Origin of the sequence: Novosphingobium resinovorum, assembly GCF_001742225.1 — a bacterium.
GTDB classification, from domain to species: domain Bacteria; phylum Pseudomonadota; class Alphaproteobacteria; order Sphingomonadales; family Sphingomonadaceae; genus Novosphingobium; species Novosphingobium resinovorum_A.
In genome coordinates this window covers 1,701,981-1,756,808 of the sequence record NZ_CP017076.1, presented here as the reverse complement: position 1 = coordinate 1,756,808, position 54,828 = coordinate 1,701,981, and the positions used below count along the sequence as shown (strand labels likewise).

Here is a 54,828-nt window from a genome sequence, read left to right as displayed (position 1 = left end):
TCGCCCACATGTCCCTTCATCTAAACCTACAATGTCAAAGAACGAACCAGCCTTGCGGGCCAGCCCCGCCGAACAGTAAATCCGGACAACCAAGCATCCCTCGTTCTTGCGATCGGGGGAACTAGCTGTCCGTCTGTGTTGGCGACCGTAGCAGAAGCGTGCTCCGCTGCGGTGAAGCGGCCTCTAAGGGGGGCTTCTGATTCGGTCAACAGCCAATTTTCAAAAATGTTTTCAACAGGAGGGCAACCGCACCAAGGCAGACTGCGAGCCAGCAAGCCCAGCGCCAAACCCCTTCCAGCTTTTGCTTGAAGCGTGTCGCTGATGCCGATAGCCACGCCGCCACAGGGAATTATGGCTCAATTGCCGGGAAAACTTCGGGTTGCGTGCTAGCATAGCGAATGCCGTCTGTGCGTTCGCAGTCCTCATTTGGTCGGCGACCGGAGCCTTCGCCCGGGACGGGGGACTGAACGTCCCTGCGCTTCCGCTGTCCCGCGCCGTAGCGTCGCTGGGGCAGCAGGCCGGAGTGCAGATCCTGGTCAACGCGCCCGGTAGCGAGGCGCGGCGCACGCATGCCATACACGGCTATATGACTCCGGCCGAAGCGTTGACGCGAATGACCCGCGGCATGGGTCTGTCCGTTCGTACCGTAGCCCCCGGCGTATATCTGATCGCAAAGACGCCGCCGGTCCGCAAAGTGCTGCAACCCCGGCCTCCAGCCCCGGTCCCCGAACCTCCCGAAATTCTCGTTTCCGCACGGCGTCGTCCCGAACTGGAGCGCGACGTGCCGCTGGTCGTGACCCATCTCGACAATTCGGCGCTGCAGCACGCGGCCGTTCGTACGCTGGCGGACGTGGCGCGCATAACTCCGGGCTTCGTCGCCACCGGCCAGACCAGCAGCGCCACGCCGCTTCTGGTGATGCGCGGCCAGCGGCGATCGATCAGCGACGAGAACCGGCTGCCGCTCGTCGTCTATCAGGACGAAGTGCCCCTGCCCAATCAGGCAGCGCTTTCGCCGCTGTTCGACATCGCTTCGGTCGAAGTGCTGCGCGGCGCCCAAGGGACGCTGTTCGGGCGGAATGCCACCAGCGGCGCTGTACTGCTGCGCTCGGTACAACCGGGCGAAGGCATCGCCTCCTACGTCGAAGGCGAAATCGGCAACTACGGATTGCACCGCCTTGAAGCGGCGGTCGAATTGCCCGCGTCCGGCCCCTTCTCGCTTCGCGTATCGGGCCAGCAGGTACGGCGCGAGGGCTATACGCGCCTGCTCGGCGGCGGACGTGCGGACGATGTGCATACCGATGCGATACGGGCAGTGCTGCGTTTCGATCCGGACGGACCGCTGCGCTCCACCACCTGCTTCGACATGCTCGATGCCGAGGAAAAGGGCGCCGCGTTGATCCTCGCAGGCGTCTACGCGGGAGGAAGCGTGCGCGACGCGCAGAACGCTCCCTACTTCGATTGCGGAACGGGCGCCTGCGACATCGACGGCTATTTCGAGACCCAGCAGACGCTGGGCCGCCGCACCTCCCAATCCGGCTTGGCGCCATCCTTCCGGCGACGGTTTCGCGGCATCGGCAACATCACGGAATATGGCGAGGGCGACCTGCTGATCCGCAACATCGCCGGCCTCAGGACGACCGACCTGCACTACACGCTCGATGGAGACGGAACGCCGCTGCCGATCAACGATTCCGTCACCGATGCCCGGCTGCGCCAGTGGAGCGAGGAACTGCAGGTGCAGGGAAAGAGCGGCAGCCTGCGCTATATCGGCGGACTGTTCTATCTGGACAGTGCGCCGGACGGTCCGGTGGTACAGACCCTGTCGCGACTGGTGCGGCCTGACAATCCGCCGTCACACATCGCGAGCTACCAGACTTTCCGCAGCGCTGCGATCTTCGGCCAGGTCACCGCTTCGCTCGCCCCCGCCCTGACTGCCGACCTCGGATTGCGGTATACCGGCGAATGGATCGGCGGCTGCGCGCTGCGGTCCGTCGCGGCCAAGCCGTTGTCAGAACGCCAATGCCTCGACGAGGGTGGAACCAGGGCGCGGGCACGATCGCGGCGACTTACCTGGACGCTGGCACTGACCCGCAGGCTTGGAGACAGCAGCCTCTACGCCACCAGCCGCCGCGCGTTTCGTTCGGGCGGCTACAACACGCCGGCGCTCGGCGGGTTACTGGCGCCTTTCCAGACTTTCCGGCCCGAGACGCTGACCGACTTCGAGATCGGGGCCAAAGGGCGCTGGAGTTTTGGGGGGATCAGCGGCTCCTACGCGGTGGCGGCCTATGTCGGGTTCTACGACGACGTGCAGCGCGCCCTGTTTCCCGATGTCGATTTCGATGGGGACGGCGAACTGACGACCGACCCCATCACCCTCTACATCAATAGCGCGAAAGCCCGGGTCGCGGGGTCAGACGGTGAGTTTTCGGCGAACCTGGGAGCCCGTACCCGGCTGACCCTCAGCGCCTCGTGGATCGACGCGCGTTATACCCGGATCGATGCCCCCACCGCCCTGACCTCGCTTTTGGGCACGGACCCGCTGCACAACCGCTTCACATATACGCCGACGTTCGGCGGATCGGTGTTCCTATCGCACGATCTTCCCTTGCCCGGCACGCTCGGAACTCTCGCTCTTGGCGCAGACTATGCATGGGTGAGCAGTGTCCGGCTGACCGAAAGGCCGACCGAATCTTTCGCGCGGCAGCCCGCCTACGGGCTGCTTGGCGCGGCGATCACATGGCGTCGGCCGGGCGGATTGCCAGTGGATCTGGAATTGTGGGGCCGCAACCTCACCGACCGGTTCTACGTGAGCGGCGGCGGGACGCTCAATCCGGCCTACACGGCGGCGACGATCATTCCCGGACCGCCGCGCACGATCGGGCTTCGACTGCGCTACAGTTTCGAATGACCCGCGCCGTCAAGGCGCGACGAGTTCGGCGCGCGTGACGCTTTCGTTTTCGACGCGGGCGATCCCGGCCAGTTCGAGACTCTGCAGGAACCCGCGCGTTACGCCGATGCGGAACGTGCCGCTGATGGGCCGACGCGCAAGTTGCGGGCTGGAGACGATGATCTCCTGCGGACTGTAGCGGTTGATCTCGGCCACGGCCTGCTCCAGCGGCACGCGATCGAAGCTCAGGACGCCCGAGCGCCAGGATAGCTGGCGGTCCACGGCGACCTCGGCCATGCGGTAGGCGCCGCCCTGCCACACGAGTTCCTGCCCGGGATGGAGAACGGTGGACTGGGCCTCACCGCCCTGCCCTGCTGGCATGTCGATGCGCACGCGGCCTTGCGCGAGCGTGACCGTGACGCGGCCGCCGGTGTCCCTCACAGCGAAGGCCGTGCCCAGCGCGGTCACCCGGACGCCTCCGGCCGAGACGACGAAAGGCTTGCGCGGGTTCTTGGCGACTTCGAAGAACGCCTCGCCGCTGCGGATGGTCGTGCTGCGCCCGGTTTCACTTTCCGAAACGGCGAGCACGGTCGAGGTGTTGGCCGTAATCGCCGAGCCATCCGTCATCCGGAAGGTGCTCTGTTGTCCCACGCCGGTCGAGATCACGTGGCTGTCCGCTTGCGCGAGCGCAGCCGCAGGCGCTTCGCCGCCCCCGCGATAGTGCTGGAAGGTCAGCCCGCCGACGAGGACCGCCAGCGCGAGCCCCGCTGCCATCGCCGGGCGTGCCCAGGCATGGCGGTCGCGGCGATTGGCAAGCGCCCGCTCGCGGATTTCGAGGATGCGGGCGTCGGCGCGCATGGTCCCGGTGCCATCCCAGGCCCGCTCGACCCGAGCCCAGGCGATGCGGTGCGCTTCGTCGCGGGCGTGCCAGCTTTCGAAGTCCTCGTAATCCTGCGGCGTCGCCTTGGGTGAACGGAAGATGCTGAAATAGGCAGCGGCGGTCGCTTCGGGCGAGTCGATCCTTTCCAGCGCCCGGCCGTCGAACGGGAGGTTGTCGGCGGATTTGCTCATGGCAGATCCCTCGCGGCAAGGAAGCGGATCGCCTTCATGATGTTGCGCCCGACCGCGCTGGTCGAGATGCCGAGGTGCCGTCCGATCGCATCGTAGGACATCTCCTCGAAGCGGTGCAGCACGAAGACGTCGCGCGTCAGTTCGGGCATTTCCTCCAATGCATTGGCGAGCCGATCGACGTCCTCACGGCCGCGCAGCACGCGTTCGGGGGTGAGGTCGTCCACCGGGTGCAGCGCTTCGGTGAGTTCGTGATGGGCACCGCGATGGCGCACCGTGTCGCGCCGCGCACGGTCGGTCAGGACACTCGCAGCGACCTGGAAGAGGTAGCCTTCGACATTGGCGATCGGGTCCGCCTGCCCGCGCACGTGCATGCGGACCAGCACGTCCTGCACGAGATCGTCGACGTCCACCGGGTTCGCCCGCTTGGCGATGTACCGGCGCAGGGCGGGCACGTGCACCGACAGGTCGGTCACCTGCTGACGGCCCTGCACATGCTTTTCCTGAGGTGTCCTGCGCAACGAGAAAATCGGATCAGCCCTTCTGTCCAATGCCCGGCCTTCATAGCCGCGCAGGCTGCGGAAGGACATCCGATATATTTTTTCGCGATGAGCGAATGATCCGCGCGCCTTTGCGTCTTGCGCATATCGGCCTGCGATCAGGGACAGGCCGGACAACCATGGGGTAACACACCAATGACCTGTCGCAGCCTTTCGGCTCTACTTCTCGCGTCCACCGTCCTCGCCATCGCCGCGCCCGCGCAGGCCCAGTCCGACACGGCAGCCCAGTCGCTCGACCAGCCCGGCGGCGACATCGTCGTTACCGCGCGCCGCCGCGAGGAAAGCGCCCAGACCGTCCCCGTCTCGGTCACCGCGTTCAACTCCGAGATGCTGCGCGAGAAGGCCGTCGTCTCCACGCAGGACCTGACCTACACCACCCCCGGCCTCAACGTCGCGCCGCAGACCTCGCGCGATACGCCCTCGATCGTGATCCGCGGCCAGCGCCGCGCGACGGCAGGCGCCGCAGCGCCTTCGGTCGTAACCTACTTCGCCGACGTGCCGCTGCCCAACGAAGGCAGCATCGTGCCGACCTTCGACATCGGCTCGATCCAGGTGCTGAAGGGTCCGCAGGGCACCCTCTTCGGCCGCAACACCACTGGCGGCGCGCTGCTGCTCTACCCCGTCGCGCCCGACTATGATTTCGCCGGTTACGGACAGGTCACGCTCGGCTCGTACAACGAGACGACCTTCGAGGGCGCCGTCAACGTGCCGATCGTCGCAGACCGCGTGGCCCTGCGCGTCGCGGGCCAGATCGCCCGCCGCGACGGCTACACCAAGAACCACGGCAACGGCGGCGATCTCGACGACCGCCACAACGACGCCTTCCGCGCCTCGCTCCTGATCGAGCCGGTCGACGGCCTGAAGAACACCACCGTATTCGACTGGTATCGCGCGCGTGAGAACGGCACCGGCACCGTGCTCAACGGCGTCTACCCGAACCCGGCCGTCAGCGGCGGCGGCACCGCGCGCACGGCGGCGAACCGTCCCTACTTCGACTGCGGCGTCGCGGGCTGCGACATCGACATCGCGCTGGCCGAGCAGCAGGCTGCGGGCGTGCGCGACGTCAGCACCAGCATCGACCCCTATTCGAACCGCACCTTCTGGGGCGTGGCCAACACCTCCGAACTGGAAGTCGGCAAGGTCACCTTCAAGAACATCTTCGGCTACCGCCGCAGCAAGGTCGCGGCCGCCCGTGACATGGACGGCACCTACCTCGCGCTTTACGACGGCGTTTCCAACACCGACGTCGAGCAGGTCTCGAACGAGTTCCAGATCCTCGGCTCGCTGCTGAACGACCGCCTCGACTGGATCGTCGGCGCCTTCTACCTCAAGAGCGACCCGACCGGCGTGAACGGCAGCGTCACCTACTCGGCGGTGATCCCGGGCAAGACCTTCACCTACAACGAGAACTACAATTCCTCGACCAGCAAGGCGCTGTTCGGGCAGGTCGGCTATGCCTTCGGCGGCTTCGCGGAAGGGCTGCGCTTCAACGGCGGCTTCCGTTACACCTGGGACAAGTCGAGCGGCTGCTCGGTTGCGGCGCTCGACACGGCCGACCGCATCGGGCCTGACGCCTGCGCCACGCAGGGCGGCAAGACCGGTTCGGAAAGCTCCAAGGCCCCGACCTGGACCGTCGGTTTCGACTACAAGGTCAACGACGACCTGTTCCTCTACATCACCAACCGGCGCGGCTACCGCTCGGCGGGCTACAACCAGAGCGGCATGTCTTCGTACTTCGACGGCTTCGAGACGTTCCAGCCCGAGAAGGTCACCGACTACGAGGCCGGTATCAAGAGCAGCTGGGAAATCGGCGGCGTGAAGGGCCGCTTCAACATCGCGGCCTACACCAGCAAGTACAACAACATCCAGCGCTCGATCTTCCCCGGCGCGGACTTCGACGGCGACGGCAACTCGGCCAACGATCCGAGCAGCCTGATCATCAACGCCGCCAAGGCGACGATCAAGGGCACCGAGTTCGACTTCTCGGTCACCCCGGTCGGCGGCTTCACCCTGTCGGGCTTCGGCGCCTATACCGATGCCAAGTACGACGAGTACGATGCACCCGCAGCCTTCATCCCGCTGCTGGGCAACAACCCGGTGAACAACAAGTTCTCCTACACGCCCAAGTGGACCATCGGCGGCGGTGCGCGCTACGCGACGTACCTGGGCAACTTCGCCGAGATGGTGTTCAATGCCAACTGGTTCCACAGCGCCAAGGTCTGGTACGTCGAGCGTCCGCTGGACACCAACGGCATCCAGAAGGCCTACGACACCGTCAACCTCAAGCTGGACTTCAACAACATCGAGGATCGCGGCATCGACCTCGGCTTCTTCGTGCGTAACCTGTTCGATGTGACGTATGCTGCTGCCGGCGGCGTCGTCACCCCGTCGGTGACTTCGACCACGCTCGTCTACAACGAGCCGCGCGTGTTCGGTGCCCAGCTGCGCATGTCGTTCGGCAAGCGCTGATCCCCTGCCCGCCTGCGCGGATCGCCATGATCCGCGCAGCCCCCCCTTTCGATACGACCTTTCGATGAGGATGTAGCCCGATGAAATCCCGTCTTCGTACCGCCCTGCTCTCCCTTTCCGCGCTCGCTTCTACTCCGGCGCTGGCCGAGCCACTGGCCGATGCCGACCGCACCGCGATCCTCGCCGAAGTCGATCGCGGCGCGCCCGCGATGGCGCGCAATGCATTGCAGATCTGGTCCTGGGCCGAAGTCGGCTTCCAGGAGACCAAAAGCTCGGGGCTTCTCCAGAAGGACCTCAAGGCGGCAGGCTTCAAGGTGACCGCCGGTGTCGCGGGCATGCCCACCGCCTTCATCGCCAGCTTCAAGAACGGAGACGGCCCCGTCATCGGCATCCTCGCCGAGTACGACGCCCTTCCCGGCCTCGCCCAGGCGGCCGAGCCTGAGCGCCACGTCATCGACGGCATCGCCGGTCATGCCTGCGGCCACAACCTGTTCGGCGCCGCCTCGGTCGCGGCGGCGATCGCCACCAAGAACTGGATGGTCGCGCACGGCATCAAGGGTGAGCTGCGCGTCTACGGCGCGCCTGCGGAAGAGGGCGGCTCGGGCAAGGTCTTCCTCGTCCGCTCCGGTCTGACCAAGGACGTTTCCGCCATGCTGCACTGGCACGCGGGCGACGGCTATAGCGCCATGCAGGGTCATGCGCTCGCGAACGTCAGCGCCAAGTTCCGTTTCCACGGCCTCGCCTCGCACGCCGCCGCCGCGCCCGAGCGCGGGCGCTCCGCGCTCGACGGCGTCGAGGCGATGGACAACATGGTCAACATGATGCGCGAGCACGTGCCGCAGGAAACGCGCATCCACTACGTCATCACCGATGGCGGCAAGGCCCCCAACGTCGTGCCCGACACCGCCGAGGTCTACTACTACGTGCGTCACCCCGACCAACAGCAGGTCGCCGACATCATGGAGCGCGTGAAGAAGGCCGCCGAAGGCGCCGCACTCGGCACCGGCACCACGGTCGAGTACGACCAGATCGGCGGCACCTTTGACCTGCTGCCCAACGACACGCTGGGCCACGTGATGTACGACAACCTCAAGCAGGTTCCGCTGCCCACCTATACCGCGCAGGAACAGGCGTTCATCGACAAGATCGCGGCCACCCTGCCCAAGGGCGGCCGCAAGCAGGCTGGCGGCGTCGCACCCTATTCCAGCGGCGAGATCATGTCCGCCTCCACCGACGTCGGCGACGTCAGCTACACCACGCCCACGGCGGGCATGTCGGCGGGCACCTGGGCGCCCGGCACGCCGCCGCACAGCTGGCAGGCGGTCGCCGCCAGCGGCAACAGCGTCGGCACCAAGGGCGCGGAAGTGGCCGCCAAGACCCTCGCCCTCACCGCCGTGCAGCTGTTCCAGAGCCCGGACACGCTGGCCGCCGCGAAGAAGGAACTGGACGAAAGGCGCGGGCCGGACTTCGTCTACCGCTCGCTGCTCGGCGACAAGGCACCCTCGCTCGACTATCGCAAGGCGCCTGTCTCAAAGAATTAACCGGACCCATCCTGACCCCGGTTCCGCGCAAGTGTGCGGAACCGGGTCTTTTTTCTCATTATGACATTTCAATGACTGTTAATGACAGTCAAGTAACTGTCCTTATTAGATTTTCTTAGGAAATTCGCGTTAACCTCTCGCTCAATGGCACGGGAATGGGGAATTCCCGGCACAATTCGGGTGCGAGATGTTCAACGTTAATTCGAAGTTCGGGCGCATGTTCGCGTCTCTCGAGACGCGGCTGGTGGGCGCGCTCACGCTGATCGTGGTGTTTACGGTCCTGCTGCAGGTCGTGACCCAGCGAGAAGCCTACGCCCTGCGCGAACAGAGCGATGCGCTGATCCAAACCTCCGCCATCGCCGAGAACGCAGACCAGTTCGCCGACGCGGTCGCCAAGCTGCGCATGGCCACGAATCGGGGCCTGATGGCCAGCGAGACCGGGGGCAGCAGCGACGAACTGACCGACCAGGCCATCGGCATCGGCGACCAGCTCGGCCGCCTGCGCAACAGCGGCATGGTGTTCTACGACGCGCCGCAAGCGGGCAATCCTTTCGCCGACCTCGACCGACACGTCGCCGAAATCCTCGAAGTCCAGAAGCACGGCGCCACGCGCTCGCTTGCCCGCCGGATCGAGGCCCGCAATGTCGCGATGGGCGAATTCGCCGACGGCATCGTCGATCGAGCCCATGCCCAGCGCCGCAGCGCGCAGCAGCAGCTCGTCGCCTCGGTCGGGCGCTGGCAGCTGCTGGTGCTGGCAACCGGGCTGGTGACGATCCTCGTCGTGCTGCTCGCGCTGTTCGATATCTCGCGCAACATCCTGCCCGCGATCCGCCGGATGCACGGCAACGTCCAGCGCCTTGCCGACGGCGACCTCGACATCGAGATCGGCACGTTCCGCCTCAAGGAACTGCAGGCGCTGTCGCGGCCGCTGGAAACCTTCCGCCAGAACGCCCGCGCGGTGAAGAACCTCGCCTTCAGCGACCCCGCCACCGGGATGCCCAACCGCCGCGCTTTCCTCGAAACCTTCGGCAAGCTGCTGGCGACCGGCGACGAGCGGCGCTTCGCCTGCATGGTCATCGACATAGATCGCTTCAAGCACGTCAACGACGACTACGGCCATGCCGCCGGTGACGAACTCGTGCGCCTGATCGGCGAGCGGGTGAAGGAGCACCTCGGCCACGAGAGCGTCGTGGCCCGCATCGGCGGCGACGAGTTCGCCGTCTCCATGCCGCTGACTGAAGAACGGCAGGGTTTCGCCCTCGCCTCGGACATCGTCGATGCGGTCCGCGCGCCGTTCAGCCTTGGCGGCTATGCGGTGGCGGTGACCTGCTCGATGGGCGTCGTCGATGTCACCGCAGGCGACGAAGCACAGGACGTGGACGATATCCTGCGCAACGCCGACATGGCGCTCTATGCCTCGAAGAAGAGCGGCCGCAACTGCGCCACCGCCTTCGACCTCGCCATGGCGCAGGAACGTTCGATCGACCGCGCGCTGGAAAAGGACCTCGAATATGCCTTCGAACGCCAGCAACTGCGCATGGTCTATCAGCCGATCCACTCGGTCGTCGACGACGCGCGCGAGGTCGAGGCACTGGTCCGCTGGCGCCATCCCGAACTCGGCGACGTGCCGCCCTCCAGCTTCATCCCGGCGGCCGAGCGCAGCGGGCTGATGGTGCGGCTCGGCGAATGGATCATCGAACGCGCGCTGGCCGATTTCGCGCAATGGCCCGAAATGTTCCTCAGCATCAACCTGTCGCCGCTGCAGCTGCAGCACGAAGGGTTCAGCGGCTTCCTGCTCGACGCCTGCCGCCGCAACGGCATCGTTCCGCGGCGCCTGTTCCTGGAAGTGACCGAATCGCTGTCGATCGAGCGGAACACGCGGGCACTGCTGACGCTCAACCTGCTGCGCACGCTGGGCTTCCGGATCGCACTCGACGATTTCGGCACCGGCTACTCGTCGCTGTCGATGGTCAAGAGCTTCAAGTTCGACCGCATGAAGCTGGACCGCAGCCTCGTCATGGACCTAGGGCAGGACCCGGCCTCGGTGGCGGTGCTGGAAGCGGCGGTCACCATGGCCCGCCACGTCGGCGCCGAAGTCGTAGCCGAAGGGATCAGCGAGGCGCACCTGATCGGCGCGACGAAGTCGGCCGGGTGCACCCACCTTCAGGGCTACTACTACAGCAAGCCGATTGAGGCGGGCGAAGTCCTCAGCTACTTCGCGAATGCGGGGGACGATCTCGCGCAGGTAGCCTGAGAGTCTGTCTGGAAATTCGCTGCAGGCGAATTTCGCGGCACCGGCCCACTCCCCCACCCGACCACCCTCAGGATACTACCGTTGGGTGGTCGGGTGGGGGAGTGGGCCGGTGCCGCAAGGAAATGCCCGGATGGGCATTTTCCATGAACTGCCGAAGGCAGCGGCGCGCCCGTCAGGCGCGCGTGAAGCGCCAGCGGTCGGCGTCGCTCTCCTCGGCATCGAAGCGGTAGCCGTCGGTGTCGAAGCCGCGCATCGCATCGACGTCGGTGATGTGGTGCTCGCACATCCAGCGCGCCATCATGCCGCGCGCACGCTTGGCGTTGAAGCTGATGAAGCGCGGGCCGTTGGGGCCGGGCTCGCGGAACTCGACCTCGATCACCCGGATGCCGGAAAGGCGCCCGGAGACGGCGGCGAAGTATTCCTGGCTGGCGAGGTTGAGCACGACCCCCGATCCTTCCTCCGCCACCTGTTCGCGCAGCAGCGCGGCGATGCGGTCGCCCCACCAGTCGGTCAGGGACTTGTGGCGCGGCGCCCAGCGAGTGCCCATTTCGAGGCGGTAAGGCTTGATCGTGTCGAGCGGGCGCAGCAGCCCGTAGAGGCCCGAGAGCATGCGCAAGTGATCCTGCGCGAAAGTCACGCCCGGCTCGTCCAGCGTATGCGCCTCGAACCCGGTGTAGACGTCTCCGGCGAAGGCGAACAGCGCCTGCCGCTCGGGCAGTTCGGGGAAGTCGCGAAAACGGTCGGCGTTCAGCTTCGCCAGACGCGGCGAGATATGCATCAGCTCGGAAAGGCGCTTCTGCGTGAGGTTCGCGGCCGAGCGCGCAAGGCTGGTCGCCTCCTCCACGAAGTGCGGGGTCGAAACGGCGAGCGGCGGGAGCACACGCTCGAAATCGAGCGTCTTGGCGGGGGACAGAAGGGCAATCATCGCGGCTTGCGGTAGCGAGCACCGGCAGGCGCGTCAAATGCCCTTCGATGCCCGCTTCGGCACCAGGCCGCCGCCGGCCGGCTACGCGCGGATGCGGCGGCGTTTTTCGCCGATCTCCTGCTTGGCTTTCTCGATCAACTGGAGTTCGGTGACGGCCAGCAGGTCCTCCGAAACGCGCATCAGATGGGCGCGCATGGCGGAGCGCGTCTGCTCGGGATCGCGCTGGACGAGCGCGTCGTAGACCCGGCGGTGCTCGTCGGGGCGCGGGTTGATGCCGACCTGCCGCGCCTGCTCGAACATGTGGCGACACAGCGGCGACTGTTCGCGCAGGTCCCACAGGTGTTCGACGGTCTGGGCCACCAGCGAGCTTTGCGTGCCTTCGGCGATCGCCATGTGGAACTGCCGGTCAAGCACAAGCTCTTCCGCCGTCGCGGGATCGAGTGCCTCCATCCGTTCGAGGATTTCGCCGACACGCGCCACTTCCTCGTCGGACATGACGGTCGCGGCGAGCGCGGCGGCCTCACCCTCGAACATGATGCGCGCCTCGATCAGTTCGAACGCGCCGACGTCGAGTTCGGCCGGAGTGCGGTCGGCAGGGATTTCCTCGGCCACGTAGACGCCCGAGCCATGGCGCACTTCCACCAGTTGCCGAATCTCAAGCGCGATCATCGCTTCACGGATCGTGGGACGGCTGACCTGGAATTGCTCGGCAAAGTCACGCTCCGCAGGCAGCCGGCTGCCGGCCGCATATTGCCCGCTTCCGATGCGCTGTTCGATCTCTTGCGCCACGCGCTGATACAGTTTCAAGCGTTCCGCCATCCCCGGTGAATGTCACAAGCTGCGGGCGCCCGCAACATGTCTTACCAATTTTCCGGTGCGATATAGGGCGCTGCCGGGTCCCGCGGGGGGATCGCGCCGCGTCGCATGACGTTCCAGCCTGCCATCCGGTGCCCGGCGAGTGCCGCCTCCGCAACCGGAACGCCCCGCATGCGGGCATCGAGGTAGCCGCCGTTGAAGGCGTCTCCGGCGCCGCTGGTATCGACCGGGCTCAGGGCGTTCGGCACCGGGCAAACCGTTGCGTCGGGCAGGAGGCAGCCTTGCGCGCCCAGCTTGACGACGACCTCGCCGCAACCGAGCCGCCGCCAGTGCGCAGCGACCGCCTGCGGCGAGGTTGCGCCGTCCAGCAGCGCCTCGTCCTCGAAAGTCGGCAGGCCGATGTCGGCAAGGCCGATCGCCTCGTCACGCATGCGCGCCGCTGCCTCGGGAGATTCCCATAAGCGCGGGCGGTAGTTGCCGTCGAAGGCAACCAGACCGCCGCAATTGCGCACCCGCCCGGCCAGGGCGAGCAGGTCCCGCCGCCCCTGCGGCGGCAGGATCGCCAGCGAGATCAGCGAAAAGCACAGAAGATTGGCTGTTTCGGCAACGTCCATCGCGGCATCAACGGCTTCCAGTTCGAACAGCGCCCGCGCCGCGCTGGTTTCCCGCCAGTAAGTGAAACTGCGCTCGCCCGCAGGGTCGGTGGTGATGGCGTAGAGCCCGGCCTGCCGCGAGGGATGCGTCAGGACGAGACCGCAATCGACCCCCTCCGCCGTCCATGCCGTGCGCAGTCCATTGCTGAAGGCATCCGTGCCCAGCGCGGTCATGTAGGCGACGTCATGCCCGGCGCGGGCGAGATGAATGGCGGTGTTCAGCGTATCGCCGCCAAACCCCACGCCCCATGCTCCCGCCGAGCCGGACAGTTCCACCATCGCCTCTCCGAGGCAGACGATCTTTGCCACGCTGCCGCCTCTTACCAGTTCCACATCGTCCCGTCCTCAAGCCGGGCGACCGGCAGGTAGGCGGGCTTGTAGGGGTATTTCGCCGCCAGTTCCTCGTCGATGTTGACGCCGTGGCCGGGGGTCTCGCCGCAGAACAGCTCGCCCGCCTCGAACGTATAGTCGTGCGGGAAGACCGCGTCGGTTTCCTCGGTGTGGCGCATGTATTCCTGGATGCCGAAGTTCGGAACCCAGGTGTCGAAGTGCAGCGCCGTGCCCATCGTCACCGGCGATAGGTCGGTCGCGCCGTGACTGCCGGTGCGGATCTGGTAAAGCGCGGCAAGGTCGGCGATGCGGCGCAGGTGCGTGACGCCGCCCGCGCTGACGATCGTGCAGCGGATGTAGTCGATCAACTGGTTCTGGATGAGGTCCTTGGCGTCCCAGATCGTGTTGAAGATCTCGCCTACCGCCAGCGGCGTCACCGTATGCTGGCGGATCAGCCTGAACGCCTCCTGGTTCTCGGCCGGGGTCACGTCCTCCAGCCAGAACAGCTGGTACGGCTCCAGCATCTTGCCGAGGTTCGCGGCTTCCTGCGGGGTGTAACGGTGGTGACCGTCATGCAGCAAGTGATGGTCGAAGCCGTACGTCTCGCGCAGCTTCTCGAACAGCTTGGGCACGTAGTTCAGGGCCTTGCGCGTGTCCCAGCCGGTGACCGACGGAAGCGCGGCGTCGGCCGGCTCGTAGAACAGCTTGCCGCGCCCGACGCCGTAGGCATCCTTGATGCCCGGCACACCGGTCTGCGCGCGGATCGCCTTGTAGCCCAGATCGATGTACTGGCCGACCGCATCGACCGTCTCGGCAATGTCGGCGCCGTTGGCATGACCGTAGCACATCACGCCGTCGCGGCTGCGGCCGCCGAGCAGCTGATAGAGCGGCATGCCCGCCATCTTGGCCTTGATGTCCCACAAGGCGACGTCGACGGCCGCGATCGCGCGCATCGTCACCGGGCCGCGGCGCCAGTAGGCACCGCGATAGAGATACTGCCAGATGTCCTCGATCCGGCGCGGGTCCATGCCGATGATGCACGGAACCACGTGATCTTCGAGATAGGCGACGACGGCCTTTTCGCGCCCGTTCATGGTGGCGTCGCCGATCCCGTACACGCCCTGATCTGTCGTGATCTTCAGCGTCACGAAATTGCGACCAGGGCAGGTCACGATGACCTTGGCCGAAATGATCTTCACAACGTTCTCCCTTGAGAGCCGGGAGGAGCAACGCCCCCTGACTCGCCTTGCTTCTCTTCCATATTGGCCCTACCTCATCGACGCAATACATCAGATAACTAGCTTGCGTGGAATAATGCCGGGGCGTTAGCCGTCACGCCATGCCCGGCATAAGGAATACCATCAGGCGCTTTTCCTTCGGCCGAAAAATGACCTGACCAATATAAAGGCTTCTTCCGGCTGCAATTCTGAATGCACTCCTCGATCGCTGCACTCGCAATGAAAATCGAGGATCGTAGCGCCGTCATTCCCGCGAAGGCGGCATTCAATCGAGCAGGACCACGGCCCGGGAAGCAAATTTCGTGCGGTAGGCGCGCGGAGACAGGCCGAGCTTGCGCTGGAAGAACCGGCTGAAATAAGCCGGATCCGCGAAGCCGACCGAGAACCCAATCTCCGATATGGACAGGTTCGTGTAGAGCAGCGCCCGCTGCGCCTCCAGCAAGGCCCGCTCGTCGAGCATCTCGCCGGGCGAGCGTCCCGCCACTTTGGCGCAGGCAGCACGCAAGGCGGTCTCGCTCACCCCCAGCGCGGCGGCGTGGCTCGAGATCGGCTCGCGCAGGCGGAACCGCCGCTCGATCCGTTCGCGCAGGCGCGCGACGGTCGAGGCGTGGACACCTGCGCGCGCTCCCGCTGCCGCCGGCGCGTCCATGCTGCGGATGGCGACCACTAGCAGGGAGAGCATCGCCGCGCTGACCGCCGCGCGGTGCCCCACCGAAGCCCAGTTCAACTCGCGCACGAGGTCGGCGACGATCCGGCGCACGTGCTCGACTTCCCCGGCCGCGAAGCCGACCGCCCTTGGCCGCGCGAAGAGGTCGGCGAGGGTTTCGTCAGCAGCGTTGAGGTCGGCGACGTAGCTGCTGCCCACGGTCACGACGAAGCCCTCGCTGTCCTCCAGCCATTCGAAGCCGTGCACGGTCGATGCAGGCACAAGCAGGAAGCCCGGCGCCTCGATCCGCAGCAGGGCGCCGTCCGCCTTCATCGCTCCGCCGCCGGAGAGTAGAACGAAGATGTGGTTCAGCTCGAAATGCGCGTGCGGTTGGATCGTCCATTCGCTGGGGCGTGACCGGTCGACCAGCGCTTCGACGTGGACGAAGTCCTTGTGCACCAGCCTTGGCGCTTCTCCGTAGAGGTAGAAGGAAGGGACCGTATGCTTGCTCAAGAGCGCTTACCTTGCGGGCTGTCGTTTCATCCAAGTAATATGTCGGCGCTGCCATGTCCATCGGGGCCCGCGGGAGTAGGATGGCGGCACAGCACGGAGCTGCAGCGGCCCACGTCAACAAGCCCCTGACAGCTCAGGAGAGGATTTTCATGCGCACCAGCGTTGCCATCATCGGCGCCGGCCCGGCCGGTATGTTTCTCGCACATCTGCTTGCGGCAGAGGGCATCGACGCCATCGTCATCGAGCGGCGGGACCGGGCCTACGTCGAAGGCCGCGTGCGCGCGGGCGTGCTCGAACAGGTCACCACCGACCTGATGCACCGCCTCGGCCTCGGCGAGCGGCTCGATCGCGAGGGCCTCGTCCACGGCGGCACGCAGATCTCGCTCGACGGTTCGCTGTTCCGCATCGACATGGCCGAACTGACCGGCGGCAGCGCGGTGACCGTCTACGGCCAGCAGGAAGTCATGCACGACCTGTTCGAAGCCGCCCCCGCGCGCGGCCTGCGGATCGAATGGAACGCCGAAGACGTCACGCTGGAGGGCCTCGACACGGATGCCCCCGTGGTCCGCTGGCACAAGGACGGCGAGGCGCACGAGTTGCGCTGCGACTTCGTGGCCGGGTGCGACGGCTACCACGGCGTCAGCCGCGCCAGCATCCCCGCCGATGTCCTGCGTACCTTCGAGCGGGTCTATCCCTTCGGCTGGCTCGGTATCCTTGCCGACGTGCCACCCGCCGACCACGAACTGATCTACGCCAACCACGAACGCGGCTTCGCCCTCGCCTCGATGCGCTCGGCCACGCGCAGCCGCTACTACATCCAGTGCGGGCTGGACGAGAGCATCGAAGACTGGCCCGACGAACGCTTCTGGGACGAACTGTGCCTGCGCATCGGCCCCGAGGCGGCGTCGCGCGTGACGCGCGGAGCCAGCTTCGAGAAGTCGATCGCGCCGCTGCGCTCCTTCGTGTCGGAGCCGATGCGCTGGGGCCGCCTGTTCCTTGCCGGGGACGCCGCGCACATCGTCCCGCCGACCGGGGCCAAGGGTATGAACCTCGCGGTTTCCGACGTCATGTTCCTGGGTGAAGCGCTCGTCGAGCACTATCGCGGCGGCAGCCAGGCCGGGCTCGACGGCTACTCCACCCGCGCCCTCGCCCGGGTGTGGAAGGCGGAGCGGTTCTCCTGGTGGTTCACCTCGATAACCCACCGCTTCCCGGAAATGGACGGCTTCGCCCGCCGCATCCAGGCCGCCGAACTCGACTATATCCGCGGCTCGCGCGCCGCCCAGCGCACGCTGGCGGAGAACTACGTCGGGCTGCCGATGGGCACCGCCTGATGACAGCCCCTTCCAATCAACCCCGTTCCGGAGCCATGACCCGTGACTGAAGTTCTGCCCTATGCCCTTGAGGATGCTGGATCGCCGCCATCGCTCGTCCCGGATTACCGCTCGACGGGCCTGCGCAGCCCGTCGCTCGCGCCGCTTCCCCTGCAGCAGACGCTGACCGAGACGACCGGCCCGACCGGCTGCTGGGACCAGCTGATGGGCGGCGCGATGGCCGACCTCACCGCCCAGCACGAGGCGCCGCCGCAAGGCCAGCGCATCGTTGTCTCGGGCCGCGTGCTCGACGATCGGGGGCGGCCGGTGCCCAATACCGTGATGGAGATCTGGCAGGCCAATGCCGCCGGGCGCTACATCCACGGCAAGGACAACTGGGACGCGCCGCTGGACCCCAACTTCACCGGCGCGGGCCGCGTGATCACCGACGATCAGGGCCGCTACAGCTACACCACGATCCGTCCCGGCGCCTATCCCTGGGGCAACCACAAGAATGCATGGCGCCCGGCGCACATCCATCTCTCGCTGCTTGGCCCGGCCTTCTCGACGCGGCTCGTGACGCAGCTCTATTTCCCCGACGATCCGCTGATCGAGATCGACCCGATCGCCAACGCCGTGCCGATGCCCTACCGTAATCGCATGGTCTGCCGTTTCGACATCGCGACGACGGTGCCTAACTGGGCGCTCGGCTACCTGTTCGACGTGGTGCTCAAGGGCCGCGACCAGACCCCGTTCGAGGATGACCACCATGACCACTGATCTCGAAACCCGCAACGCCGCTCCCCGTAGCGACAACCTCGATCCCGCGCTGTTCGGCCAGACCCCCTCGCAGACGGTCGGTCCCTTCTTCCACTACGGTTTGCCGTGGAAGGGCGGCGCGGACCTCGTCGGCGCGTCCGAGATGGGCGCGCGGCCCGAGCTGTTCCCCGAGGCGCACTACATCCTCAACGTCAGCGCGCCCAAGGACGCGCCCGAGGGCGAGGTGATCGCGCTGGCGGGCTGCGTCTACGACGGCAACGGCGATCCGGTCAGCGACGCGATGATCGAGATCTGGCAGGCTAACGCCGCCGGTCGCTATTGCAGCGCCGACGACCCGCGCGAAGACCTGGCGATCGACCCGAACTTCACCGGGTTCGGCCGCGCATCGACCGACGAGAGCGGCGTCTACCGCTTCCGCACCGTCATGCCCGGCCGCGTTCCGGGACCGGGCATGACGGTGCAGGCGCCGCACATCGCGGTTTCGGTGTTCGGGCGCGGGGTGCTCAAGCGCCTGCCCACCCGCCTCTATTTCGAAGGCGCGGAGGGCAACGAGACCGACCCGGTGCTCGCTCAGGTCCCCGAGGAGCGCCGCGACACCCTGATCGCCCGCCGCCGCGAGGACGGGACGTGGTGGTTCGACATCGTCATTCAGGGCGAGCGGGAAACGGTGTTCTTCGACCTGTGAGCCGCCTCATCGCCCAGCGCGCCGCCGCCACGGCATCGATGCTCGCCGTCCATGACGACGCGGCGGTTATCGCCCATGCCCTCGCCTTCGAAAGCGCTTTGGCGACGGCGCAGGCGGTCGAAGGCGTGATCCCTGCCGGGGCCGCGCAGGCCATCGCGGCGGCCTGCGCCGCGCTGGAGATCGACCCGGCGGCGCTGGCCGAAGAGGCCGCGCTTGCCGGAACCCTCGCGATCCCGCTGGTGGCGCGCCTGCGCGCGGCGCTCCCCCCTGACGTGGCCCCGCTGGCGCACAAGGGCGCGACCAGCCAGGACGTGGCCGATACCGTGATGATGCGGCAGGTCGTCGCCGCGCATGCGCTGCTGCAGGCCGACGCCACGCGCATCGATGCCGCACTGGCGGCGCTGGCGCAGGCCGAGGCGGAGCGCCCGGCGATCGGCCGCACTTTGCTGCAGGACGCTTTGCCGATCGGCTTCGGCCTGCGCATCGCCCACTGGCGCGCCGGGATCGTCGAGGCCGCCACGCGCCTTTCCGCCGAGATCGCCGCGCATGCCTGCGTGCAGTTGGGCGGAGCCGCCGGAACCCGTGCCGGTATGGACGGCAAGGGCGAAGCGGTCGCGCGCCGCATGGCCGCCCAGCTCGGCCTGACGCCGTCGCCGCCGTGGCACGGGCGGCGCGGCGGGGTGGCCGCCATCGCCGCTTCGCTCGGCATCCTGATCGGCGCGGCGGGCAAGATGGCGCGCGACGTCGCCCTGCTCGCCCAGAACGGCGTGGGCGAAGCGCGCGAGCCCGCCATTCCCGGGCGCGGCGGCTCATCCGCCATGGCCCACAAGCGCAATCCCACCGGCTGCCAGGTCGCCCTTGCCGCCGCCACCCGTGCGCCCGGCCTCGTCGCCGGCGTGCTGGGCGGCTTGCCGCAGGAGGAAGAGCGCGGCCTCGGCGGATGGCAGGCCGAAGCGCCCGCCCTCGCCGAACTGTTCTGCCTCGCCTCAGGCAGCCTCGATGCGCTGGCCGTGGTCGCCGAGGGGCTGGAAATCGACGCAGGCGCCATCGCCCGCAACCTCGACGCGGCCGGACCCGGCCGCGACATCGGCGAGAGCGCGGGCATCACCGCCGCGCTGCTGAAGATCGAACGGAAAGGATAGACATGCCCTTCGCAATGCATGACGGGCTCCGGCTCTACTGGAAGCTGGACGGCCGCGCCGACGCCCCCGCGCTGGTGCTGCTCAATTCCATCGGCACCGACATGGGCCTGTGGGACACCGCGCTGCCCGCGCTGCTCCCGCATTTTCGCGTGCTACGCATCGACACCCGGGGCCACGGCGCCTCGGACGCGCCCGATGGCGACTATACGCTGGCCGGGCTGGCGGCCGACGTCGCCGCGGTGATGGACGCGGCGGGCATCGCGCGCGCGGCCATCGCCGGTGTCTCGCTGGGCGGGATGATCGCCATGCAGATGGCGCTCGACGCCCCGGACCGCGTGGAGGCGCTGGCGCTCGTGTGCACCTCGGCGCACATGGACGCGGCCTCGTGGAACACCCGGGTGGAGACCGTGCGCGCGCAGGGCACGCAGGCCATCGCCGAACTCGCGATGGGGCGCTTCCTCTCGCCCGGCTTCGTGCGCAGCCATCCCGCGGTTGCGCAGGGCCTGCGCGCGAACCTCGTCGCCATGGCGGACGCGGGCTATGCGGGCTGCGGCGCGGCGATCCGCGACATGGAACTGGCGGAGCGCCTGCCCGCCATCGCCGTGCCGACACTGATCGTCGCGGGCGACCGGGACACCTCCACCCCCTTCACCGGCCACGGCGAGCATCTGGCAAGCGCGATCCCCGGCGCCGAGGTGGTACATCTGGATTCCTCGCACCTCCCGCCGATCGAGAGCCCGGCCGCGCTGGGCGCCGCGCTCATTCGCTTCCTGACCGACACCGCCGAAGCCGACACCGCCGCCCAGTCCCTGTTCGAGGCGGGTCTGCTCAACCGTCGCCGCGTGCTGGGCGACGCATGGGTGGACCGCTCGCTGGCCGCGCGCACCTCGTTCAACGCCGAGTTCCAGTCGATGATCACCCGCATCGCCTGGCAGGAAATCTGGAGCCGCCCCGGCCTCGACGACCGCACCCGCCGTCTGATCGTGCTGGCCATCACCGCCAGCCTCGGCCGCTGGGAGGAGTTCGCGCTCCACGTCCGCTCCGGACTGCAGCAGGACGGCTTCACCCGCGAGGAGCTGAAGGAAGTGCTGATGCAGACCGCGATCTATGCTGGCGTGCCCGCCGCCAACACCGCTTTCGCCGAAGCGGGCCGGATCATCGCGGAGATCGACGCAGCCTAGGGTGTAACCCCAGATCGTCATTGCGAGCGCAGCGAAGCAATCCAGAGCTGTTCAGCGCCGCCCTGGATTGCTTCGCTACGCTCGCAATGACGAGGGGTGAGTCCATCCGATGCCATCACAAGCTACCACGATCGTCATCCCCGCGAAGGCGGGGACCCAGCTGATGACGGTCCCACCCGTGAGGGTAGGAGATGGGTTCCCGCCTTCGCGGGAATGACTGTCTCGATCAGCACTCGACGTTTCGGAGCCAACTGTCCCTACGATTACGGCACAAAAAAATGGCGGCGCATGCGAGGTGCATGCGCCGCCATTTTCATAACCAATGCGTCCGGTCCGGCTTGGTCAGCCGGACCTTCGACACTACGCCGATCAAGCCGCCGTCTGGGCCGGGGCGAACTTGGTCAGGTCGATCCCTTCGACGGCCGCCTTGTACTCGTCCGCGCTCGGCGTGCGGCCGAGGATGGTCGAGAGCACGACCACCGGGGTCGAGGCGAGCAGCGATTCGCCCTTCTTGTTCGCGGTGTCCTCGACGACGCGGCCCTGGAACAGACGGGTCGAGGTGGCGAGGACGGTGTCGCCCTTCGATGCCTTCTCCTGGTTGCCCATGCACAGGTTGCAGCCCGGACGCTCGAGATAGAGGATGTTCTCGTATGCGGTGCGGTTGGCGGTCTTCGGGTTGATGTCGTCGAATTCGAAGCCCGAGTACTTCTGGAGGATTTCCCAGTCGCCCTCGGCCTTGAGTTCGTCGACGATGTTGTAGGTCGGCGGGGCGACGACGAGCGGCGCCTTGAATTCGACCTTGCCCTCGGTCTTCTCGATGTTCTTGAGCATCTGGGCGATGATCTTCATGTCGCCCTTGTGCACCATGCACGAGCCGACGAAGCCGAGGTCCACCTTCTTGGTGCCGCCGTAGTACGAGACCGGGCGGATCGTGTCGTGGGTGTAGCGCTTGGAGACGTCCGGGTTGTTGACGTCCGGGTCGGCGATCATCGGTTCATCAATGATGTCGAGGTCCACGACCACCTCGGCGAAGTACTTGGCCGAAGCGTCCGGCGACAGCGCCGGCTTCTCGCCCGAGCGGATCTCGGCGATGCGGGCGTCGGCCTTGGCGATCAGGCCCGCTAGGGTGCCCGTCGCGTTCTCCATGCCCTTGTCGATCATGATCTGGATGCGCGACTTGGCGATTTCCAGCGAGCCTATCAGGGTCTCGTCGTCCGAGATGCAGATCGAGGCCTTGGCCTTCATCTCTGCGGTCCAGTCGGTGAAGGTGAAGGCCTGGTCGGCCAGCAGCGTGCCGATGTGGACTTCGATGATGCGGCCCTGGAACACGTTCTCGCCCGCGCACTGTGCCAGCATCTGCTGCTGAGTGGCGTGGACGACGTCGCGGAAGTCCATGTGGGGCTGCATCTTGCCCTTGAAGGTCACCTTGACCGACTGCGGGATCGGCATGGTCGCCTCACCGGTGGCCAGCGCCAGCGCGACGGTGCCCGAGTCCGCGCCGAAGGCGACGCCCTTCGACATGCGGGTGTGGCTGTCGCCGCCGATGATGATCGCCCAGTCGTCCACGGTGATGTCGTTGAGCACCTTGTGGATCACGTCGGTCATCGCGTGATAGACGCCCTTGGGGTCGCGCGCGGTGATCAGGCCGAAGTTGTTCATGAAGGACATGAGCTTCGGGATGTTCACCTGGGCCTTCTTGTCCCACACCGAAGCGGTGTGGCAGCCCGACTGGTAGGCGCCGTCGACCAGCGGCGAGATGACGGTGGCCGCCATCGCTTCCAGTTCCTGCGCGGTCATCAGGCCGGTGGTGTCCTGCGAACCGACGATGTTCACCTTGACGCGCACGTCCGAACCGGCATGCAGCACCTTGCCCGGGGTGACGCCCACGGCGTTGCGGTTGAAGATCTTCTCAACAGCGGTCAGGCCCTGGCCCTCGACGGTGAGTTCCTTGTTCGGAGCGAACACGGTGGGTGCCTCGACGCCCAGCGTTTCAGCCGCGAAGGTCTGGAGCTTCTTGCCGAAGACGATGGCGTAGGAACTGCCCGCCTTCATGAACTCCATCTTCTGCGGGGTGAACGCAGCGGCGACATCGACCAGTTCGTTGCCGGCCTCGTCGGTCAGCTTCTTGTTCTTGACGTCGATCTTGAGGATCGTGCCGGTCTCGACCGAGAACTTCTCTTCAAGCACCGGGTTGCCGTCGTTGTTGAGGATCGGCTTGCCGTCCTCGCCGATCTGCTTGACCCAGTTCTTGAGGTTGATGCCGATGCCGCCGGTCACGTCCACGGTGGTCGCGAAGATCGGCGAGATGCCGTTGGTGCCCGCGACGACGGGGGCGTAGTTCACGAAGGGAACGTAAGGGCTGGACTGCTTGCCGGTCCACAGCGCCACGTTGTTGACGCCCGACATGCGCGAAGAGCCGACGCCCATCGTGCCCTTCTCGGCGATCATCATCACGCGCTTGCCCGGGTGCGCGGCCTTGAGCGCCACGATCGCCTGCTGGCCTTCGGGCGAGATCATGCACTGGCCGTGCAGTTCGCGGTCCGAACGCGAGTGCGCCTGGTTGCCCGGCGAGAGCAGGTCGGTCGAGATGTCGCCTTCACCGGCGATGAAGGTGACGACTTCGATCTCGTCCTCGACGTCGGGCAGCTTGGTGAAGAATTCGGCCTTGGCGTAGCTTTCCAGCACGCCCTTCGCCACGGCGTTGCCGGCCAGAAGCGCGTCGCGCAGGCGGAACATGTCGGCGTCGTAGAGGAACACCTGGGTCTTGAGCACTTCGCCCGCCTCGGCGGCGATGGCCGCGTCATCGCCGAGCGCGATGTCGAGCAGCACCGAGATCGAAGGACCGCCCTTCATGTGCGAGAGCAGTTCGAGCGCGAAGGCCGGGGTGATTTCGGCGACGGTGGCTTCGCCGAGGATGATCTTCTTGAGGAACGCCGCCTTCGCGCCGGCCGCGCTGGTGGTGCCGGGAAGCGTGTTGTAGATGAAGAACTTGAGAGCGTCGGCGCGGTATTCGCTGCCGGTATCCTCGATGAGGGTGATGATTTCCGCGATGAGCGCGCCGTCGTCGATCGGCTTGGGCGCGAGCCCCTGATTTTTCCTGCTTTCGATTTCGGCGAGGTAATCTAGGTATAGGCTCATCGTGATCCCTACGTCATGGAGTGGGCGGGAGCCACCATGACAGGTATCGTTGACCGGCCTAGTGGCTGATGGCGCCCCGGTACGCCAACAGGGACCGACTGGCAAGGCACTGGATGACGGCAAAAGCGCCGTTTTTTGCATCTGCACAGTACATTTGAAAAGCAGGAGCCCGGTTGAACGGGTCAACCGGGCTCCTGCTCCCTGTCTTCAAGGTCTGTCCGGCCCTCGATCAGGCCGTCGGCGGATAGGGATGATGGCCGAAGACCCACTGCGGCCGGGGCGAACTATTGCTTTCGATCAGAAGGACCTGCGCCTCGCTGCCCTGCATGCCGATCTGGTGCGCGGCGTCGATCGCGCGGTTGAGCGCGGCCTTCTGGCTGGCGAAGACGTCGAGAGCGACCCCGTGCAGGCTGACGGCCCATTCGAGACCACGACGGAAAACATGGAAATCGTTGCGGGACGTGGGCATCCGAGCTTCCTTTCGCATATTTTCGATCGAAACCCAGCCGCGCGACTGCGACGGAATGACGACCTGAGATATTCTCAAGTTATTTGATTGAGAATATCTGTCAAGCCCATGTCTCAGAAGATGCGCCGCAGCGACAGCAGGATCGTGCGGCCCATCGGATCGAGATAATCGCGTTGGTAGGCGTAAGGCGTCGCGCCGGTGTCGTCGGTGACCTTCTGGCGCTGGTTGAAGAGGTTCTCCACCGACAGGCTCACCCGCGTGCCCCGTGCCCAGTCCTTACCCCGGAAGCGGTTCTGGAGATTGGCGAACACACGCAGGTCCACCGTCGCCAGCGAGGCGAAATGCAGGTTGCCCGAGGCCGAGCTGCTGCCGGTGACGTCCGCCGAACTCTGCCAGTTGCCCTCCAGACGCAGGCCGAGGCCGTTGTCGATCAGGCCGAGGCTGCCCTGCACCTTGTGACGCGGCGTGGACGAGCCGGTAATCGTGCCGCCATCAAGCAGATCTATGGTCGGGCTGCCTTCCGTAAGCTGGACGTCCTGACGCAGCACCCAGGTGTGGTAGAGCGAGGCGAGCAGGCGCACGCCGTTGTCGCCGCCACCACCGAAGCCCCTGCCGCCGGGACCACCGGGACCGCGCGGACCACCTCCAAAGCCGCCCGGACCGCCGCCGGGACCTTCTCCCGGGGGAGGCCCCATGCCGTCAGGCGGCGGGCCCATGCCATCGGCCGGCCCCATGCCATCGTCGCCGCGGTCGCCCGGCGGTCGCCCGAAGCCCGGAGCCTCGGCGGCGCGTTCACGCTCGCCGTTGACGGTGATTTCGTTGCCGGTGCCCTCCTCGGGGCCGCGCCCCTCGGCCAGACGCTCCTCGCCGGAGGGCGGTGCAGGCGGTGCCTCTCCGTTCGCTTCGCTTCGGCGGCCCGCCCCCCGCGCGCCCCACGTACCCGCAGGCGGGCGCGGCGGACGCGTAGGCTTGCGCAGCTGCGCCGAAAGGTTGAAGCCCCAGCGCACCTGCTCGCTGCGCTGGCGGTAGACGTTGACCGGCCGCGCATCGACCGACAGCAGGTTGCCGTCCTCGTCGCGCACGAAGCGGTCGGGATAGGCGTCCTCCACCGCCTGCGTCACGCCGCCCAGCGATAGCACCGCGTTGCGGTTGCGGCTGTTGACGTAAGTGGCGCTGAAATTGAGCTTGGGCGTGCTCATCACTTGCGCGTTGAGCCCCAGCTTGAAACTGCGGCGGTCGTCGGCCTTGAGGTTCGGGTTGCCGCCGGTGATCGCGGTCACCAGCACGGTCTGGCCGGTCACGTAGTCGTAGACGCGCTGGTTGCTGGTGGTCACCGTCGGATCGCCGAGGTTGGCGACGCTGGGCGCGCTGCGGTCCTGGTTCATCGCCGCGATCACGGTGATCCCGTCGCGCGGGCGCCAGTTGAGGCCATAGCCGAAAGTCGCAACGCTGCCGTAGTCGGATACTTGCGTCACCCCCGCATTGAGGTTGACGCTGAGCGTCCCGATCGCGCCGAGCACGCCCCTGCTGCGGCTGGTGAGCGGAATGTCGACGCTCAGGCGCGCGCTGCCGTTGGTGCGGTCGGCATCGCCGCTGCTCGCCATGCCGTCCCGCACGCTCGTGGAGGACTGCGCGGTGAAATCGCCCCCCAGCTTCAGGCTGACGCCAAGGTCGCCGGCGGGCAGCGGCAGCACCTTGCCCGAGACGAGCATGCTGGCGCTGCCGGTGTCGGAGTTCGACTTCGCGCGATTGACGATCATGTTCCCCAGCAGCGCGGGCGAAAGCGTGCCATAGGGATCGACGCCCGCGCTTCCCGCATCGAGGGCATCCTGCAGCGTCGTCACGTCATAGCCGTTGTCGGCCCGCGTCTCCGATTCCGAATGTGCGTAGCTGCCGATCACCGAGAGCTTCCAGCGGGTCGAAAGATCGACGTTGACCGTGCCGCCCGCCGAGACACCGCCGGTGTTCACCGCCTTGCGCAGCGGGTCCTGCGAGAGATAGCGGGTGAACGTGTTCTCGGTGCCGTCCGCATAGGGGCTGTCCGCGGGGACCGTCAGCTCCCCGGTCGCCAGCCCGTCGAGCGAGCGGCTGGTCTGGTACGTGCCCTTGACGTTGAACGAGGCGGTGGCGTTCGAACTCAGCTGGTGTGCAAGGCTGGCGCCCAGCGCGTAGCTGCGGGTGGATGCCTGGACGGTGCGGTAGTCGCTCTCGCCCGGAATGGAATCGACAGGGGTGACGGTGCTGTCCGGATCGGCGGTGATGTCGCGGTCACTCTCGCGGATCGCGGCCTGGCTGGTCGCCTTGCCGGTGATGTTGAGGCGGTCGTTGTCGCGGATCTTGGTATAGGTGAAGGCCCCCGTGCCCTGCCCGCCGCCGCCCTCGCCCGACATGCCTCCGCCCAGGTTCACGACCTTGGACTGGAAGCGCCGCTTGAGGATGATGTTCACGACCTTGGACTGCGCGTCGTAGCCGTACTTGATCGCGACTTCCTCGGGCAGGATATCCACGCGCAGCACGGATTCCACCGGCAGGTCGCCGACTTCGTTGACGCCCGAGATGCGCTTGCCGTTGACCAGCACCACCGGCCCGCTCGAGGCATCGCGCCCGGCGATGCTGGTGGTCTGGTCGGCCAGTTCGTCGAGCAGTTCGGCGATGGAATCGACGCCGTAGGAGGCGATCTCGGCCTGACCCAGCTTGTTCTCCGGAGGAATGTCGCCAATCACCGCGCCCGGCAGGGCCTGCCCGGTAACGACGATGTCATCCCCGTCGCCGGAACTCACCTGAGCCGGCGCTCCCCCGCCCGCCTGAGCAGCCTGCTGCTGCGCCTCGGCTCCCTGCGGCGCCATGATCGCGGCGGACGTAAGCAAGGCGCCGAATGCGCGGTGACGGAGCGGGATGCAAGGTGCGGATGCCATGCACTGCGGTTAGGGCGGCGCAGTCACGCCGCCCATCCGCAAATAGTGAGAAATTGTAATCAGCCGTCGCAGGTCATCAGTCCAGCATTGTCTTGCGCAGCTTCGCGAAGTCCGCATCGGTGAAGCCGAGCGTGCGCAAGTAGGCTTCCGAACCGCCGTACTGCTTGTCGAGGTACGTGAAGAACTGCGCCAGATGCGAGGCACCGGAGGGCGTATAGAGCGGCTCCGCCTTGCGCGGTTTTCCGTCCTCGCCCGCAACGTAATACTTCAGGATCGGGTTGTTCGGATAGTCCTTGGGGTCCACCTTGGGCATCTCGAACTGCGTGCGGCGCAGCTCGGTGGAGAGATGGTAGTCCTTCAGGATCGTCTCGCGATCGACGCCGAGCACGTCGTAGAGCAGCGCCGTCGCCATGCCGGTGCGGTCCTGCCCGGCCGAGCAGTGGTAGACCACCGCGCCCTCGTCCGCGATCAGGCGGCGGAACAGCGAGCGGAACTGCGGCGCCAGCATCTTTTCCATGCCCGCATACATGTTCTCGCCGCCGCCCTGGCCCATTTTCGCCATCAGCGGCTTCAGCGAATAGTCGTTGGCGATGAACAGCGCGCCGACCTTATCGTCGAGCTGGTCCGGCGCGATTTCGCGCTCCTCGATCGAGCGCAAGTCGACGACGTTGCCGATGCCTAGCTGTCCGAGCAGCGCATAGTCCGCATCCGTCAGCAGCGGCATCGCGCCCGAGCGGAACGCCTTGTCCCACTTCACCATATGCCCGTCCTTGGTGACGTAGCCACCGACATCGCGGAAGTTGCTGCCCTGCTCCAACGGCAGCACGCGCTCGGCGACGACGTTGCGGCCTTTACCGCCTTTCCCTTCGAGAATCACGTAGCGCCGGTCCGTCGCCGCGATCGGCAGCTTCAGCACGCCGTCCTTGCTGGCGGCGGCAAAGCGCTGGTCGCCCTTGTCCAGCACGGTGTCGGCGCTGATCCACACCGCTACCGGAGCAGTATCGTCGCGCTTCAGTTCCACGGTCGAAGCATCAAGGCGGGTCAGCGTCGCCAGCTCCCGCGCCACGACGGGCGAGCCTGTCAGTAGCAGAGCGGTCAGCAAGACAGTCGCGGTGATCTTTCGCATGGTATTTGTCCCGGTCAGTAATGGAGGAGGACGCCGAACAGGTAGCGCGCGCCGGAAGGCGGAATCTCTTGTGGAACAGCGTGCCGATGCCGACGATGTCTTCCTCGGTCGTGACAGATAGAACGAATGTATGTCCGTTGAATGACACTTTTCCGGCAATACCACAACGGCCGCAACACGCGGGTATCGCTCGATCGCAGGCGCGTTGTCTGCTACGGGAGCGGGACAGCCAGTCGGGCCTTCACTATCATGAGCGCCATGAAAGCCGCGGAATCATCGTCATTCGACCGGTTTATCACCGTAGTCACAGGGCAATGGGAAATGCTCGGCGCAGCGGGTATGTCCGCCCGCCGGATCAGTGGGCTGACCAAAGCGCCGGTCTCCTCGATCTACCATCACTTCGGGTCTCTGGAACACTTGTTGCTGGCCTCGCAGCGGCAGTGTCTGGTCGAGGCGAAGCTGTGGTGCGACCGCCAGTGCCGCCAGTTCGACGGGCTGGACGCGTCGCCCGCCGCCTTCGCAGGATTCTTTGCGCAGATCACCGACGGTTGGTGCGAGGAGCAGCGCGGGCTGGCCTTCGCCTGGCGCGAATGCCAGCTGCTTGCGCACCAGTCCCCGCTCTTCGGCGATGCGGCGCGGGAATGGGCCGCCTTGTGGCAGCGGTTCTGGAGCGAGGCGAGCCGGCGCTTCGGCCTAGGTGCAGACAGCATCGTTGCGCAGCGCGTGTTCGAGAACGAGAGCTTCTTCCACATGATCCGCTGGCGGCGCCTGGTCGACCGCGCCGCGCTCGACGAAACCGCCCGTACGCTCGGCGCATGGCTGACCGGCACTGCCCTGCCCGCTGCGCCCTGGCGCGAATTCGCGCGCGAGGCGGCCCTGCGCTCGATGCCCGTGCTGCCCGACCGGGACGAGACGGCCGCCCGCATCGTGGAAACCGCCGCAAGGATCATCGACGAGGACGGGCTCGCCCGCCTCACTCACCGCGCCGTCGCCGAACGCACCGGGCTGACGTTGGGCACGGTGTCACACAAGTTCCGCACCAAGCCCGCGCTGCTCGAAGCGGCGTTCGAGGGGCTCTACCGCGCCAACGTCGAGCGCCTGCAGGCCGAAGCCCCCGCGCGCGACACGGCTCGTGATCTGGCCGACGCTCTGGCCCGCGACCTGGCCGGGATGATGCAGCGCGGCGGCAATGCCCGGGGCCGCGACGAACTTCTGGTCGCCACCGCGCGCGATGCTTCGTTGCGCCAGTTCGGCGCCCAGCTGCGCTACTTGCGCGGCCGCACTTCACACGGCGCGCTGCAGGACCTTGTCGGCGCGCGGCGGCGGGTCGGCGTCACCGAAGCAGCACTGTTCTCCGGCTTCCTGACGTCGCAACTGCGCGCCCATGCCGGGCATCCCGAAGAGATCGCTCCGCAAATCCGCAGCGAACTCGGCGTGATGGTGGGACTGGCCCGCGACGTGGCCTAAAGGCGGATTTCGAGCCTGTCATGCATGTGGATTTATGTCGGTCCATGTCGCCGCTTGCGGATCATGCCGCGATGACCGGCGCGATCCATTCCCCGCAGCGCGCAGCCTCGATCAGGCCTTGGGCGTTACCCACACCTCGACGGGCGCGATGAACTTGCCCGGCGCGGGCTTGCCGACATGGACGCGGTCGGCGGTGACCTGCTCTCCGCTTTCCAGGTGCAGGGTAACCCACGGCTTGGGCATCCGCTCGAACTTCATCTTCTGGATCGGCTGACCCGTGCTCGAATTCATGATGGTGGCAATGATACTCATCGGCGGCCGTTAACCGCCTGTCCCTGCATGCGTCCATCCGCGAGGCGGGGTTATGCCCGCTTCAGGTTGCCCGGCCGAGCCTTGCCCGCAGCGCGTCCTCGGACACGACGGCAACTGGTCGACCGGCCTCGCGAAGCTCCTGCGCGCGGCGATGCATCGGGCTGGCCTCCACCCAACGGCCGTAGGGTTGCGCCTTGGCGATCACCAGCAAAGTGGTGGTCATGCCCACCGACCGCACGACCCGACCACCCGCCGCCGCCACGGCAGCGGCGAGCTTGCCGTCGAGCGCTTCACCCAGGATTGCGACCCGCTCCCCGCTCAAGGGCCCCTCCGAGGCGGGCAGGGGCGGCTTGGGCTTGGCGCGCGCAGGCCTGGTCATCCAGCCCTTCAGGTCGATGCCGGTGTGCTCGATGGCTTTCACGATCACCATCCCGGCGGCGCGGGCATCGCTCAAGGCATCGTGATGCCGGTGCTCTATCCCGAGAAACCGTGCGAGCACGTTGAGACGATGGCTCGATAGCTGCGGCCAGGCCTGCTTGGCCACCCGGACGCTGTCCAGCCATTCGGTCTCAATGAGCGGATGCGCGCTCAGCCGGCATGCGGCGGCCAGAGCCCCTTTGTCGAAAGCCGAGTGTGCGACCGCAATCCGGCCGCTCAGATGCCCGTCGAGCACGGCATGGATTTCGCCGAAGGTCGGCTGCCCGGTAACATGGCCTGCGGTGATGCCATGGATGCCGACATTGAATGGGGAGAACTCGTCACGAGGATCCACCAATGTCTCGTAAGCCATCACCTCGCGCCCGTCGCGAAAGCCCACGATGCCGACCTGGCAGATGCTGCTGACGCGCGAACAAGCCGTCTCCACGTCGATAACGACGAAGTCGGGGGCATCCGGGACGGCAGTGGGCAGCGATGGGATCGGCGAGGTCATGCCTCCACCCTAGCAAACCGGTGCCTCCTGCGCGAGACACCCCCGAGCCCTATCGCGCTTTCGGCAATGCGAAGGCGACCACGCTGTCTCCCGGCGTCGTACCCATGTAGGCATGTCCGCCTGCCGCAATGACGACATACTGCCGTCCGGTCCTACGCGAAACATACGTGATCGGCGTCGCCTGCCCGCCTGCCGGCAGGCGGTCGCGCCACAACTCCCTGCCCGTCGCGGTATCGAAGGCACGCATGTAGTTGTCGAGCGCAGCGCCGATGAAGGTCACCCCGCCCGCGCTGTTCGCAGAGCCGCCCAGGTTGAACGCCCCCGGCACCGGAATGCCCAGCGGTGCGGTATCGGCGGACGTGCCGAAGGTGCGGCTCCACGCGATTCTGCCGGTCTTCAGATCGACGGCGGCAATCTTGCCCCATGGCGGCGCCTCGCACGGAATGCCCAGCGGGGAGAGCATCGGCAGCAGGCTGACACCGTAGTTCGTGCCGTATTGCGGCAGATAGCCCGGCGCGTGCGAGTCCTTCGCCAAGGCTGGACGGTCGGTATCGGCTCCATGGCGGAACAGGCGTACCTCCTGAGGGATCGCCGCCGAATTGACGATCATGATCTGGCGCGCGGGATCGATGCTGACGCTACCCCAGTTGAGAATGCCAAAAGTGCCCGGCCACTGGATCATGCCGCGCTCGGAAGGCGGGGTGAACATGCCCTTGTAGTCGAGCGAGCGGAAACGGATGCGGCACCACATCTGGTCGATCGGCGTCGCCCCCCACATGCCCGCCTCCGTCAGCGGCGGCGGCGCGAAGGAGGCGAAACCCTTCACGTAAGGCTGGGTGGGCGAATAGCGCTCCCCCGGGATGCCGCCGCGAGGCACGGCGCGCTCCTCCACGCCTGTCAACGGACGGCCGGTGGCGCGGTCGAGGATGAAGATCTCGCCCCGCTTGGTCGGTGCAGCAAGCGCGGGTATCTTGCGGCGACCGACGGTGTAGTCGAACAGCACCGGCTGCGCGGGCATGTCATAGTCCCAGATGTCGTGGTGTACCGTCTGGAAATGCCAGCGCATCCGTCCCGTCCTGACGTCGAGCGCGACGATGGAACTGGCGTAGCGCTCCAGCATCGGTGAACGGTGCGTACCGACATGATCGGGCGTGGCGTTCCCTGTCGGCAGGTAGACCAGCCCCAGCGCGGGATCGGCGCTGAACACGCTCCAGGCGTTGACCGAACCACGCGTCCAGCTTTCGCCGGGGCCGGGCATCGGGGCATCGTCGGGCCGTCCGCTGTCCCATGCCCAGAGCAGCCGCCCGCTCTTCACGTCGTAGGCCCGCACCACGCCCGATGGATCGTCCTTGGTGTAGTTGTCGCGCACATAAGAGCCCAGCACCGCAACGTCGCCGACGATGACGGGGGGCGAGGACGAGTAGGACCGCAAGGGATCGACCTGGCCGAGCCCTTCGTCGAGGTTCACGGAGCCATCCTTGCCGAAATCGGCGCAAGGCGCACCCGTGCCGGCATCGCTGGCAAGCAGGCGTCCGTCCACGGTCATGCTGATGATCCGTTTGGCGCATGATCCTGTGCCAGCGGGAGCGGCGTGGTAGGATACGCCGCGGCAGTTGAGCATCTGCGCATTGCCGATGTTAGTGCGGGGGTCGCGCAGCCAGATTTGCCTGCCCGTGTCCGCATCCAGCGCGAAGACCTTGCCGGTAGGCGAACAGAAATAGACCTTGTCGTCCACCATCAACGGCGTCGCCATGAAGGAAATGGACTTGATCTCCGGTCGTTTCGCCTTGGTGTCGCCCGTCTCGAACGACCACGCCTTTTCCAGCTTCGCAGCGTTGGCCGGGGTGATCTGTGCAGCCGGGGAATGGCGGGTGCCGGACAGGTTCGCGCCGTAATCGGTCCACTCCGCGCTGGCCGGGCTTGCCGGAGCAGACTTGGCCACGCTACCGGCGGAAACATCGAAGACCGGCACCGTAAGGAAGGTTCCCGTCAGCGCTAGAGCCGCGACCAGCACGACCGAGCCCAGCCCCCAACGCGTACCGGCATCCGAAGCGGCGGTCAGTCGGCGGCGCAGCCACGGCAGCGCGAGAAAAGCGCCGATCACGGTCGGCCCCGCAAGGCGCGGCAGGAGTTGCCAGAACTGCGCCCCAACCTCCCAGAAGGCCCAGATCAGCGTGGCCAGTAGCATCGCCGCGTAAAGCCAGAGCCCTCGCCGGTCGCCCCTCCAGAGCAGCACGCCCGACACCGCGCAGGCCACCCCGGCAGCCAGATAGTAGGCCGATCCGCCCAGCGTCAGCAGTTTTATCCCGCCCACGGCCAGCACCGCCCCGATGGCGAACAACACCGCCCCAGCCGACCAGCACAGCCAGCGGCCTTCCTTCCCGTCCTTCATCCCTCGCGTCCTCTCCCGGAACGTCTGCGTTATCCCGGGCCTTGCCCGGTGCCGTTGATCGCCTTTCGGACGTGGATCACCCCGTCTCGATCACCGCGATCGGTTCGCGCACGTCGATCGTTTCACCTTCTCCGGCGATGATGCGGAGCAGCGTGCCGGAGACAGGGGATGGCACTTCCACCGTGGTTTTCGCGGCTTCCACCTCGACGAGATTCTCGCCTTCCTCGACCGCGTCGCCCGGCTGCTTGAGCCAGCGGACGATCTCGCCGTCCTGCATCCCCATGCCGTATTGCGGCAGGACCATCGTGAATTCGGCCATGTTCGCTCCTCAGGCTGACTGGAACTCGGCGGCACCTACGAGGCGCCTGGCGGCACTCACGATGCGCTCCACCGAGGGATAGAGCGGCTTTTCGATGAGCGGACTGAACGGCAAGTGCGTATCGGGAGTCGTGATCCGAACCACCGGCGCGCGCAGGGCCTCGAACGCCTCCTCGACGATGGTGGCGGCGATCTCGCTGGCGGCGCTGCAGGTCCTGTTCGCGGGATCGACGCAGATCGCGCGGCCGGTCTTGCGCACCGAACGCAGGATCAGATCGCGGTCGAGCGGGACCAGCGTGCGCGGGTCGATCACTTCCAGCGAGATGCCCTCGCCCGCCAGTTGCTTCGCCGCTTTCAGCGCGACGTTGACCCCGCCGGCGATGGCGACGACGGTGATGTCGGTGCCTTCGCGCTTGATGTCGCCCTTGCCGATGGGGATCAGGAAGTCGGGATCGTCAGGTACGTCGGCCTTGTTCATCCAGCAGGTGCCGTCCTCGAAACTCATCACCGGATCGTCGTCGCGGATCGCGGACTTGAGCAGGCCCTTCATATCGGCGGCATCGGAGGGGCAGATGATCTTGAGGCCCGGCATGTTCATGAACATCGGGTAGGGCCGGTCCGAATGCTGCGCAGCATTGGAGTTGCCGTAGAACATGCAGGAGCGCAGCACGAGCGGCAACTTCGCCTGCCCGCCGTAGATATAGCGGGACTTGGCGATGATCGAGCAGATCTGGTCCATCGCCGGATAGAGGAACGAGGACAGCGTCGCATCAACGATGGGCCGCATGCCCACCATCGCCGCGCCGCCTGCCGCGCCGATGAAGCCGTTCTCGGAGATCGGCGTGTCGCGGATGCGCTCCTCGCCGAAACGCTCGACGAAGCCGGTGGTGGTGCCGAAGACGTTGCAGCGAATGTCCTCGCCCATCATGAAGACACGGGCGTCGCGCTCCAGCTCTTCGGCCTGGGCCTGCTGGATGGCTTCGAGGAAAGTGATCTTGGCCATGGTTGCGGTTCCTTCTCAGGCGTGCGCCAGAACGTCGTCGGGGATCGGCAGGCGATCGACGAAGACGTGGTCGAAGGCCTCCTCGAAGGCCGGGTATGCGCTCTCGCGCGCGAAGTTCAGCGAGTCCGTCACTTCGTCCGCGATGGCCGCGTCGATGGCGTCGAGATCGCCCTCGGCCACGCCATCGGCCAGCAGGCGCGCGCGGTAGAGCGTGATCGGATCGCGGGCGACCCAGTCATCATGCTCCGGCCCGCGGGGGGTGAGGTCGCGGCCCATGTTCACCGCGTGGTCGCGGTAGCGGTAGGTCTTGGTCTCGATCAGCGTCGGCCCCTTGCCCGCGCGGGCGCGGTCCACCGCATCGCGCACGGCCTCCTCGACGGCGTCCACGTCCTGCCCGTCGACGATGACGCCGGGGATGCCGTAGCCGTGCGCGCGGTCCGCGACATTGACGCCCGCCACGGCGGCGGAGGTCGGCGTGGACATGCCGAAGCGGTTGTTCTCGCACACGAAGATCGCGGGCAGCTTCCACACGGCGGCAAGGTTCATGCCTTCATGGATCGCCCCTTCGCTGGAGGCGCCGTCGCCAAAGAAGCACAGCGCCACACGGTCCAGCCCCTGCAGCTTCGCGCCCAATGCTGCACCTGCGGCAACCGGGCCGCCGGAGCCGACGATGCTGGTTTCGCCCAGGCTACCCATCGCGAAATCGGACAAGTGCATCGAGCCGCCCTTGCCCTTGCACACGCCCGTCGCCTTGCCGAGCAGTTCGGCCATGAGCGGGCGCAGCGTCGATCCCTTGGCGATCGGATGGCCGTGGCTGCGGTGCGTGCCGACCATGTAGTCGTCGTCGCGCAGCGCCATGCAGGCGCCGACGCCCGAAGCCTCCATCCCCGCATAAGTGTGCAGAGCGCCGGGGATTTCGCCCGCAGCATGGATGGATTCGGCCTTGGTCTCGAACTGGCGGATGCGCTGCATCCGGCGGTACTTCTCAAGCCTGCGGTCGTTGTCGCCGATGGCGGTCATCGCTCTCTCCTTGTATGCGCAAATCGGGGGGTCATGCTGCGTTCGCAGGCTCGGGCGTCACCGCCTCGAACAGTTCGAGCGGGGCCGCGTACATCGGTTCGGGAGCGCCCGCGGTGATCGCGTAGACGTTCTCCATGTGGCACGGCCCCAGCTTCGCGCCGAAGTAGAGGCTGTCGAGCGAGATCAGCATCCCCTCCTCCATCACGAAGCCCTGCTTGACCCCGGCCAGCCCCGCTGCCGGGAAGGGCAGCGGGATTTCCAGCGGCATCAGGCCGATGCCGTGCGCCACGACCAGCAGCTTCTCGGGCGTGGCGATGCCGCCCGCCTTCAGGTGCTCATAGCCGATCGCGGGCAGGCTGGCGGTGGAGACGCCGGGGCGCAGGTGGTCCACCATCTTCAGGAAAGCATCGCGCAGGACGTCATGCTGGTGGCGGTACTCGGCGCTGGCCTTGCCGACGACGGCGGTGCGGTTGATATCCACCCAGAAGCCGTCGTGGATGCCCTGCGTCTCCAGGATCACGATGTCGCCGCGCCGCAAGGCCCGGTTGCCGCGCGTGCGGAACAAGTCGGGGATGAACTCGTCCGCTTCGTAGGCGCCGCCGAACAGCATCGCGCCCTCGTCCACGGGGATGACTTCGTTGCGCACCATGAAATCGCAGATGCGCGCCTGCACGTCGTTCCAGTCCGCGCCTTCGTGGAGCAGCGATCCGGCGTGAGCGATGATGCGGTCCGCCAGCTTGCCCAGCTTGCGATAGCGTTCGAGTTCACCGGGGGTCTTCACCACCCGCACGCGCATCATGAAGTCGAGCACGTCGGAATATGCATGCGGCACGGCGGCCGTGATCCGCGCGGAGACGCGGTGCTCGTCGAAGCCGATCGCCTTGCCCGCCATGCCGTGATCGGCAAGGCCCGAAGCAATGGCGGCGGCGATGTCGGGCTGGCAACTGCCCCTGATCGCACCCATCATCCCGGCGGCGTCCTCGGCCAGCTGACCGCCGTTGCGGTCGGGGTCGATGTAGCGGCTGACCTCGCAGAAGTTGAGCATGTCGAACGTCCGCACCTCGCCGAAGGTGCAGGCGTCGCCGTCCTTGTTGAGCACCGCGACGAGGCCGAGGTTCGCCTCCGGGATCACCAGCGTCAGCGGCTTGGCCGGATCGGCATAGACGATCGCGGCAGCCATCGGCTCCATCTGCTGCCAGCGTTCGAGGATCGAGTGATAGCCCACCGCATAGCGCACATCATGCGGGTGGCTGAGCACGACCGCGTCGAGCCCTTCCGCCGCCATCATCGTGCGCAGCCGGTCGGCGCGGGGGTTGGAGGGTGCGGTCATGCCGCTTCCTCCAGCCCCTCGTTGGCAACGTTGGAGATCACTTCGCCCTTGGCCACGTCGCGCAGGAATTCGTGGTTGAGGATGAAGCGGATCTCGCCCACCTCGTCGAGGAAGGCGACGGCGCCGTGGCCCATGAAGAGATATTCGGTCACTTCGTCGCAGCGCGCCTCGTTGTGGCGCGAGCCGATCGGTTCGTAGCCGTAAGTCCCCGCAGGCGCTGAGCCGACGTCGTAGATCAGTTCGCCCTTGGTCACGAAATACTGCCCGTGGCCAAGGTGCCAGTGCGGGGCGAAGGTCGCGCCGGGCTCCATGTGGACCCACAGGACCCAGTCGCCGGTCTCCTCGCTGTAGCGCAGCAGCCGGATCGTGGTGCCGGTGCCGAGCGCGACTTCGTGGCAGTCGTTGATGTTGACGATGAGGTCGCCGAGTTTTCCGGCATCGTGCAAAGCGGTCATGGTTGTTATCCTCTCGTAGCGGGTCGGGTTACATCGTTGCGGTAAGGCCTTCGTCGGCGGGGATGACCGCGCCGTGCAGCGCGCTCGACTTGTCATCGAGCAGGAAGCAGACGAGCTGGGCGATCTGCTCGGGGTCCATGAAGAACTGGCGGCGCGGGCTGGGATGGCCGTCCATCAACGCGGCGATGGCCTGCTCGCCCTCCGGCGTGCGCAAGTTCGCGGTCAGCGGCGTCGCCACCGCGCCGGGGCACACGCAGTTGATGCGGATGCGTTTCGGGCCCAGCTCCGCCGCCAGCGTGCGCGCCAGCATGGCGACCCCGGCTTTGGAAGCGCTGTAGGCGCTGTCGCCCGCGCGGCCCGCCGTGCCGCTGACCGAACCGATGAACACGATCGTCCCGCCGCCCGCCTCGATCATCGCGGGCAGCACGGCTTGCGTGACGTAGAAGCTGCCCTTGAGATTGACGTCGATATGCCGGTCGAACAGCGAGAGGCTGCTTTCGGGCACCGGGTTGGGCGCCCAGATCGCCGCGTTGTTGACCAGCAGCGTGACCGGACCGAGCGCCGCTTCGATGCCCTGCACAGCCGCCGCGACGGCAGCGGCATCGGCGATGTCCACGTGCGCCGCATGGGCGAGCGTGCCGCTTGCCACCGCCTTGTCGAGATCGGCCTGCGGCACCTCGGACAACACCGCGACCTTTGCGCCCGCCTCGGTCAGCAGCTTGGATACGGCGGCGCCGATGCCGCTGGTGCCGCCCGTCACCACGGCGACTTTTCCGCTGAGCCCACTCATTGCGCGGTGAACCCGCCATCGACGATCAGTTCCGAGCCGTGCATGTACCCGGCCTCGTCGGAGGCGAGGAAGCGCACGGTCTTGGCGACGTCGATGGGATCGGCCATGCGCCCGATCGGGTGCGCGGGGGCGAGCCCGGCGGCGGCTTCCTCGACGCTGGCGGCGAAACCGTTGTCGACGATGCGCTGGAGGATGTGGTCGACCATGCCGGTCTTGACGCCGCTGGGGTGCACCGAGTTGACCCGCACCTTGTAGCCCAGCGCGGAGAACTCCATCGCGCAGGCCTTCACGAACAGCGTCACCGCGCCCTTGGAGGTGCAGTACCCGACGTGCAGCGGCGAGCCGATCTTGCCCGCGACCGATGAGATCACGATCACCGAAGCCCCGTGCGGCACGCTCTCGCCCGAGCGCCGGAGGAGCTGCGCCGCCACCTTGGTGCCGAGGAACGGGCCATCGACGTTGACCGCCATCTGTTTGCGCCACTGCTCGATGGTGGTGTTCTCCATCTTCTCGACGACGACAATGCCCGCGACATGGACCAGCACGTCGAGCCGCCCGTGCTGCGCCTCCACCGCGCCGATCGCCGACTGCCAGGATACCTCGTCGGTCACGTCGAGCGAGAGATAGGAATCGCCCTGCCAGCCCCCTGCCTCGGCGGGGAGGTCGGCGCCGATGACGGTCGCACCTGCCTCGGCCAGTTGGCGCGATATCTCACTGCCGATGCCGCCGGTGCATCCGGTGACGAGGGCGATGCGTCCTTCAAGCGAACCGGTCATGCGTGAACTCCTGCCTTGGCGGCTTCACCCAGAAGGTCGAAGACGCGGATGTCGGGGTCGCCGTCGAGGCAGGCGTAGCCCTCCGCCGACATGGCGACGTGGTAGGGCCGGTTCGCATGCGCTTCCTTGGCGGCGATGTCGGTGAAGATCTCGGTGAAGCCGAAGGCGTTCGGGTCCTCGCGCGATTGCATGACCTGGAACAGCAGCGTATCGGCCTCGTTGGCGCGCACGTCCTTCTGCAGTTGCGTGGTCAGTTCGATGAAGCGCTGCGTCTTGTCCGGCTTCGTGCGGACATGCATGATGACACCAATCATATCGGAGAGGACCTTTCGTCATGTGGGGGGAAATGCTGGCCGAAGCGGCGCGCGTCGCGCAGGGGCCGGACCCGGTGGCGGCCCGGCCCCTGGTGGACCGCCTGCTCTCCGCGAAGCCGGGAGATGCCGATGCGCTGACACTGGCCGGGATCGTCGCCCAGCGTACCGGGCGCATGGAAGATGCGGTGCGCGCCTTCGGCGATGCCTGCGCCGCCGATCCGCGTGATGCCGGACGCCGGCAGAACCTGGGCGTCGCGCTCAAGAACGCAGGCGCTTACGAGGAGGCGCTGCAGGCTTTCGCCGCCGCGCTGGAACTGCGCCCCGGACATGCCGCAACGCTGGCGAATCTCGGCTCCTGCCTGATCGCGGCGGAGCGATACGACGAGGCGCTGGAGATGCTGACGCAGGCCGGAGACAGCGCCGATGCGCTCAACAATACGGGGGTCGCGCTGGCGCGGCTCGGACGGCACGGCGAGGCGGTGAGCCGTTACCGGCGCTCGCTGGAACTGCGGCCCGGGCACCTCGACACGGCGCTGAACCTTGTCGATGCGCTCGCCGCCTGCGGTCAGGGGGGCGAGGCGGAAAGCCTCGTCGGGCAAATCCTGCGCGTACAGCCCCGCAACCCACGCGCGGCAAACCAGCTTGGCCTCATGCGCGAGCGGGCCGGCGATTACACAGGTGCGGTGAATGTGCTGCGCCGCGCCTTCGATCCGGCACAGCCCAACCATGCGCTCGGCATCAATCTGGTACGGGCGATGATCCGCGGCGGGCAGGAGCGCGATGCGCTGGGCGTCTGCGGTAAACTCGTCGCCACGCAGCCGAGCGTCACCACGCCGGTGGCGCTGGCCCTCGCCGCCTTCGAGAAGCTCGGCTGGACCGGCGATCGCGAACGGATCATGGCGCTCGACCGCTTCGTCACCGTGCATGACATCGACGCCGCGCCGGGCTTCGAAGACCTCGCGACGTTCAACGCCGCGCTGGTGGAGGAACTGCGTGCTCACCCCTCGCTGACGTTCGAGCCGGAGGGCCTCGTGACCCGCCAGGGACGCCAGAGCGCCGACCTCGTCGATGCGCGGAGCCCGGCGATCGGCGCCCTTGCACGGATCGCCCGCGATCATCTCGCCAGTGCCCATGCACGCCTTGCCGAGGAACCCGCCGACCACCCCCTGCTCCACGCGTTGCCCGAGGAATGGAGCCTGACCCTGTGGGGCACGATCCTGCGCCCCGGCGGCGAAGTCGGCTCGCATATCCATGCCCCCAACTGGCTCTCGGGTGTCTACTATCCACAGTTCGAGGGTGAAGACGGTGCCTTCGCGATCGGCCTGCTGCCGGAGGAACTGGGCGGCGGCGGCACGCCCGTCACCTACCAGCCCCGAGCGGGCCGGATGATCCTGTTCCCCTCGTATCTCTGGCACGCCACGCTGCCCTTCGGCGGCGACAAGGAACGCATCAGCTTCGCCTTCGACCTCGTCCCCAAGGGCATCGGCCGCGCGCACAAGCTGCCCTGAAACTCCACCTTCGTCATTGCCAGCGGAGCGAAGCAATCCAGCGCTGCGCAAACCGCCCTGGATTGCTTCGCTCCGCTCGCAATGACGGCATGGGGGGGCGTCATCACGAAGCGAGAGCAGGCTAACCTTCCCCTGCGGCGCACGAAACCGCAGGGGAAGGCCGGCTCGGCGCAGGCCCGCACCTGCCCGTGAGGAGAGCGCCGCCACCATCGTCAGAACTTCACCGAGCCTTCAACGCCGAAGCTCCTCGGCGGGGCGTAGTTGGTGAAGTTGAACAGCCCCGCGACCGAGTTGGCCGAGACGCGGTAGACCTTGTCCAGCAGGTTGCGACCGAACACCGCGACGCGGAAGCGCTCGTCGGGATCGGTCCAGCCGATGCTTGCCCCCACCAGTGTGCGCGCCTGACCTTGCGAATAGTCGGCGTTGAGCGTCGTGGATTCGTACTGTGCCTGATAGTTGACGTCTGCGTTGAGCGAGACGACGCCCCAGTCGGTCGGCGGGAACTCGTAATGCACGTTCCCGCTGGCCGTCCACTTGGGCGCATTGCGCAGCTTGAGGTAGGAGGCATCGTCGTTCACGCCGTCACCGTTCACGTCGGTGCTGAACTCGTCGTACTCCGCCTTCTGCCAGCCAACCGAAGCGCCCATCGTCAGGCCCACCACCGGTGCGGCGGAGATTTCGAGTTCGATGCCCTTTACGTGGGCCTTGCCCGCATTGGTCGTCCGCGTCTCCTGCCCCGGCAGGCCTGTGATCGGATCGATGAAGGGGACCACCGCGTCGCGCTGCAGATCGTTGTACTTCACATAGAACGCCGCGATGTTGACGCGCAGCTTGCGATCGGCCGTCTCGGTCTTGAAGCCCAGTTCGAAGCTGTCGGCGGTCTCCTCACGAAACGGCAGCGCCGACGTAGCGGACATCGCCTGCTCGTTGTAGCCGCCCGACTTGTAGCCCTGGCTGTAGGTGAAGTAGTTGTTGATCCCCGGCGCGATCTCCCAGCGATAGCCTGCGCGCATCGTCGGCTTGGAGAACTTCGCGCTGTCGCTGTACTCGGGCCAGAACCCGGTCGCGATCGTCGAGCGGCGCACTTGCGGACGCACCGCGAAGTCCTTGCTCTCCTTGGTGTAGCGGGCGCCGACGAAGACCGAGAACGGGTCGGCGACCTTGTATTCCGCCTCGCCGAACACGGCGTAGCTGTCGACCTTGTAGTTCGCGGTGGACTGGTTCGGGTCGGTCAGCGCGGTGGGGTCTCCCAGGAAGCGCAGGAAGCCGAGGAAGCTGGTAGCATTGGCGTCCAGCTTCTGCCCCCAGTACATGCCGCCCACGGTGAACTTCAGGACGTCCGAGAAGTCGGAGCTGAACCGTGCCTCGAGACTGTACTGCTTGCGCACGTCCTCACGCGCAGAGACGAACAAGTAGGCGTTCTCACCCGTATAGTCGGAAGGCAGCTTGGACTGCACCCGCCGCCAGCCGCCGACGACGGTGATCGTGCCGACGTCATCGACCGAATGCTCGCCGCGCAAGTAGACGCCGTCCACATCGACGCGGTGACCATCGAGCGTACCCACGCAAGTCGGCGCAGTGGCCGAACCTTCGCACAGTGTGGTGCCGGTCTTGTAGGGGCTTTGCCCGGTCGTCTGAATGCCGGGGAAGCCGACCACGTCGATCAGGAAACCCGGAGGCGTCTCGTTGACCGAAGGCGGACTGTCGCCACGATCGCGCAGCAGTTCGTAGGTGAGCAGGATGTTGGTGTCGTCGGTCGGCTCCCACAAGAGCTTGGCGCGGGCGCTGAAGTAGCGCGATCCGCCCCAGCGCTGGCCGCGTCCGGGCACGCCCTCGAAGCCGTCGACGTCGTTGTTCTTGGTCAGACGGTAGTAGCCGTCGCTTTCCTGGAACGATCCTGCCGCGCGGAAGTAGAGGTTGTCGGCGAGCGGGATATTGATCGCGGCCTTGACGTCCTTGGTGTTGAAGCTGGAATAGCCGAGCCGCACTTCGCCGCTGAAGCCGGGCTCCGGCTTCTTGGTAATGACGTTGACGACGCCGCCCACGGTGTTCTTGCCGAACAGCGTGCCCTGCGGTCCGCGCAGGACTTCGATGCGCTCCACGTCGAACAGGTCGAACAACTGGGTCTGGACGTGGGCGAGCACGAAGTCGTCCACCACCACGCCGACGGCGGGCTCGAAGGTCAGGATGATGTCGCCGGTGGACTGGCCGCGAATGCCGATCGAGGCGGCGTTGAAGCCCGGGACGTTGGTTATGACGACGTTGGGCACGTCGCCCGCCAGCGCGCGGATGTCGGTGGCGAACTTGTTCTGGATCGCCGTCTCGGTGAAGGCGGAAACCGCCACCGGCGTGTCCTGCAGCGATTCCGAGATGCGCCGCGCGGTGACGACAATGTCCTCCAGTCCGCCCTGCTGCGGCGGCGGATCGGCCTGCGGCGGCGCGGAAGCCGGAGCGCTTTGTGCCATCGCGGTAGTGCTGACGCTCGCCAGAAGCCCCATGGCGAAAGTCGTGAAGACGCAATTCAGGTGTCGTTTGCCGATCATGTTCTTCCCCTCCGAGCCGACTGCCTTCGTTTGGTCATGGGCAGTTCGAATCACGTGCCGACTTTTTCGCCGGACAGGCATAAATGAGTACAGATGATCATTTTTGTGAAGACATAAAAAACATTCATGTATGATTTGTTTTACCGCAGTGCAGCGGTGATGGAGCGGAGGGGATTGTCTTGGAGAGCGGCGAAGTTCACGTTTCTCCCGGTAATGAAAAGAGAACCACCACGCCGGGGGGCATTGCTGCGATGCAAGACGTGATCGCGAAAAAACCGCCGGTGATTCGCCGCCGCTACACCAGCCCGGCGATGACCGAGCGCCGTGCGCGCATCGTCGACACCGCGCACCGCATCCTCGGCGAAGGCGGAGTCGCGGCGCTGACCATCCGGCGATTGTCCGAAGACGCCGGGGTGGCCCAGCGCACGCTCTACCGCCTATTCGGCGACAAGGACGGCGTCATCAGCGCCACCGTCGTCGATCGCATGGTCGAGGTGCGCGAACACATCGCCCGGCGCGGTGCGACTTACACGCTGGAGGTGGTGTTCCGCGAACTCGACTGGATGGTCAGCGAGCTTGAGCGCGACAGTCTCTACGCCCGCGTCGTGATCGACTTCGTCTTCGCCCCCGAGCCGCGCGAACTGGAAGTGCGGGAACTGACCTCGGTGGCGCACACGCGCTTCTCGGGGTGGCTGAACCTTCAGCGCGCCAAAGGCCACGTCCGCGATGATCTCGACCTACCGACGCTGGTGGACACCCACGTCATGCACGAATTCGTGGTCTACCGCCGCTGGGCGCTGGGCCAGTGCGCGGGCGACCAGTGCCGCGCCGAACTGCACGCCTGCTTCCTGCAGAGCGCGGCGCTGCTGCTGACCGGCGACATTCGCGAGACCTACATGCGCAAGCTGGCAGCGATCCAGAAGAAGATCGCCCGCCTCAAGCGCGCCTCGACCAAGGAATAATAACAAGCGGGAGAAGATGATGACTCTTGAAGACCTGATCGCACGCGAGGAAATCCGCCAGCTTCGCGTGGATTACTCGACCGCCTTCGACTCGATGGACGAGGCTGCGGTGCGCCGCAATTTCGCCGACGACATCCTATGCGAGTTTCCGGAGCCCTACGAAGGCGTCGAGGCGGTGCTCGGCCTCTATCGCCAGCACTGGAAGCACCTGCGCGCGCCGCTAGAGACGCTGCATTACGTCGCCAATCACGCCATCGAGCTGACGGGATCTGACACCGCTCACGGGCATTGCCTGTTGCTGGACCTCGTCACCCGCCAGCATGCGGGCTCGGCCATCGTCACGCCGGGCGGGGAGGCGAACCCGCTGCTGCTGATTGGTCGCTACGACGACCATTACGTCCGGCAGGACGGCCGCTGGAAGTTCGCACGGATTGCGCTCACCATCCTGTGGCCGACGCGGTCGGATAAAACCGGAGCGCTTCCGTTCAAGGTCGATTGAGCGGGGCTGCGCCGGGGCAGACCCCGGCGCCGCGTCTCACTTCCCGCTCTGCTTGAGCCAGGCGATGCCCCGGCGCAGCAATTCGTAGAACACCGGGAGATCCCAGGCGCAGCGGTCCACCGTAGGCCACCAGTCGAGCATCGGCTGGAGGTCGTAGTGCCCCCGGCAGTGCCCCAGCGTGTTGTAGAGTACGGCGCCCTTGCCGTGGTCCTTGAGGTACATCACCGGCTGCTTGCCCAGCGCATCGGCCGCCTCGACGAAGCCGGTGCCCTCGACCGTGCAGTCGGTCTCCAGCAGGACGTGCAGGTGACCGTGCGTCTCCATGTGGTAGAGTTCGTCGGTCGTCTCGAACGGCTCGATGCCCGCCACCAGCGGATGGCCGGGATCGGCCACGGTCACCGTGTAAGGCGCGATCGGCGGGTGCGAGATGAACTGCGAACCCAGCATGTCCATGAACAGCGGTGCCCAGCGCGGGGCGTCCCACAGGCCCTTGTCCGGCCCTTCGGACAGCAGGCGCAGCACCGAGTTGGTGCCGTGCAGCGCATGCCAGCGCCCGCCCGCCTTCAGCCAGTCGCGCAGCACCTCCTGCGCCGCCAGCGAGGGCGTGACGTCGCAGGTATAGGTGATGAGGATGTCCGCCTGCCGCAGTGCGTCGAGGTTCTCATAATCCTCGAACACGCGGGTGCGCACGCTGGGGTCTTCGGCGAGGAGCTTGAGAAGCTCCAGCCGCGCGAAGTCCATGTCGTGCCACACGCCGCCGCAGATGAGGACGCAGTTTATGCGCGGAGGATGCGCGCCTTCAGCCTCACTCATGCCTTCGGAGCCCCGCCGAGGTCGCCCCCAAGGTCGCCGACGATGTACTTCATCATCGTGTCCTGGAACTGACGGATGCGGATTTCCTGATAGTTCCCGAGGTTCACCTTGCCGTTCTTCGAGGCATGAAGGCCGTCCTGCACGTAAGGCAGGTTGTCCATGTCCTGCTCGAACACGTCGCCCAGAATGCCCAGTTCCGGCGCCTCGGTCCACTTCTGGTCGAGCCGCAGCATCTTGAGCGGCGCGCCGCGCGGGATCGGCTGGCCCTTGGGAATACGCGCGAGGATGCGCACTTCCATGATGCAGGTGTCGGGCGTCTTGCCGGGCAGCCAGTTGTAGACGATGTTCGGCATGTACCCGCCCCAAGGCGCGAAGTTCGGGAACACGTTGTAGACGAGTCCGTCGAGCAGTTCGGCGTCGGTCGCGCTCTCGTGGTCGTAGCCGGTGCTCTCGGTATAGGCCGCGCGCATGGCGGCGCCCAGCGCCGCGCGGGCGGTCATGCCCTCGGGCACTTGGATCGCCATCGGGTTGGCGTGGGCCTCACCTTCGTAGTTGTCGCCAGAGCGGCCGTTGTACTTGATGAACTCGTCGACGATCCACTGCTCGCCCTGCCCTTCCGCGATGTGCGGGCTCATCACGCCGAAGGGGACGAGGTTGACGTTCACATTGTCGCCCCAGGTCCAGTAGGCGGCGTTGGAATCGCCAGTGAACGGCAGCAGCTGCGGGTGCGTGACGATGGTGTGCCAGGCCTCCATGAAGGCTTCCATCACCACCTTCCAGTTCGCCGGGACTTCCTTGGCCACGCGCATGACGCTGGCGCATTCCTCGTGCCGCCAGCGCTTGAAGTGCTCGGGCAGCGGGGCGAGAAATTCCTCGAGGCTCGGGCCGCCCGATTCCTCGCGGATGAAGACGTAGCCCGACCAGCGGCCCACTTCGGCGGCGGGCAGGTCGAGGTCCTTTTCGGCCAGATGCGGGAAGTCCCACTGGCAGGGCATCGAATCGAAGCTGCCGTCCTTCTTCCATGCGAAACCGTGGAACGGGCAGACGAACTTGTCGGCGGCGCCTTCCTCGGTGCGCAGCTTGCGGCCACGGTGGAGGCAGACATTGTGCATCGCCCGGATCGAGCCGTCGTCCTGACGGCTGACGAGGTACGAACGGCCCGCGTTCTCATAGACGATGAAGTCACCCGGATCGGGCAGGTCTTCCTCGCGCGCGACGAACTGCCACACGTAGGGCCACATCCGCTCGCGTTCGAGCTTGGCGAATGCCTCGCTGGTGTAACGCTCGGCGGGAATCGCCTCCGAACCGCGGTACGTATAGCTCTCGTCAGTCAGAATCGCAGGCGGAGTGCGCGAATCCTGCGCCATCAGTTCCGCCCAGCTTATGCCTTCGCTGCGGTCTTCACCCAGCTTTCCGGCGATTTCCGGATCTCGATCGGCCATGGTCGTTCAATCTCCCAAGAACGCATTTCCCTGTTTGTCGCCATTTCTGCACCCCGCTGCACCACAAGTCACCTTGCTCAAAATCATAGGTTGTGGAGCGGCGCGGATGGGCCATGTTGGCCGGGATAGTAATCGGGAGAATGCCGTGAAGCGGCTTGAAGGCAAGGTGGCGCTGGTCACCGGAGGAACCTCCGGCATCGGCGCCGGCACTGTCGAGCGTCTGTGCGCCGACGGGGCTAAAGTCATTTTCACCGGCTCCAACCAGGCGGCGGCGGATGCGCTGTGCGCCGCGACCGGGGCCGAGTTCGTGAAGCACAACGTCACCGACGCGGCGGCGTGGGACGGCCTGATCGCACAGATCCTCGAAAAGCACGGGCGGCTCGACATCGCCTTCGCCAATGCCGGGACCGAAAGCGGCGACGGCAGCATCGAGAGCATCTCGATCGAGGGCTGGAACAACGTCATGGGGGTAAACCTCACCGGCGTCATGCTCACCGTGCAGCACGCGATGCGGGCCATGGCGAAGAATCCGGAAGGGCCGGTCGGCTCGATCATCGTCAATTCCTCGATGAACGCGCACCGGGCGATGGGCAACTTCGTGGCCTATTCGGTGTCGAAGGCCGCCGTGATCGCGCTGGTCAAGGCGTCGGCGGTGCATTCGGGCAACCAGAAGTACGGCATTCGCGTCAACGCCGTGCTGCCGGGCGTCGTCGAGACCGCCCTGATCGTCAACCTGATCGAGAAATCGGGCGACCCCGTCGCCACCCGCGCCGCCTACGAGGGCCTGTCTCCGATGGGCCGCATGGCCGCTGTGGAGGAAGTCGCCGGCATGGTCGCATGGCTTGCGAGCGATGAGGCAAGGTTCTGTTCTGGAAGCGAATTCACCATGGACGGCGCGTCCACTGCAGGGATGAACGGCGTATGAGAGAGGAACTGGGTTCGCAGCGGCTGAAGGGCCGCGTAGCGCTGGTTTCCGGCGGTCTTCGGGGCATCGGCCTCGCCTGCGTCGAGCGGTTCCTGGCCGAAGGCGCCGAAGTGGTCCTGACCGACCTCGAGGCACCGGACACTGAGTATGCCAGCGCCACGCTCGCCCGTCTGGGGCAGGCCGCCAGCTATGTCAGCGCCAATGTCGCCAGCGAGGACGACTGGGCCAAAGTGCTCGCCGCCGTGACCGAAAGGCACGGAAAACTACACATCCTGGTCAACAATGCGGGCATCGACCTGACCGGCCCGGTGGCCGAGACCTCGCTTGAAGGCTGGCGCCGGATCATGAGCATCAACGTCGACGGCGTGTTCCTCGGCGTGCGGACTTTCGTGCCGCTGATGGCCGCGAGCGGGGCGGATTTCCGGGGCGGCGCCTCGATCATCAACGTCAGTTCGATCATGGGCCTGGTCGGCATGAGCGAGGTTTCGGGCTACAACGCCAGCAAGGGCGCGGTGCGGCTGTTCACCAAGTCGATCGCGCTGGAATTTGCCGAAAAGAAGATGCCGATCCGCGCGAATTCGCTGCATCCCGGCTTCGTTCTGACCCCGCTCCTCAAGGAAGGCTTCCAGCGCTGGGTCGACAAGGGCGTCGCCAGCAAGGCGCAGGATCTGGTCGATCTGATGTCCAGCAAGACCCCGATCGGACGGCTGGCGGACCCGGCGGAACTGGCCAGCGCGGTCTATTTCCTCGCGTCTTCGGACAGTTCGTACATGACCGGCGGCGAGCTTGTCGTCGATGGCGGCTGGACCGCGCAATAGCGGCACAAAGCGGCACCTAGCGATACCATAACCCCACTACAGCGGCACACAGAGGCCCTTGGGAGAGACAAGACCATGACCATCGCCCTTCCCGACGTGATCGCCGTCGTCACCGGCGCTGCCGGCGGCATCGGCCGCGAGATCGTCAAGGCCATGAAGGCCGCCGGCGCCACCGTGATCGCCACCGACCTCAAGGACAGCGCAGACATCGAAGGCGCCGACCACTACCTCAGGCACGATGTCACCAGCGAGGCCGACTGGCGCGCGGTGGAGGCGCTGGTGCGCGAAAAATATGGCCGCCTCGATGCACTGGTGAACAACGCGGGCTTCTCGATCGTGACCAAGTTCGAAGACACCCCGCTCTCCGAGTTCCACAAGGTCAACGCCATCAACGTCGACTCGGCTATCATCGGCACGCAGGTCATGCTGGGTCTGCTTCAGGAAGGCGGTAAGGCGCGGGCCTCGGGCTCCTCGGTCATCAACTTCTCGAGCGTCGGCGGCCTGCGCGGCGCGGCGTTCAATGCCGCCTATTGCGTCAGCAAGGCGGCGATCAAGATGCTTTCGAAGTGCCTGGGCGCAGAGTTCGCCGCGCTCAAATACAACATCCGCGTCAACTCGGTGCACCCCGGCGGGATCGACACGCCGATGCTGAACTCGATCATGGACCGCTACATCGAGCTTGGCGCTGCGCCTTCGCGCGAAGCCTCGATCGCGGCGATGAACGTCGCACACCCGATCGGCCGCCTCGGCAAGCCGGAGGAAATGGCGGGCGGCGTGGTGTTCCTCGCCTCCACCGCCTCCAGCTTCATGACCTGCGACGAACTGGTGATGGACGGCGGGTTCAGCCAGGTCTGAAATGGAGGAGCGGAGCATGGCCCAGAAACTGCCCGGCGTCATCGGCGTCCACCATATCGGCGTATCGGTGCCCGATCTGGGCAAGGCACGCGAATTCTACTTGGACATCCTCGGCGCGGTCGAGGAGGTCGAGCCGCTGAGCTGGTCCGACAACCCCTTCATCGATCAGGTCGTCGGGCTGGAGGGCAGCGCCGCCCGGCAATTCTTCTGTCGCCTCGGCAACGTGCAGATCGAAGTCTTCGAATATCTCGCCCCCAAACAGGCACCGCAGGACCCGCGCCGGGGCGTCAATGAATACGGCTATACCCATGTGGCGCTGCAAGTGGAGGACGTCCTTGCCGTCCACGAACGGATCGTCGCGGCGGGCCTGCCGGTGCACACGCCGCCCGCGATGGAGGGCATCACCGTCGATGCGAGCGGCATGAAACACGGCTATGCCGGAACCTATTGCCGCGACTTCTTCGGCAATGTCTTCGAGATTCTGGAGATCCACGAGACGCCGGAAATCCTGCCGATCCACGCCTGACTTTCCGCGTTCACATTTGAACGCAAAGGAAAAATTTCACTCGGCAGTGCAAATTCGGCGGATGAACCGAAACTTAATCGGCCCGGCCGTGTTCCCGGAATGAGAGACAGCGCGGTATCGGTCGCGATGCTGCCCCCGCCCGGGAGCCTGAAACGTGGATATGAACACCCTCAACCGCAGCCGTGCCCAGCAGGTGGCGCGCGTCATCGAGATTCGTGCCGTCGAAAGCGGCGCAGTGGACGCTGATGTCGTGCCGGCCGCCCTGCTTCGCGATGCGGTGCGCGAAGCCGGGTTGTTCCAGCGTTCGGTGCTTGGTCACCTCGACCACAAGGAATGGCGCGACCGCGTTCGCGCCGACGGCCAGCGGCTTATGGACCTGCTCGCCGAGATCGGTTTCCGTCCCAGCGAGCGCGCAGCCCGCAAATCCGCCTGACGCCGCTCCTGATGGCAAGGGCGGCGCTCACATTCTAGCGGTCTCCGTCTACAGAAAAGTACGCCGGAGTTCGGGCATAATAGTCCGATCCCAGTCGGCAATCGACAAGCCCGGCATCGACTGCGAGCACCTGCCCTGTAACGTTCAGCCCGTCGTCGCCGGCCAGATAGGCGAAGGCCCCCGCGATTTCGTCGGCTTCGACGACGCGGCGCAGCGGGTTGCGCGCCTCGGCGGCCTTGCGCATCGCGGCGGCATCGCCATAGGCAAGCTCGGTCATGCGGGTCGGCACGTTTCCGGGCGCGACGGCATTGACCCGGATACCGTCGGCCGCCAGTTCCGCTGCGACCGAGCGGGTCAGTCCGATCACTGCATGCTTGGCCGCAGTATAGGCATGCGGCCCCAAGGGTGCGAGACCGGCGGCGCTGGAGGTCGAGAGGATCACGCCCGCCCCCTGCGGCCGCATGACGCGCGCGGCGTGCTTCATGCCGTAGAACACACTGTCGAGCAGCACCGCCAGCGTATTGCGCCACGCCGCCGCTTCGATCGCCTCGACGCGGCCCACTGCGCCGAGTTGCCCGGCGTTGTTGACCATGCAGTCCAGCCGACCATGCAACACCATAGCCTGATCCACGAGGGCGGCGACGTCCTCCTCGCGGGTGACGTCGCAGGGAACGAAAGCGGCGGAAAGCTCGTCCGCCAGCAACTGGCCCGCGTCCTGCCTGATATCACCAAGCACCAGCACGGCGCCCTCCCGCGCGAACCGGCGCGCGGTCGCTTCGCCAAGCCCGCTTGCCGCTCCGGTTATTACCGTGACCTTACCCTCAAGCCGCATCTTCGCTCTCCATTATTGGATTCATTGATGAATGTTTCATATGCACAATTCGCCGATGCTCAAACGTCTCATGCTGGCCGCCGCGTGGCTGGGCACGCAAGCGTTCCATTCGATTATCTCGAATAATCCTTGATCTTATGGTTCCGCCCTGCACCACCGCGATCGCCTGCGCCCTCGTGCGCGAGCCATGAATTTTGCAGTCTTGACTGCTTGTTTTTATAACCCGACAAGAACAACGAAGACAGCGAGAGAGGGTCATGAGCAGGTTCTACGGCGAGGCCATGCAGGCAGGCTATCTGGTCGAGGCTCTGGAACCCGCAATCGCATATTGGACCAAAAGTCTCGGTATAGGTCCGTTCTTCGTCATGCCGCGGCCCGAATTCATCTGGCTGCGCAATGGCGGCGAGGATGTGGACGATACCGCGATCATTTCCCAGGTCGCCCTCGCCCACAGCGGAGCGATGCAGATCGAGCTGATCGTGCCCGGCCCCGCGCCATCGACTTATCGCGATTTCCTCGCCGCAGGCGGGCGCGGCCTGCATCACATCGGTATGGCGAGCGACGATTTCGACGCCCAGCGGCAGGCGGCGCTTGGCGCGGGTCTGACCGTGGCGACCGAAGGCGCCTCGCAGCGCACCCGCTTCGCCTACATGCAACCTGCGGCAGGAGCGCCCGGACCGATCGTCGAACTGATCGACATGGTCCCGGTGATGCGCGAGATTCATGCCCACGTGAAAACCGCCTCGCTGGGCTGGGACGGGAGCGACCCTGTCCGGCACCTCTGACATTCGGGAGACAGCGAAGTGACCCCATGTCCGCTCGGCCGCACCGGCCTCACCGCCGCCCCGCTGATGCTGGGCGGCAACGTCTTCGGCTGGACCGCCGACCGCGAGGAAAGCTGCGCCATCCTCGACGCTTTCGTCGATGCAGGCGGCGCACTGATCGACACCGCCGACGTCTATTCCGCCTGGGTCCAAGGCAATGCGGGCGGCGAATCCGAAACGCTGATCGGCGAGTGGCTGCGCCGTAGCGGCAAGCGCGAGCAGGTCCTGATCGCCACCAAGGTCGGGCTGCTCCCCGGCGCTGGCGGCAAGGGCCTTTCGGCCTCGCGCATTGCCGGGGCCATCGAGGAATCGCTGCAGCGGCTCGGCACCGACCGCATAGACGTCTACTTCGCTCATCGCGACGATCCCGAAACACCGCTGGAAGAAACCCTTGAGGCCCTCGACCGGCTGGTGAAAGCCGGGAAGGTGCGGGTGCTCGGCGCTTCCAATTACGCGCCGGACCGCCTCGATGCGGCGCTGGCGGTCAGCGACGCCAATGGCTGGGCGCGTTTCGCGGTGATCGAGCCGCGCTACAATCTGCTGGAGCGCGATACCTACGAAGGGGCGCTGCAGGAGATCGCCCTGCGCGAAGGGCTTGGCGTGGTTCCGTTCTACGCGCTCGCCAATGGACTGTTGACCGGCAAGTACCGCAGCCTCGACGACATCGCCGGCCATCCCCGCGAGGTCTACCTCCGACCGATCTTCTTGCGCCCGGAGGTGCCCCGCCTGATCGCCGCGATGGAGCAGGTGTCGCGGGAGACGGCCGCCTCGATGGTGGCCGTCGCCATTGCGTGGATGCTGGCGCAGCCGGGCGTCACCGCTCCGATCGCCAGCGTATCGCGCCCCGAACAGCTCGGCGACCTCGTCGCAGGCACGCGCCTGACGCTCGATGCCACGCATCTGGCCGTGCTGGACAAGGCACTCGCCTAAACACACGCGAACGCTCCTGAAACAAGAGGCCGGCGCGCGATTGGAGGATCGCGTACCGGCCAGGAGAGGATGGGTGTCCTGCAAACCGGGAGGACGAACCGGAAAATTCGTTGCAATCAGTAGTGGTAAGTGACCTGCACCTGCACCGTGCGCGGGATGTTGGCATAGCCGCGCTGGTCGCCCAGCACGCCGCCATCGGTCCCGGTGCCGCGACCGGTGCCCGGCGCATCCAGCGCGCCCGAGATGACGAACTGGTTGGTCAGGTTCTTGCCGATGACCGCCAGATCCCAGCCCGCTTTCGAACTGAGCGTCAGCGACGCGTCGAGGTTCACGTACTTGGGCTGCGTCGCGATCGGGTTGTTGAACGGCGATGCATTGTAGCTGCTGGAATAGCGCGCATCGGCCGAGAGCGTCAGCGACATGTCGGGGCTGAGGTCTGCCTCGTAGCTGGTGCCCAGCGCCGCCGTCCAGCGCGGCGCGTTGGCCGTCGGCTTGCCGCTCAGATCCTGCACGAAGAGGCCGCCGTAAGGGCTGCTCGCGGTGGGATTGCAGCCCTGCAGGCGGGTCTGGCCGGTGACGCACGGTGCGATGAAGTCCACGTAGCGCGCCTTGTTGTAGTTCAGCGCGCCGCGCATCGTCAGGCCCGGAAGCGCATGCGGCGCCCACTCGGTCGAAATTTCGATGCCCTTGGTGCGCGCCGAACCCGCGTTCGTGGTGATGTAGCGGAACGTCTGCGCCTCGAAGAAATCGACCTGCAGGTTGGTATACTCATACGTGTAGAGCGCAACGTCGAAGCGCAGCTGGTTGTTGAACAGCGTGGTCTTCACGCCGCCCTCGAAGCCCTTGGCCTTCTCCGGCTCGAAGTCGAGATCGGCGGGGATCGACGCGTTGGTATAGGAACTCTGGTTTGAGAAGCCGCCCGACTTGTAGCCGGTCTTGAAGCCGCCATAGATGTTGACGCCCGGCACCGGCTTGTACGACGCGGTGATTTCCGGGCTCCAGTTGGTGAAGGTTTGGTTCTTGTAGATCGGGTCGTTCAGGCGGTTGATCTGGCCGGGGCGATTGACCGGGTGGACGAAGAAGCTGTCCTTGGTCTCATGTGTATAGCGGATGCCGGACGACAGCTCGACCTCGGGCACGACCTTCCAGGTGACTTGCGCGAAG

General features: G+C 66.3%; 47 protein-coding genes (1 of these 47 cut by a window edge). 20 read left to right on the top strand and 27 right to left on the bottom strand.

Annotation, left to right across the window (positions count from 1 at the left end):
* Window positions 1-523: 523 nt before the first annotated feature.
* Window positions 524-2,908 (top strand): TonB-dependent receptor, encoded by a 2,385-nt coding sequence (locus BES08_RS25010; protein ID WP_155986282.1) that lies wholly within the window; start codon window positions 524-526, stop codon window positions 2,906-2,908.
* 9 nt (window positions 2,909-2,917) lie between these two features.
* Here the strand turns inward: BES08_RS25010 and BES08_RS25005 are convergent, their stop codons facing one another.
* Complete coding sequence (locus tag BES08_RS25005; protein WP_036526500.1) at window positions 2,918-3,958, bottom strand: FecR family protein; 1,041 nt, start codon at window positions 3,956-3,958, stop codon at window positions 2,918-2,920.
* A complete protein-coding gene (locus tag BES08_RS25000) occupies window positions 3,955-4,449 on the bottom strand; it encodes an RNA polymerase sigma factor (RefSeq protein WP_036526503.1) in 495 nt (164 codons plus the stop codon). Before BES08_RS25000 ends, BES08_RS25005 begins: the two co-directional genes overlap by 4 nt.
* Before the next feature lie 201 nt (window positions 4,450-4,650).
* Here BES08_RS25000 and BES08_RS24995 point away from each other — a divergent pair, with 201 nt between their 5' ends.
* The 3 genes from BES08_RS24995 to BES08_RS24985 all read left to right on the top strand — a co-directional run bounded on the left by BES08_RS24995 (window position 4,651) and on the right by BES08_RS24985 (window position 10,779).
* Window positions 4,651-6,984: a TonB-dependent receptor gene (locus BES08_RS24995; protein ID WP_008833253.1), complete on the top strand. Its 2,334-nt coding sequence runs from the start codon at window positions 4,651-4,653 to the stop codon at window positions 6,982-6,984.
* An 80-nt stretch (window positions 6,985-7,064) separates the two neighbouring features.
* Window positions 7,065-8,525, top strand: coding sequence for an amidohydrolase (locus BES08_RS24990; RefSeq protein WP_036526504.1), 1,461 nt, complete (start codon window positions 7,065-7,067; stop codon window positions 8,523-8,525).
* A gap of 217 nt (window positions 8,526-8,742) precedes the next feature.
* Window positions 8,743-10,779, top strand: a complete 2,037-nt coding sequence (locus BES08_RS24985; RefSeq protein WP_231958360.1) for a putative bifunctional diguanylate cyclase/phosphodiesterase — start codon at window positions 8,743-8,745, stop codon at window positions 10,777-10,779.
* A 172-nt stretch (window positions 10,780-10,951) separates the two neighbouring features.
* On the opposite strand, the gene yaaA is transcribed toward BES08_RS24985, so the two are convergent.
* From yaaA to BES08_RS24960, 5 genes are all read right to left on the bottom strand, one after another.
* A complete protein-coding gene (yaaA, locus tag BES08_RS24980) occupies window positions 10,952-11,704 on the bottom strand; it encodes a peroxide stress protein YaaA (RefSeq protein WP_036526509.1) in 753 nt (250 codons plus the stop codon).
* Between the two features lie 81 nt (window positions 11,705-11,785).
* Window positions 11,786-12,523: a FadR/GntR family transcriptional regulator gene (locus tag BES08_RS24975; protein WP_036526510.1), complete on the bottom strand. Its 738-nt coding sequence runs from the start codon at window positions 12,521-12,523 to the stop codon at window positions 11,786-11,788.
* A gap of 41 nt (window positions 12,524-12,564) precedes the next feature.
* On the bottom strand, window positions 12,565-13,482 hold the full coding sequence (locus tag BES08_RS24970; RefSeq protein WP_268957469.1) for a sugar kinase: 918 nt from the start codon (window positions 13,480-13,482) through the stop codon (window positions 12,565-12,567).
* A gap of 11 nt (window positions 13,483-13,493) precedes the next feature.
* Window positions 13,494-14,702 (bottom strand): D-mannonate dehydratase ManD, encoded by a 1,209-nt coding sequence (gene manD / locus BES08_RS24965; RefSeq protein WP_036526512.1) that lies wholly within the window; start codon window positions 14,700-14,702, stop codon window positions 13,494-13,496.
* A 304-nt stretch (window positions 14,703-15,006) separates the two neighbouring features.
* A complete protein-coding gene (locus BES08_RS24960) occupies window positions 15,007-15,900 on the bottom strand; it encodes a helix-turn-helix domain-containing protein (RefSeq protein WP_036526514.1) in 894 nt (297 codons plus the stop codon).
* A 149-nt stretch (window positions 15,901-16,049) separates the two neighbouring features.
* Here BES08_RS24960 and pobA point away from each other — a divergent pair, with 149 nt between their 5' ends.
* From pobA to pcaDC, 5 genes are read left to right on the top strand one after another with little or no spacing between them, the layout of a single operon-like run.
* Window positions 16,050-17,231: a 4-hydroxybenzoate 3-monooxygenase gene (gene pobA / locus BES08_RS24955; protein WP_008833443.1), complete on the top strand. Its 1,182-nt coding sequence runs from the start codon at window positions 16,050-16,052 to the stop codon at window positions 17,229-17,231.
* Window positions 17,232-17,285: 54 nt separating this feature from the next.
* Window positions 17,286-17,990, top strand: a complete 705-nt coding sequence (gene pcaH, locus BES08_RS24950; protein ID WP_086013115.1) for a protocatechuate 3,4-dioxygenase subunit beta — start codon at window positions 17,286-17,288, stop codon at window positions 17,988-17,990.
* Window positions 17,980-18,675: a protocatechuate 3,4-dioxygenase subunit alpha gene (pcaG, locus tag BES08_RS24945; RefSeq protein WP_036526665.1), complete on the top strand. Its 696-nt coding sequence runs from the start codon at window positions 17,980-17,982 to the stop codon at window positions 18,673-18,675. Before pcaH ends, pcaG begins: the two co-directional genes overlap by 11 nt.
* Window positions 18,672-19,817 carry a lyase family protein gene (locus BES08_RS24940; protein WP_069709556.1) on the top strand — a complete coding sequence of 382 codons (1,146 nt, stop codon included), beginning with the start codon at window positions 18,672-18,674 and terminating at the stop codon, window positions 19,815-19,817. Before pcaG ends, BES08_RS24940 begins: the two co-directional genes overlap by 4 nt.
* Window positions 19,818-19,819: 2 nt before the next feature.
* Window positions 19,820-20,998 carry a bifunctional 3-oxoadipate enol-lactonase/4-carboxymuconolactone decarboxylase PcaDC gene (gene pcaDC, locus BES08_RS24935; protein WP_036526518.1) on the top strand — a complete coding sequence of 393 codons (1,179 nt, stop codon included), beginning with the start codon at window positions 19,820-19,822 and terminating at the stop codon, window positions 20,996-20,998.
* Between the two features lie 369 nt (window positions 20,999-21,367).
* Here the strand turns inward: pcaDC and BES08_RS24930 are convergent, their stop codons facing one another.
* The 4 genes from BES08_RS24930 to BES08_RS24915 all read right to left on the bottom strand — a co-directional run bounded on the left by BES08_RS24930 (window position 21,368) and on the right by BES08_RS24915 (window position 28,646).
* Window positions 21,368-24,136: a bifunctional aconitate hydratase 2/2-methylisocitrate dehydratase gene (locus BES08_RS24930; protein ID WP_036526519.1), complete on the bottom strand. Its 2,769-nt coding sequence runs from the start codon at window positions 24,134-24,136 to the stop codon at window positions 21,368-21,370.
* 229 nt (window positions 24,137-24,365) lie between these two features.
* Window positions 24,366-24,605: a hypothetical protein gene (locus BES08_RS24925; protein WP_036526522.1), complete on the bottom strand. Its 240-nt coding sequence runs from the start codon at window positions 24,603-24,605 to the stop codon at window positions 24,366-24,368.
* A gap of 113 nt (window positions 24,606-24,718) precedes the next feature.
* The gene (locus BES08_RS24920; RefSeq protein ID WP_036526667.1) at window positions 24,719-27,472 is read right to left on the bottom strand and encodes a TonB-dependent receptor; all 2,754 of its coding nucleotides are present in this window, start codon (window positions 27,470-27,472) and stop codon (window positions 24,719-24,721) included.
* A 124-nt stretch (window positions 27,473-27,596) separates the two neighbouring features.
* Window positions 27,597-28,646, bottom strand: coding sequence for a tyrosine-protein phosphatase (locus BES08_RS24915; RefSeq protein WP_036526524.1), 1,050 nt, complete (start codon window positions 28,644-28,646; stop codon window positions 27,597-27,599).
* 321 nt (window positions 28,647-28,967) lie between these two features.
* Between BES08_RS24915 and BES08_RS24910 the strand changes: the two genes are divergently transcribed.
* The gene (locus BES08_RS24910; RefSeq protein WP_051586881.1) at window positions 28,968-30,113 is read left to right on the top strand and encodes a TetR/AcrR family transcriptional regulator; all 1,146 of its coding nucleotides are present in this window, start codon (window positions 28,968-28,970) and stop codon (window positions 30,111-30,113) included.
* 111 nt (window positions 30,114-30,224) lie between these two features.
* Here BES08_RS24910 and BES08_RS24905 read toward each other — a convergent pair whose 3' ends face one another.
* From BES08_RS24905 to BES08_RS24855, 11 genes are all read right to left on the bottom strand, one after another.
* Window positions 30,225-30,425 (bottom strand): hypothetical protein, encoded by a 201-nt coding sequence (locus BES08_RS24905; protein WP_197524502.1) that lies wholly within the window; start codon window positions 30,423-30,425, stop codon window positions 30,225-30,227.
* A 61-nt stretch (window positions 30,426-30,486) separates the two neighbouring features.
* Entirely contained in the window at window positions 30,487-31,356 is an 870-nt protein-coding gene (locus tag BES08_RS24900) for a 3'-5' exonuclease (RefSeq protein WP_051586882.1), read from the bottom strand.
* A 49-nt stretch (window positions 31,357-31,405) separates the two neighbouring features.
* A complete protein-coding gene (locus tag BES08_RS24895; RefSeq protein WP_051586883.1) occupies window positions 31,406-33,748 on the bottom strand; it encodes a membrane-bound PQQ-dependent dehydrogenase, glucose/quinate/shikimate family in 2,343 nt (780 codons plus the stop codon).
* A gap of 76 nt (window positions 33,749-33,824) precedes the next feature.
* Window positions 33,825-34,067 (bottom strand): biotin/lipoyl-containing protein, encoded by a 243-nt coding sequence (locus BES08_RS24890; protein WP_008830797.1) that lies wholly within the window; start codon window positions 34,065-34,067, stop codon window positions 33,825-33,827.
* Between the two features lie 9 nt (window positions 34,068-34,076).
* On the bottom strand, window positions 34,077-35,069 hold the full coding sequence (locus tag BES08_RS24885) for an alpha-ketoacid dehydrogenase subunit beta (protein WP_036526527.1): 993 nt from the start codon (window positions 35,067-35,069) through the stop codon (window positions 34,077-34,079).
* A gap of 15 nt (window positions 35,070-35,084) precedes the next feature.
* Window positions 35,085-36,089, bottom strand: coding sequence for a thiamine pyrophosphate-dependent dehydrogenase E1 component subunit alpha (locus tag BES08_RS24880; protein ID WP_036526528.1), 1,005 nt, complete (start codon window positions 36,087-36,089; stop codon window positions 35,085-35,087).
* Window positions 36,090-36,120: 31 nt separating this feature from the next.
* Window positions 36,121-37,419: a M24 family metallopeptidase gene (locus BES08_RS24875; RefSeq protein WP_036526529.1), complete on the bottom strand. Its 1,299-nt coding sequence runs from the start codon at window positions 37,417-37,419 to the stop codon at window positions 36,121-36,123.
* Entirely contained in the window at window positions 37,416-37,874 is a 459-nt protein-coding gene (locus tag BES08_RS24870; protein ID WP_036526531.1) for a cupin domain-containing protein, read from the bottom strand. Before BES08_RS24870 ends, BES08_RS24875 begins: the two co-directional genes overlap by 4 nt.
* 28 nt (window positions 37,875-37,902) lie before the next feature.
* Window positions 37,903-38,664, bottom strand: coding sequence for an SDR family NAD(P)-dependent oxidoreductase (locus tag BES08_RS24865; protein ID WP_036526532.1), 762 nt, complete (start codon window positions 38,662-38,664; stop codon window positions 37,903-37,905).
* Window positions 38,661-39,440: an SDR family NAD(P)-dependent oxidoreductase gene (locus tag BES08_RS24860; protein ID WP_036526533.1), complete on the bottom strand. Its 780-nt coding sequence runs from the start codon at window positions 39,438-39,440 to the stop codon at window positions 38,661-38,663. The genes BES08_RS24865 and BES08_RS24860 overlap by 4 nt, the downstream gene beginning before the upstream one ends.
* Window positions 39,437-39,754, bottom strand: coding sequence for a putative quinol monooxygenase (locus BES08_RS24855; protein ID WP_036526536.1), 318 nt, complete (start codon window positions 39,752-39,754; stop codon window positions 39,437-39,439). The genes BES08_RS24860 and BES08_RS24855 overlap by 4 nt, the downstream gene beginning before the upstream one ends.
* A 20-nt stretch (window positions 39,755-39,774) precedes the next feature.
* On the opposite strand from BES08_RS24855, the gene BES08_RS24850 reads away from it, so the two are divergent.
* Window positions 39,775-41,262, top strand: coding sequence for a tetratricopeptide repeat protein (locus BES08_RS24850; protein ID WP_036526538.1), 1,488 nt, complete (start codon window positions 39,775-39,777; stop codon window positions 41,260-41,262).
* 212 nt (window positions 41,263-41,474) lie between these two features.
* Here the strand turns inward: BES08_RS24850 and BES08_RS24845 are convergent, their stop codons facing one another.
* Window positions 41,475-43,805, bottom strand: coding sequence for a TonB-dependent receptor (locus tag BES08_RS24845; protein WP_069709555.1), 2,331 nt, complete (start codon window positions 43,803-43,805; stop codon window positions 41,475-41,477).
* Window positions 43,806-44,056: 251 nt separating this feature from the next.
* Here BES08_RS24845 and BES08_RS24840 point away from each other — a divergent pair, with 251 nt between their 5' ends.
* Both BES08_RS24840 and BES08_RS24835 read left to right on the top strand, forming a co-directional pair.
* The gene (locus BES08_RS24840; protein ID WP_036526542.1) at window positions 44,057-44,767 is read left to right on the top strand and encodes a TetR/AcrR family transcriptional regulator; all 711 of its coding nucleotides are present in this window, start codon (window positions 44,057-44,059) and stop codon (window positions 44,765-44,767) included.
* A gap of 19 nt (window positions 44,768-44,786) precedes the next feature.
* A complete protein-coding gene (locus BES08_RS24835; protein WP_162177389.1) occupies window positions 44,787-45,266 on the top strand; it encodes a nuclear transport factor 2 family protein in 480 nt (159 codons plus the stop codon).
* Between the two features lie 36 nt (window positions 45,267-45,302).
* Here BES08_RS24835 and BES08_RS24830 read toward each other — a convergent pair whose 3' ends face one another.
* Window positions 45,303-46,079 carry a ThuA domain-containing protein gene (locus tag BES08_RS24830; protein WP_036526544.1) on the bottom strand — a complete coding sequence of 259 codons (777 nt, stop codon included), beginning with the start codon at window positions 46,077-46,079 and terminating at the stop codon, window positions 45,303-45,305.
* Window positions 46,076-47,521, bottom strand: coding sequence for an aromatic ring-hydroxylating oxygenase subunit alpha (locus tag BES08_RS24825; RefSeq protein ID WP_008830784.1), 1,446 nt, complete (start codon window positions 47,519-47,521; stop codon window positions 46,076-46,078). The genes BES08_RS24830 and BES08_RS24825 overlap by 4 nt, the downstream gene beginning before the upstream one ends.
* Window positions 47,522-47,666: 145 nt before the next feature.
* Here BES08_RS24825 and BES08_RS24820 point away from each other — a divergent pair, with 145 nt between their 5' ends.
* From BES08_RS24820 to BES08_RS24800, 5 genes are all read left to right on the top strand, one after another.
* Window positions 47,667-48,446: an SDR family NAD(P)-dependent oxidoreductase gene (locus BES08_RS24820; protein WP_036526546.1), complete on the top strand. Its 780-nt coding sequence runs from the start codon at window positions 47,667-47,669 to the stop codon at window positions 48,444-48,446.
* Complete coding sequence (locus tag BES08_RS24815) at window positions 48,443-49,264, top strand: SDR family NAD(P)-dependent oxidoreductase (protein ID WP_036526547.1); 822 nt, start codon at window positions 48,443-48,445, stop codon at window positions 49,262-49,264. Before BES08_RS24820 ends, BES08_RS24815 begins: the two co-directional genes overlap by 4 nt.
* Window positions 49,265-49,339: 75 nt before the next feature.
* Window positions 49,340-50,119: an SDR family oxidoreductase gene (locus BES08_RS24810; RefSeq protein ID WP_036526549.1), complete on the top strand. Its 780-nt coding sequence runs from the start codon at window positions 49,340-49,342 to the stop codon at window positions 50,117-50,119.
* Window positions 50,120-50,135: 16 nt separating this feature from the next.
* Entirely contained in the window at window positions 50,136-50,645 is a 510-nt protein-coding gene (locus BES08_RS24805; RefSeq protein ID WP_036526677.1) for a VOC family protein, read from the top strand.
* Between the two features lie 154 nt (window positions 50,646-50,799).
* Window positions 50,800-51,078 (top strand): hypothetical protein, encoded by a 279-nt coding sequence (locus BES08_RS24800; RefSeq protein WP_155986283.1) that lies wholly within the window; start codon window positions 50,800-50,802, stop codon window positions 51,076-51,078.
* Window positions 51,079-51,112: 34 nt separating this feature from the next.
* Here BES08_RS24800 and BES08_RS24795 read toward each other — a convergent pair whose 3' ends face one another.
* Complete coding sequence (locus BES08_RS24795; protein WP_036526552.1) at window positions 51,113-51,910, bottom strand: SDR family oxidoreductase; 798 nt, start codon at window positions 51,908-51,910, stop codon at window positions 51,113-51,115.
* 257 nt (window positions 51,911-52,167) lie between these two features.
* On the opposite strand from BES08_RS24795, the gene BES08_RS24790 reads away from it, so the two are divergent.
* Together BES08_RS24790 and BES08_RS24785 are read left to right on the top strand one after the other, a co-directional pair.
* Window positions 52,168-52,695 carry a VOC family protein gene (locus BES08_RS24790; RefSeq protein ID WP_036526554.1) on the top strand — a complete coding sequence of 176 codons (528 nt, stop codon included), beginning with the start codon at window positions 52,168-52,170 and terminating at the stop codon, window positions 52,693-52,695.
* 18 nt (window positions 52,696-52,713) lie between these two features.
* Window positions 52,714-53,664, top strand: coding sequence for an aldo/keto reductase (locus BES08_RS24785; RefSeq protein WP_036526555.1), 951 nt, complete (start codon window positions 52,714-52,716; stop codon window positions 53,662-53,664).
* Between the two features lie 116 nt (window positions 53,665-53,780).
* Here the strand turns inward: BES08_RS24785 and BES08_RS24780 are convergent, their stop codons facing one another.
* On the bottom strand, window positions 53,781-54,828 hold the end of the coding sequence (locus tag BES08_RS24780; protein WP_036526556.1) for a TonB-dependent receptor. 1,388 nt of this gene lie beyond the right edge of the window; 1,048 of the gene's 2,436 nt are visible here — the last part of the coding sequence; the start codon falls outside the window, past its right edge — the gene reads right to left on this strand; it ends in the stop codon at window positions 53,781-53,783.

What these genes read in the sequence shown, in the direction of transcription:
- BES08_RS24990 (WP_036526504.1), top strand. Translation starts at nt 7,065, where the DNA reads ATGAAATCCCGTCTTCGTACCGCCCTGCTCTCCCTTTCCGCGCTCGCT.
- BES08_RS24885 (WP_036526527.1), bottom strand. Translation starts at nt 35,069, where the DNA reads ATGGCCAAGATCACTTTCCTCGAAGCCATCCAGCAGGCCCAGGCCGAA.
- BES08_RS24860 (WP_036526533.1), bottom strand. Translation starts at nt 39,440, where the DNA reads ATGACCGGTTCGCTTGAAGGACGCATCGCCCTCGTCACCGGATGCACC.
- BES08_RS24975 (WP_036526510.1), bottom strand. Translation starts at nt 12,523, where the DNA reads ATGGCGGAACGCTTGAAACTGTATCAGCGCGTGGCGCAAGAGATCGAA.
- BES08_RS24925 (WP_036526522.1), bottom strand. Translation starts at nt 24,605, where the DNA reads ATGCCCACGTCCCGCAACGATTTCCATGTTTTCCGTCGTGGTCTCGAA.
- BES08_RS24900 (WP_051586882.1), bottom strand. Translation starts at nt 31,356, where the DNA reads ATGACCTCGCCGATCCCATCGCTGCCCACTGCCGTCCCGGATGCCCCC.
- BES08_RS24850 (WP_036526538.1), top strand. Translation starts at nt 39,775, where the DNA reads ATGTGGGGGGAAATGCTGGCCGAAGCGGCGCGCGTCGCGCAGGGGCCG.
- BES08_RS24810 (WP_036526549.1), top strand. Translation starts at nt 49,340, where the DNA reads ATGACCATCGCCCTTCCCGACGTGATCGCCGTCGTCACCGGCGCTGCC.
- BES08_RS24930 (WP_036526519.1), bottom strand. Translation starts at nt 24,136, where the DNA reads ATGAGCCTATACCTAGATTACCTCGCCGAAATCGAAAGCAGGAAAAAT.
- BES08_RS24865 (WP_036526532.1), bottom strand. Translation starts at nt 38,664, where the DNA reads ATGAGTGGGCTCAGCGGAAAAGTCGCCGTGGTGACGGGCGGCACCAGC.
- BES08_RS24830 (WP_036526544.1), bottom strand. Translation starts at nt 46,079, where the DNA reads ATGAGTGAGGCTGAAGGCGCGCATCCTCCGCGCATAAACTGCGTCCTC.
- BES08_RS24905 (WP_197524502.1), bottom strand. Translation starts at nt 30,425, where the DNA reads ATGAGTATCATTGCCACCATCATGAATTCGAGCACGGGTCAGCCGATC.
- BES08_RS24895 (WP_051586883.1), bottom strand. Translation starts at nt 33,748, where the DNA reads ATGAAGGACGGGAAGGAAGGCCGCTGGCTGTGCTGGTCGGCTGGGGCG.
- BES08_RS24875 (WP_036526529.1), bottom strand. Translation starts at nt 37,419, where the DNA reads ATGACCGCACCCTCCAACCCCCGCGCCGACCGGCTGCGCACGATGATG.
- BES08_RS24805 (WP_036526677.1), top strand. Translation starts at nt 50,136, where the DNA reads ATGGCCCAGAAACTGCCCGGCGTCATCGGCGTCCACCATATCGGCGTA.
- BES08_RS24880 (WP_036526528.1), bottom strand. Translation starts at nt 36,089, where the DNA reads ATGACCGCCATCGGCGACAACGACCGCAGGCTTGAGAAGTACCGCCGG.
- pobA (WP_008833443.1), top strand. Translation starts at nt 16,050, where the DNA reads ATGCGCACCAGCGTTGCCATCATCGGCGCCGGCCCGGCCGGTATGTTT.
- BES08_RS24845 (WP_069709555.1), bottom strand. Translation starts at nt 43,805, where the DNA reads ATGATCGGCAAACGACACCTGAATTGCGTCTTCACGACTTTCGCCATG.
- BES08_RS24840 (WP_036526542.1), top strand. Translation starts at nt 44,057, where the DNA reads ATGCAAGACGTGATCGCGAAAAAACCGCCGGTGATTCGCCGCCGCTAC.
- BES08_RS24855 (WP_036526536.1), bottom strand. Translation starts at nt 39,754, where the DNA reads ATGATTGGTGTCATCATGCATGTCCGCACGAAGCCGGACAAGACGCAG.
- BES08_RS24825 (WP_008830784.1), bottom strand. Translation starts at nt 47,521, where the DNA reads ATGGCCGATCGAGATCCGGAAATCGCCGGAAAGCTGGGTGAAGACCGC.
- BES08_RS24995 (WP_008833253.1), top strand. Translation starts at nt 4,651, where the DNA reads ATGACCTGTCGCAGCCTTTCGGCTCTACTTCTCGCGTCCACCGTCCTC.
- BES08_RS24915 (WP_036526524.1), bottom strand. Translation starts at nt 28,646, where the DNA reads ATGCGAAAGATCACCGCGACTGTCTTGCTGACCGCTCTGCTACTGACA.
- BES08_RS24835 (WP_162177389.1), top strand. Translation starts at nt 44,787, where the DNA reads ATGACTCTTGAAGACCTGATCGCACGCGAGGAAATCCGCCAGCTTCGC.
- pcaDC (WP_036526518.1), top strand. Translation starts at nt 19,820, where the DNA reads ATGCCCTTCGCAATGCATGACGGGCTCCGGCTCTACTGGAAGCTGGAC.
- yaaA (WP_036526509.1), bottom strand. Translation starts at nt 11,704, where the DNA reads ATGATTGCCCTTCTGTCCCCCGCCAAGACGCTCGATTTCGAGCGTGTG.
- BES08_RS24985 (WP_231958360.1), top strand. Translation starts at nt 8,743, where the DNA reads ATGTTCGCGTCTCTCGAGACGCGGCTGGTGGGCGCGCTCACGCTGATC.
- pcaG (WP_036526665.1), top strand. Translation starts at nt 17,980, where the DNA reads ATGACCACTGATCTCGAAACCCGCAACGCCGCTCCCCGTAGCGACAAC.
- BES08_RS24910 (WP_051586881.1), top strand. Translation starts at nt 28,968, where the DNA reads ATGCTCGGCGCAGCGGGTATGTCCGCCCGCCGGATCAGTGGGCTGACC.
- BES08_RS24870 (WP_036526531.1), bottom strand. Translation starts at nt 37,874, where the DNA reads ATGACCGCTTTGCACGATGCCGGAAAACTCGGCGACCTCATCGTCAAC.
- BES08_RS24790 (WP_036526554.1), top strand. Translation starts at nt 52,168, where the DNA reads ATGAGCAGGTTCTACGGCGAGGCCATGCAGGCAGGCTATCTGGTCGAG.
- BES08_RS24890 (WP_008830797.1), bottom strand. Translation starts at nt 34,067, where the DNA reads ATGGCCGAATTCACGATGGTCCTGCCGCAATACGGCATGGGGATGCAG.
- BES08_RS24795 (WP_036526552.1), bottom strand. Translation starts at nt 51,910, where the DNA reads ATGCGGCTTGAGGGTAAGGTCACGGTAATAACCGGAGCGGCAAGCGGG.
- BES08_RS25005 (WP_036526500.1), bottom strand. Translation starts at nt 3,958, where the DNA reads ATGAGCAAATCCGCCGACAACCTCCCGTTCGACGGCCGGGCGCTGGAA.
- BES08_RS24815 (WP_036526547.1), top strand. Translation starts at nt 48,443, where the DNA reads ATGAGAGAGGAACTGGGTTCGCAGCGGCTGAAGGGCCGCGTAGCGCTG.